This is a genomic window from Rufibacter sp. LB8 (genome assembly GCF_014876185.1).
Classification (GTDB): domain Bacteria; phylum Bacteroidota; class Bacteroidia; order Cytophagales; family Hymenobacteraceae; genus Nibribacter.
The window spans coordinates 1-57,671 of sequence record NZ_JADALJ010000002.1 but is presented as its reverse complement, the minus strand read 5'-3'; the positions used below and the strand labels follow the sequence as shown (position 1 = coordinate 57,671).

Below are 57,671 nucleotides of genomic sequence, written 5' to 3'. Positions count from 1 at the left end.
ACGGTGTCTCTTGGTTGTAGCCCACTGGCAATGGCTACCCGGTTTGAACTTTCCTCCCCAAGCTCCACCCTTCTGGGGCTAAATGTATTTTCCCCGATCTTCACCCAAACGTGCGCACCTTTGGAATCCCGGATCACGGCATCCAAAGGCAGGGTCATAGCCTGCTTCACGGGAGCCCCGAGGGTCATGGTGGCCTGCGTACCTGGAATCAACCGCCCCTGCGGATTGGGGATGGAGGCCCGTGCAACCACCACCTGACTGTTTTGCCTGAACTCTGGGTTGATGAAGGAGATCCTGGTTTTGATAGGTGCCGCATTTCCGGGAACAGAGACTTCAACAGGCGTTCCCACCTTCATCTGGTCTGCCTCCTGCGCATAAAGTTCCGCCTCTACCCAGATGGAGCTGAAGCGGGTGATCCGGTAAAGCGGGCTTCCCTCAGCCACATAAATACCTTCGGCGGAAGCTATCTCTGTTACCGTGCCAGAGGACGGGGAGACAAATGTGATACGCGCGTCCAACTTCCGGGTGCGGGCGACCCGGTTGACCTGAGCATTGGTGAGCCCGGTCAAGAGGAGCTTTCTTTTGGCGGCGTCCAGAATAGAGGCAAACTGCCTCTCGCCGGGGAACGCCTTCACCTGGTCCAAGGCCAGCAGGTATTCCTGTTCCAATGTGAGAAGGGTCTCACTGTATAAGTCATAGAGGGGTTGCCCCTTACGGATGGATTGTCCCGTTTCCTTTACATACAGTCTCTCTATGCGGCCAGCGGCCCGACTGCTAATAAGGTCGGCCTGCGTCTGATCCACCACCAGCCTGCCCGTAAGCACCGTGCTGCTTCCCACCTGTCCCTGCCGGATGGTTTGCGTGGTGATGTTGCCCAGTTGGATCTGGTTTTCGCTCAGCATGATACTGACTTCCTCGCCTTTGTTGCTTTGTTTTTTCACGGGTACCAGGTCCATCCCGCAGATGGGGCATGAGCCGGCTTTGTCCTCCACTATCTGTGGGTGCATGGGGCAGGTAAAGGCACTGGCCGTTTCTGGCTCCTTTTTCTGTTTCTGGACCAAAACCAGGTCCATGCCACAAATAGGGCAAGAACCAGGCTCGCCTTCCACAATTTGGGGGTGCATGGGGCAGGTGTAGCTGGCGTCCTCCCCAGCGTGGGCATGCTCGTCGGTCTTGGCGCAGGCCATCAGAAAGAGCGTTGCCAGTAAAACGGTGAATAGGTTCTTTATATGTCTCATCTGCTTGTGTCTGGTACCCTAATAAAACTCTCACTGTCCACCAGGAACTGCGCGTTGGCCGCTATCACGTCACTGGCTTTCAGCCCTGACACAATCTCTACCTGACCGCCTGACCGCTGCCCCACGCGCACACCAATGGGTTTGAACACTCCGTCCATTTTCAGGAATGCTACCGACTGGCCCCCAAGGTCCAACACAGCATCTTTGGGAACCCAAAGGGCGGAGCCAGTGCTATAGGTTACTTTCCCGGTGATGACCTGGCCGATTAGAATTGGATTCCCCTTTGCCGGAAGCAAGGCCCTTATCTGTGCGAAGTTCTCCCCCTCCTCATACACAGGCTCCACCAAATGCACCGAGGACTGCAGGGTTTTACCCTCCACCTGGTTAAAGGAAATAGTGATGGGAGTCCCCTTCTTTAATTGGCCCGCCACATTGCTGGCCACGTTGAACTGCGCCCAAACCTGGGAGGCGTCAATTACTTTTAGCAGTGCCTGCCCCGTGGTCACATACATGCCTTCCCGGATGGCGAATCCTTGGGGGGCCGAGGCGGGTGTGGTTATAGTGCCTGAAGCACCGCCGCTAGAACCGCCCATGCCGCCCATACCGTCATCGCTACCGCCTGTGGCAGAGGCGGCGGCTGGCGCTACTGTTGGGGTTGCCGTCACCGACGGATCCAGCACATACCCCGAGTAAGGGCTAAAGACTGAGAAGGTATAGGACTCTCTCCCCGTGCGTGCAAGCTGATTTATCTGTCCCTCTGTGGCACCCAGAAGACGTAATTTTTGGCGCGCGCCGGCAATGAGCGCCGAGTTGCCCGGGTCGTTTTTGAGCAGATAGAGAAGCTCTTTCTGGGCGGTGACCAGTTCGGGGCTGTAGATGTCATACAGCTTCTGGCCTTTGCGCACCGCTTGGTAGTTGAACTGCACGTACAGCTTCTCTATCCGCCCTGCGAACCGGGCTGGGATGATGTACTGCCGACGGGTGTCATAGGTCACCACCCCAGACATTGTGATTTCCTGCTCCAGCGGCTTCTGCATCGGGTGCGTGGTTTGCACAGCGGAAACCACGGCCTGGTTGGAGGGCTGTAACAAATAATCTAAATCTGTGGATACGGCCACTCCCGGTGCATTGGCGGGTTGCTTGGCCACCAGGTCCATGCCGCAGATGGGGCAGGATCCGGGTTTGTCCTGTACAATCTGGGGGTGCATGGGGCAGGTGTATTCCATCGCATGCGCCTCATCTCCCTTTTCAGCCTGGTCATTACAAGCGGTTAAGGAGAAGGGTAACAGCAGAATCAGAAACCCAATCAGCCTATTTTTCCAGTTCTTTTTCATAATTCACACCTATTAGGTAGAGTTGCTCAAGGTTATTGAGATATTCAATCTGGGCCATGTTCAGGGCTTCCCAGGCGTCAATCACCAGCGGCAACTGGCCCGTGTTCTGCTCATAGCTCAGGAGCGTGGTTTCGTAGTTGCGCCGCAGGGCCGGAATGATTTTCTTCTCATAATTCTGGACCTGGGTCTTCTTTGCCTGTAGTTCCAGGGCCATGCTGGCCACCATGTTTTGGGCCTCGTTCAACAGGGCCTCCCGGCCCTTCTGCATACCCTGTATTTCCAGGTTCATGGCAGTGGCATTGGCCTTGTACATTTTGGAGGACCAGGGCGCAATGGGAATAGAGACCATGCCCATGAGGGTGAACGACTGGGGCATCATCCTGTCACGCGGCATCATGTTCTCAAAACGTATCCCGAAATCTGGCTTGCGCTGGATTTTCTCCAGTCGCAGGTTCAACTGCATAGACTCTATGGTACGGTCTATTTGGCGCACGTCACTGCGGGCGGCGCTCAGAGAGGCGGTGTCAGGTAGCACGGTAAGTTCAGGTGCGCTCACGGTGGTATCTACCCTGAATCTGTTTTCCGGAGGCAGGTTCATCAGCATGTTCAATTGGATGTTCTTCATCTCAATCTCACTGTTGGTCATGGTGAGCATGTTCTCCACCTCCCCTATCCGTCCCTCGGCTTTGTAGATACTGCCCAGGGAGCTCTGGTTGTAGGGGTAGCGCACCTTGCCCAGCTTGAGCATGAACTGCATGATGCGCTGGCTCTCGGCCAGCACGGCCTTCTTCTTCTCCAGCACCACCCACTGGTAATAGGCGGTTTTGGCCTGCGCCCTGAGTTGGTTGAAGGTCATGTCACGGCCTGCCTCCTCAATGGCCGCCCTGGAGAGCTGGTATTTCTCCCGGGCTTTCAGTTTGGCTGGGTTGGTGATGTCCTGCTCCACGGCCGTCATGTACATGGCGTCATCCTCCTCCATTTTCATCTGGCCCGGGTACGGGTACATAAAGACCCCGGCGCCCACCATGGGTGCCATCTGGCTTCTGGCTCCCTTTGCCATGGCATTTTGCGCCTTCGCCCGGAACTCAATCTCCTTGAGCATGCCGTTGTTCTGGGAGATGCGATTAAGGACTGTATCCAGTGGAAGAACCGGTGTTTGGGCCTTGGCAGAAGCTCCCAGCAACAGCAGCAGGGCACTCAGGTATACTTTAATGTTTGACATCATAAATATCTAATTTGCCGTGTTTCCTGAGTTCATATTCCTTGGTCATTTCAAACACCACAGGAGTCACCAGCAGGATATGAATGGAGGAGGTGAAAACACCACCTATAAGAGGAAGCACAATTGGTAACATCACGTCAGTACCCACCCCGGTGGCCCACAGAATGGGAATCAGGCCGAAAAGGGACACAGAAACCGTCATGATCTTGGGTCGTAGGCGCTTGGCCGCCCCCTGGAACACATACTCTCTTATATCCTGCTTGGTGATGGTCTCACTGGAGTTACCCTTTTTAGCCACAAGTTCGTTCATGGCCTCATTCAGGTACACCACCATAAGCATACCCGTCTCTACCGCCATCCCAAACAGGGCAATGAAGCCCACCGCCACCGCCACGGACAGATTGATGCCGTAGAAATACACAATGAACACCCCACCCACCAGAGCGAATGGGATGGTGACCAGGTTGAGCAGCGCCTCTTTGAAAGACCCAAAAGAAAAATAAAGGATAAGGAAGATGATGAGAACCACCAGCGGGATGATAATCTTTAGGGTCTTGTTGGCCCTGATCTGGTTTTCCCACTGTCCGCTCCACTCCAAATGATAGCCATTGGGGATTCCGGTCACCTCCTGGTTAATGGTTTTGATGGCCTCCTGCACCGTGCTGCCCAGATCGCGGTCACGCACATTGAATAGCACCGCGCCCCGCAGTTGGGCGTTCTCTGAGGCAATCATAGGCGGTCCGTCCACAAATTTCACATCAGCCACCGCTGAAAGCGGCACCGTTCCGTTGGTACTGGATTGAATGGGGATGCGGCGGATGCGATCCAAACTATTGCGGTACTCCTGCGCCAGACGCACATTGATGGAGAAACGTCGCCTTCCTTCAATGGTATTGCCGATGCTGGCCCCACCGAGGGCAGACTCCACCACGCTGTTCACATCATTGACGGAAAGACCGTAGCGCCCCAGATCCTCCCGGCGGGTCTGGATCTCCAGGTAACGTCCACCGGTCACCGGCTCAATGTACAGGTCTTTCACGCCTTCCACCTGTTGCAATGCATTGCGAACTTTCTCAGAAACCGCCGCAATAGAATCCAGGCTCTGGCCATACACCTTCACGCCCACGTCTGTCCTGATGCCCGTGGCCAGCATGTTGATGCGGTTGATGATGGGCTGGGTCCAGCCGTTGATCACGCCAGGGATCTGCAGTTTCTGGTCCAGTTCCGCGATTATTTTGGCCTTGGTCATCCCCTCGCGCCATTCTGACTGAGGCTTCAGCAGGATGATGGTCTCAATCATGCTGATGGGCGAGTTGTCCGTGGCCGTGCTGGCCCGCCCGGCCTTGCCCAACACTTGTTCTACCTCCGGCGTTGATTTTATAATCTTGTCCTGCACCTGCAGAATACGCTTGGCCTCGGCGTTGGAGATGTCTGGCAGGGTTACGGGCATGAACAGGATGGAGCTCTCATCCAAGGGCGGCATGAACTCAGACCCCAGGCTCAAAAGCATAGGAATACTCACCGCCAAAGCCAGAATATTTACTCCAATGGTGGTTTTGCGCCATTTAAGGCACCAGCGCAGAATAGGCGAGTACACCCGTTCCAAGGCGCGGTTAACGGGGTTGGCGCTCTCGGGCTTGAACTTGCCTTTGAGTAGGAGTGACAGCAGCACAGGAGTCACTGTGATGGCCACAAAGGCATCTACAATGAGGATAAATGTCTTGGTCCAGGCCAATGGGCTGAAAAGGCGTCCCTCTTGCCCGGTCAAAAGGAACACCGGCAAGAAGGAGGTAATAATGATGATGGTGCTCCAAAACACACTGGGGCCTACCTGCTTGGAGGCTTTCTCTATGATGGACAGTCGTTTCTTATTATCCATGGTTCTCTTCTTCTATTTGGGCATCGGCTAGGTGCCGATATGCGTTTTCTACCATCACAATGGCATCGTCTACAATCACCCCGATAGACAGGGCGATCCCAGTCAGGGACATAATGTTGGAGGTGATGTCAAAGGCATTCAACAGAATAAAGCCGATGGCAATGGAAAGCGGCAGTTGAATGATGATGATCAAGGCACTGCGCCAATGGAATAGGAACAAGAACACAATGGCAGAGGCCACCAGCATCTCTTCTATCAATGTAGTTTTGATAGAATCCACAGATTCATTGATGAGCCCGCTGCGGTCATAGACGATGTTGAACTTGACCCCCTTCGGCAGACCCGCTGAGACCTCTTCCATCTTGGCTTTCACGTTCCTGATCACCTCCTCGGCATTCTCACCGTAGCGCATCACCACAATACCGCCCACGGCCTCACCCTCGCCGTTCAGGTCAAAAATGCCCAGGCGGCTTTCCCCCGTCATCTGCACGGTGGCCACGTCACGCACACTCACGGGTATGGTATTTTGGGTGGTGATGGGAATGCTCTCTATCTCCTCCATGGACTGCAGATAGCCCGTTGTCTTGATGATGTAGCCGATGTCGCTCATCTCAAACTTGCGGCCACCGCTCTCATTGTTATTGGCCCGCACGGCGGCCATCACCTGCGGCACGGATAGGTTGTAATAGGTGAGTTTATTGGGGTCAATGGTGATTTGGTACTGCTTCTGAAAACCACCGAAGGAGGCGATCTCACTCACACCCGGCACGTTCTGCAGCGCGAACTTCACATACCAGTCCTGCACCGCGCGCTGCTCGCCAAGGTCCATACCTGAGGCGTCCAGGGTGTACCAGAGAATGTGCCCCACACCGGTACCGTCTGGCCCTAAAGTAGGAATTGCCCCCTCCGGCAAAAGGCGGTTGGCGTAGTTGAGGCGCTCCAGCACCCGTTCCCGCGCCCAGTAGATATCTGTTTTATCATCAAAGATGATGTAGATGAAGCTCATCCCGAACATGGAGACGCCCCGCACATACTTGACCTGCGGCATGCCCTGCAGGTTGGTCACCAGCGGGTAAGTCACCTGGTCCTCTATGATCTGCGGGCTGCGGCCCATCCACTCTGTGAACACAATCACCTGGTTCTCTGAGAGGTCAGGGATGGCGTCTACCTTACTGGTGGTGACTGAATAGACTCCCCAACCAAACATGCCTGCCGCAATAAGCAGGACAATCATCCGGTTGCGGAGGGAAAAGGAAATTAATTTGCCAATCATAAAATAGGTAAGTTATTTGGCATCATTTGCCATGCGTTTTTGGGGTGTTTTCTGTAAAACACCCCAAAAACGGCATAAACGCTTTGGTCTCACCTTACGGTTTAACCATTAAATCAAAAGCGATTAGTGTTGCTCTTCGCCCTCATGGTGCTGTTGGGCAGCGGCGGCAGAATCCAGCTTTTCGCCTGGCTTCACCTCCTCTAGGAACATGCCGCACTTAGGGCACTTGCCCTTCACATCGCTCACCACTTCCGGGTGCATGGGGCATGTGTAGGTAACGCCCGCCACCTGTGCCTCTGAGGTTGTCCCCTCGGCTGTTTTCTGCTCAGTTCCAGAGCTGTCGCATGATGAGAATAAAGTCACGCCGAAGAAGGCCAATGCAATGGTTACTTTCAGAGTTTTCATAAAAAGGTATGGTTGGAAGTTTAAAAAACACAGACTTAGCCTACAGGGCCCAAAAGCGCTCTGCAAACAATAAAAATAGACAGGAGTCAGCCTCAGTGGTTCTAAACTGAAGGGACTCTATCTGGCAAGGGTTATAAGAAGATAAGGCCGTAAATTCCGGAATCAGGACATCATTGCCCCTTAGAGGCAGGGGTAAAAGCAACGCCTTTAAACGTCAGATTACATATCGGCCAAGGAAGCCAATCGCTCTGATCTAGATCGCTGAATCGAATTTACAGGATAGAAGGCAGCCCAATAGAAAGGTTAGGCGCGGCTTCTAAAAAGAAAGGAAATCAAATAAGGAAAGTCTGATGCAGGATGCCAATGTCTCGCCCGGAGATGGGCGGGGGCAGGGTAACATGGGGAATGGATTCCAGGATAACCGGGCGGATGGTTTCGGTAAAGCTTGGAAAGCTTACGGGCACATTCGCTATCTGGACAACCTGTTGGGAAGGAGAGTTAAAGCTGGCTTGGGCTGTCGCACCTCTGGGCATCACACAGGAGAAGTCACCACAGGACTTCATCGGGCCTTTCGAACCCTCTTTACAGCAACAGCTTGGTTCTGCAAAAAAGCCTATCTCAGCATCTTTACCCCCTGAACATTGAGACCCGGCCACGCGGAACCCCATCGTGGCCATTGAGATGGCAACGATCAGGCTAAGGTGTATGAATCTCTGTAGTAAGGTCATCCTGTGGGATTTGATTCAGTGCCAAAACGTTAGCCGGCCAGAATTGTTGTCAGACTAGCCAAGTTCTTTGTGCAAAGATAAAAATTATTATGCATTATCTAATTATATATATTTTTATAGTTTATACAATTAGGTAAAGCCTCAATGTCAATACATTACTGGATTAATGTTGACTGCTTAAAGAAACAGTGCCAAAAATTGATAAAAAGCTGTATCCGTAATGATGTAAGCCCATTTAGTACCCCTGTGTCTATTACTTTAAATATCACTTTTCAATATATTGTTTATAGTTTGCTTCTGATTCAAAGTAAATAACTTCATCATCAATGGCACCCTCTTTCAAAGCTATAAACGCATTGGATTTGTCCACTTCCTGCCCTGACACTGGGTCTAGGCCTACACGAACCTTGCGGTCGGACATGATATTTTTTACACACATCTCGCAGCAACCGTAGTACATTCTTCCTTCAAACTTAATGGGGAGTTGTTTCTTCCCCATATAGGCATCATTCACCATACAGACAAGGTCTTTGGGTAATCCCTCTACTGTCATAGTCGGTTGTAGTTGTTCATTCTGACCAAGTGCTTTTGGGCCAGACTTTAAATCTGTACGACCCATCGTTGAAACCACTTCTTCAGGTTGATTTGATTCTTGCCCAGACAAACAGGAAGTCAGTACAAGTACAACAAAAACTGAAGGGAGAAAAGTTATTACTCTCATTATTTTGTTTTAGGTATCAAAAGATTAATATTCAATCTGCCTTAGTACTACAAAGAAAAATACTAGCGCTACAGCCACATAGATTAGCCATCTCGCCCATTTATACCACTTCTTTGCGGGTTGTTCATCGCCCGTTTTACAGCAATCCCTCACCTATATGGTTCTTTGGCTTAGGAAAGCTTTTCAGCCTTGTAACCTGATTTTTCTACGGCCTTGATCACTTCTTCCTCACTCAGTTTATCGCTGGTCACAGAAAGGATTTTCTTCGGACTTTGGGTATCTACTCGCCAACTGCCCTCGCCGATCGCCTCATTGAGAGAAGGCGTCGCTTTGGCAATACATGAACCGCACATGATATTTGTTTTTAACTCTAGCGTCTTCATAGCTGTTTGTTTCTTTGGTTCTAACACTGCAAAATTACCTATGTAATCCCTAAGGATGTTACAGTATTTTGGAAAAGATTTATACTATATTGGTGAGCTACAGTTTCAGCCATTTCAAGCGCAAACTGTAGCTCACCACGCTGACACTGCTCAAGGCCATTGTCGCCCGCTACCAAGGGTATCCGTTGACGTTTTAGATAAAAGCCCAGAATAGGTTCTGCCTGATGGTTGCAACGTCTTTTGGGGGAGTCTGATGGCCTTCGGTATCTTGGATAGCTCAGAGGGAATAATGGTCATCTTGGCGAGCCCTTTGTCATCGATCAGGGCATCCGGGCGCAGTGCTCGCTTTCCACCCGGATAGCGGAAGGTTGGATGGTTTGCCTATTTTCTTTGTCTCTTCCATGTTTTTCCATTGAGACAAAACAAAGGTGCCATTTATGCAAAGTGTAGGCTGTACATAATTTTGAAAAGATGTATAGATTACTCTACGGATGAAATAATAAGTATCCGTGTCAGCCCTTTTATGTGAGGCTGTCTATGGGTCTGAGGAGAGGCAAGCCGAGTAGCTTGAACTGGGATGGGGTAATGCCGGCAATCTTCTTGAACTGGTTGGAGAGGTTCTGGATGTTGCTACACCCCAGGTTAAAAGCGATTTGGCTCAGCGTCTCCCCATTGTAGGCCAGCAGCTTTGTTTTTTCTCAGTCTTCTGCAGGATGAAGAACTGCTCAATTTTGATGCCCTCCACCTCCGAGAACAACTTGCTGATAGCAGAGTAGTCCCTATAGATATTTTCGCCCCAGTATTTACTTATCATAAAATGCTCCTCTATCCTTCCGGACCGCACTTTCGGGATAAGTAGGCTTTTGACCTGTTCCATCATCTGTTTTTATGGTCGTCCAGCAATTCAAAGCCCATTGCTTTCAAATCTTAAGCAAGCTGCTGCAGTTGGTCATTGAATGGTTCCTCGGTCAGCCCCACCTCACCCAGCCGCACATAGCTTGCCTGCAGTTTATTCTTCTTTAGAATTTCTCCAACTGATGTTACAACAGCGGGTCAGACCATATTTTTAACCATGAGGTGCATATGCCAAAGGTATTAAGTATCGGTGATGGTGCTTAAAGAAAACAATGAGCTGGAGATTTATAATGGGGCCTGTCACACTTTATTAAGTAAGATATCCTGAGGAGATGTCAATGTCTAGTTTTAAATGAGGTGCTTGTATTAAAGGTCTTGCTATCATGGGGAAGGCGGGTATTGAACCTTACACTTAGACCGATCTTTGCCTTACGCTTACTGCGCAATTTTCTGAAAGCCGACTAAGAAAGAAGGTTATGTTCAGCAGAAAACCTGTTCTGGTTACGGTACAAACAGTTGAAGTTTTCAAACAGCGTCTATTTGTAAAGCACCTTCCAAGATTTCTAGAATAAAAAGCCTTCTATCAGGTTGACAAAAGGCACAAGACCAATTGCACGGATTTTTTCTATTTATTGGTTTGAAAAATAGAGCAACGTGATTATAAGGGAGCTATTGGGGTTGAAGAGTGGGAAACGAATAGCTGACGTAGCATAATCAGACTTTTCTCCTTATCCAGACATGTTAGAAAAAGAGGAAGGCTCTTTTAAGTCTTCCGTACAATATCGATTAAAGATCCTCTGTGCCTGAACAGCCTGAAACTCCCCTCCTCTGCTTGCCTTGAAACCGGATTGGTTCAGTTTCCCGGCAATGGCCAGCCAGGTCAGCTTTTGCTCCTTATAAAGACGGATCAGCTCGGCCGCTCTTCGATTATTATCATTGTCCGCGGCTTTTTTCTTGATGGCCTCCACCCCAAGTTCCCGGCCGGTATCGGTCAGGTTATCCAGGTTGCCCAATTTCCGGCCCCGCGCTTTCAGCGCTTGGAGCGCCGCCTTGGTGCGCTTGCTTATCTGCTCCCGCTCGTGCTGGGCCATGGTTCCCCATATACCGATGTTGAGCGTATTCATCTCAGGGATGTCCAGGCACAGCCAGTTGATGTTGTTCTTCTCCACCCTTTTCTTAAGCTGGAAAAGGAAGGCCCCCTCCCTGCTCAGCCGGTCCAGCTTGGCGATGATCAAAGTGGCATTTTGCTTTTTCGCCGCCAGTATCGCTTGCTCCAGAAGCGGGCGGTCGTCGTTCTTGCCCGACTCATGCTCGGTGAACTCCCGAATGATACCGTCCGGGTTTTTGGTGAAGGAGATGACGGCGGCGCGCTGGGCCTCCAGACCCAGGCCGCTCCTGCCCTGCTTGACGGTTGATACCCGGTAGTAGGCGATGTACTTCTGATACTCCATATATATAAGAGTGGCAGCTGGAATTTCAGGTGCTGTTTTGCAACTGCAAAAACATATGGCTTTTCTCCCCTGCCGCCCTTTTAATTTTACTTTTTGCTAAGTTACCCCCTATTTTACAAATCAGCAACGAACGTTCCTGATTTGTAAAATAGGGGTGGATGTGTGTTATCTAGAAAATTATGTTAAATTAATTTATAAGCATGCTTTTCTCTTTAACAACTCTCTATTCTAATTTCCCATCCACTCTTTATATATAATATCTAAGAGTCGGTTGTTTGTATGGTACCGCAAAAACATATTACTCTTTTCCCAAATTCTGTAACGACTTCATCTTGGGTCAGCCGTAAATTTGATAAGAAGAAATAATGATAAAACTATATGGGAAATGATATAAAAGCTCCACAAGCACCGGTTTTGGCTTCAGAGGGAGTGGCTTCACAGGTTTCCATGCCAGTTACCGGCATGACCTGTGCAGCTTGTGCGGTTAGTGTGGAATCCATGGTTGCCAGCACGCCGGGCGTTACCCAGGCCAATGTCAACTTTGCGACCCAGACTTTACAGGTGACCTATAATCCGGAGAAGGTGCAGGTAACGGATATGCAAAAGGCGCTTCAATCGGTCGGGTATGACTTGATAATAGACACTGAAAACGCCCAGGAAATCCAAGAGCAAACCCAGCAGAACCATTACCGGGAGCTCAAAAGAAAGACTGTTATGGCGGGGCTACTTACGTTGCCTGTGGTAGTCATCGGGATGTTCTTTATGGATATGCCTTATGGCAATTGGATAATGATGGCTTTAAGCGCCCCGGTACTGTTTGTATTTGGGCGAAATTTCTTTGTCAATGCCTTTAAGCAAGCCCGCCATGGCAAGGCCAACATGGATACGCTGGTAGCTCTAAGTACCGGTACTGCTTTTGCTTTTAGTGTCTTCAATACGGTAAATCCGGGTTTTTGGCATGCGCGGAACTTACATCCCCACGTATATTTCGAGGCAGCTGCGGTTGTCATTGTTTTTATTATGCTGGGAAAATTGCTGGAAGAGCGGGCAAAATCCAGTACCTCCTCAGCGATTAAAAAACTGATCGGGTTGCAGCCTAAAACAGTTTGGCTTGTTGAGGGAGACCAGGAACGCGAAGTGCCCATTTCAACTATCCAGAAAGGAAATGTTCTTCTCGTGCGTTCCGGCGAAAAAGTACCGGTAGACGGTGAAGTGTCCTCCGGCTCTTCTTATGTTGACGAATCGATGATAAGCGGGGAGCCGGTGCCGGTTTCCAAAAAAATGGGAGACAAAGTGTTTGCCGGAACAATTAACCAAAAAGGCAGCTTCCGCTTTACGGCTGAAAAGGTGGGCAGTGAGACTCTTTTAGCGCAAATCATTAAATTAGTGCAGGATGCCCAGGGTTCTAAAGCCCCGGTGCAGAAATTAGTCGATAAAATAGCCGGGATTTTCGTGCCCGTTGTGTTTGTTTTTGCTCTTGTCACTTTGGCTACTTGGCTGTTTTTAGGCGGTGATAACGGCCTTTCACAAGGATTACTGGCTTTCGTAACGGTGTTGGTTATTGCCTGCCCCTGCGCTTTAGGTCTGGCCACCCCCACGGCTATCATGGTAGGGGTAGGGAAGGGAGCCGAACATGGTATCCTGATAAAAGATGCCGAGAGCTTGGAACAGGCACACCGCCTGAATGCTGTTATTCTAGATAAAACCGGCACCATTACCGAAGGCAAGCCAGTAGTAACGGATGTTTTCTGGTCGGAAGAAGCCCGCCCACGTTTCAAAGAACTGCAATCCGTGCTTTTCTCCCTGGAACAGCTGTCAGAGCACCCTTTAGCGGAAGCCGTAGCCCGCCACCTGCGGGAAGGCGCGGTCCCATCTGTGGAGATAGATGGGTTCGATAGCGTAACCGGAAAAGGGGTGAAGGCAAGCTGGCAGGGACGCTTCTACTTAGTGGGCAGCCCTAAGTACATGGCTGCAGAGGAAATATCGGTTTCAGGCGAACTGTCCAGTGTGGCCGAAAATTGGGCAGAGGCGGCCAAAACCGTGATCTATTTTGCAGAGGAGGGAGAGGTAGTGGCTATCTTGGCCATTGCCGACAAAGTGAAAGAGACATCGGCTAAGGCGATTGAATTACTGCAGCAAAGGGGAATCGAGGTTTATATGCTGACTGGTGATAATGCCCGAACGGCGGCTTCAGTTGCCCGGCAGGTGGGGATTCAGCATTTCCAAGCCGAGGTAATGCCAAGCGAGAAGGCTGATTTTGTGAAGCTTCTTCAAAGCCAAGGCAAAGTCGTAGGGATGGTAGGGGACGGGATTAATGACTCTCAGGCACTGGCGCAGGCAGATGTAAGCATCGCAATGGGGAAAGGTTCGGATATAGCCATTGACGTAGCCAAGATGACTCTCATTACCTCTGATTTGCAATTGTTACCGAAGGCCCTGAAGTTATCCAGGTTGACCGTGAATGCCATCCGGCAGAATTTATTCTGGGCTTTTATCTATAACCTCGTCGGCATTCCAATCGCAGCTGGCTTGCTCTATCCTTTCTATGGTTTCTTATTGGACCCTATGATTGCCGGGGCGGCGATGGCGCTGAGTTCGGTTTCAGTAGTTGCTAACAGCCTGCGTTTGAAAGCGCAGCAGCTATAAGTTTATAATGCGTTTCCCAATTGTAAAAGCCTAGGGCTGGTCAGACTGGCAGGCCCTAGGCTTTTAAATCTATTGGTTTTTAATCTGGTTCCGTAACAACTGGGCGTTGATGGCCACAATAACCGTACTCATGCTCATCAAAGCGGCTCCGATGGCCGGTGATACCATAATACCCTGTTTATATAAAACTCCTGCCGCCAAAGGCAAAGCTATGACGTTATAGGCAGTGGCCCATATGATATTCTGAATCATCTTACGGTAAGTAGCTTTGCCGAAAAGAATCAAAGAAGCAATATCCTTTGGGTTGCTGTTGACCAGGATAATATCGGCGGTTTCAGCAGCAACATCTGTTCCGGAGCCAACAGCAATACCCACATCCGCTTGCGCCAATGCTGGGGCATCATTGATTCCGTCGCCAGTCATAGCCACAAATTCACCCTTGGCTTGTAATTCCTTTATCTTCTCCTGCTTCTGATGGGGTAATACGTTGGCCAGAAAGCCATCCATCTGCAAGGTGTCGCTCACGCTCTTCGCCACCCGGTCATTATCACCGGTCAGTAAAAGGTTCTTGATGCCGTTGGCCTTGAGGATCCTTATTGCCTCGGCGGATTCCGGACGAATCTTATCCCTCAGGCTGATAAAGCCAGCTACCGTTTCATCTATCAACACATAGACTACCGTTTCTACCCCTTCCTCCGCATCGCTTTCCGGAACCTGAATACCGAATTCTGAAATATAATTAGGGCCTACTACCTTTACTGACCTGCCCTCCACGGTGCCTTCCAAACCTTTTCCAGGCAGGTAATTGAAGCTTTCTGCAGTGGGAATGGTAATATTTTCCGCCTTTACCTGCTTTAAGATGCCTTGGGAAATATAATGTTCTGAATTTTGCTCCACCCCAGCGGCAAGTCGCAGCAGCTCTTTTTCCGGATAGGCCGGATGGAAGGAAATAATCCGGGCCAGTTGGTGGGAGCCTTCGGTAAGCGTACCGGTTTTATCGAAGATGATAGTGGTTATCTTGCGGGAGTTTTCAAAGGCCGTCCGGTTCCGGATTAACAGGCCGTTTTTAGCGGAAATTGCCGTAGATATGGCTACTACCAAAGGTACCGCTAAACCGAGCGCATGCGGACAGGAGATTACCATTACCGTCACCATCCGCTCCAGGGCAAAGGCCAATTCTGCTCCAATCAAGAGCCAAACGGTAAAGGTGGCAAAACCTGAGAAGAGGGCGATATACGTCAACCAACGGGCGGCTTTATCCGCCAGGTGCTGCGTGTCTGATTTAGTTTTCTGGGCTTCCTGCACCAGGCTGATGACTTTGTTCAAGTAGCTCTCTTCACCGGTTCCTTGCACCTTTACTTTCAGAGAGCCGGTCCCATTTATGGAGCCCCCTATCACCTTATCGTCTTTTACCTTCTGCGCGGGCTTGCTTTCGCCGGTGAGCATGCTTTCATTCACATAGCTTTCCCCCTCCTCTATAAGGCCATCAGCCGGGATCTTCTCGCCTGGCTTTATCAGTATCAGGTCGTTTTTTTGCAGGGCATCAATCCTGACATCTACTGTTTCCCCCCCTCTTATGACATGCGCTTCGGAGGGCATGAGACTAACCAACAGCTCCAAGGCGCGGGAAGCTCCTAAAACGGATTTCATTTCTATCCAGTGGCCCAAGAGCATGATGACGATGAGGGTAGCCAGTTCCCAAAAAAAATCCATTCCCTCCAGTCCGAAGACGATAGCGGTACTGTAGAGGTAAGCTACCGTTATTGCAATTGCAATCAACGTCATCATGCCGGGAGCCCCCTTCTTTACCTCATCCCTAAAACCGGTCAGGAACGGCCACCCCCCGTAAAAGAAGATGACAGAAGACAGGACAAAGGCGATGTACATGTTAAAGGGTATTTCCAGCCGGTACCCCAAAATATCCTGTACCATCGGGCTAATGATGATGACCGGTACCGATAGTAGCAGAGAGACCCAAAACCTTTTCCGGAAATCATCGATCATCATGGCATGATGGTCGTGGCCGTGCTCCCCGTGCCCAGAAGGGTGCTGTCCCTCGTTGGGTATCGCCCGGTTATGGGCATGTAAGGTTTTCTCGGCTATTTTCTCCGCTGCCTCTGTGCCTTTAGCATTCCTTTCGTTGTTCGGATGGTGGTTATGATGGGAGTGGTCCATAGTCTACGGGTTTAATTGAGGATGATTCGGAATAAAAAACAAAGGGGTAATTTTGTAGATTACCCCTTTGTTTCTGCTCTTCTATTAAAGTGGCTCTATTGAAGTGGCTCTATTTTGAAGCCAGCTTTCTCAACCGCCTCTACTACTTCCTGCTCGCTTACGGTACTTCCTTCGACAGTTAAAATTTTATCAGGGTTATTAGTGTCTACTTGCCACTTCTCCACACTTTTTTCACTGTTTAGGAAGGGGGTAACAGTGGCTATACATCCACCGCATTTGATATTGGTTTTAAATTTCAGAGTTTCCATAATCGTTCAATTATTGTTTGGTTTTCAACTAAGACATATGGCACAAGTACTCATTTAGGCACTCAGCTTTCTTTCATAAAAATACCCATTGACTTAGGTTAATGTGTGACATAATTTTTAAAAAGCGTTATACTATTTTGTTCATCTGAAAAAACGATTGACTATTGTTGTCTTTCCGTACAGCCATTATAGTTTCCCTTGAACTACTGATAGACCCTAATAACTGTCCCTTTAGAACCTGACGGTCAATCCTCCCCCCGCACCAAACCTGTTATCATAGTTTGCCATAAGCGAGAAGGTTTTAGAGATAAGATATTCAGAACCGATTCTCCAGACTATTTCCCTCGTGTAACCATCTCCGCTGCTTACATTGCCTTCTCGCGTATCTTTTACCCAACCAAAGTCAGCTTGGTATTCAAACTCCCCGAACAGGAAAGTCCGGGGGAATACAAGTACCTCCCGGGCTAAGCTTACCTGGGGCCGGAGTTTGTTGTCAATCCGAACGTCCAGGTTAAAAAGGTACGGAGTTAAGTACCTGAAGCCTACAATGGCCGTGGGTTGTATTTCGTCAAGGCTATTGTCCTCTTCGTTTTCCACGTTGACGCCTCCGAAAACACTGAGGTAGTCATATAGGAACCGCCCGTAGGTAAATTCTGCTTCCAGGTTCTTATTCCAACCGTATTCTGCGTTTAAAACAAACTGGTTCCTTATGTTGGAGGACACGAGGTTAAGTTCAGTCATATGGGAGGCTGCGTCAACGACACCCCAGGTAAAAAAATGATTGCTTTTGTTTGTGAGGATAGATAGAGGATAGCGTTCCAGCCTTTCGTCCCTGGGGGTACCGTAACTAAAGACCCGTGCCATGCCCGCGTCCATGTGGTACAGGACATGGCAGTGGAAGAACCAGTCGCCGTACTCATTGGCATCAAATTCAATGACTACCTTTTGCATGGGAGCCACGTTTACGGTATGCTTCAGAGGGGAATATTCTCCGTTCCCGTTGATAACCCTGAAAAAATGCCCGTGCAAGTGCATGGGGTGGTGCATCATGGTCAGGTTGTTAAGGGTAATGCGCGTTACTTCGCCTTTGTTGATTTTTATTTTGTCCGCTTCTTTTAAGGGCACTCCGTTCAGGCTCCAAATGTAGCGCACCATGTTACCGGTTAGGTTCAGCACCATTTCCTTAACCGGTTTACCGGTTGGGAAATCTGTTTTCTCCCGCGATTTTAAGTAATCATAGTTGTATTCAGCGAACATGCCCATGCCGGCCATGCCTTGCTCACTACTTTCCTGACCCATCCCTGCCATAGGCATTCCGGAGCTTGTGGCTGATTTTCTCATGGAGGCAGTATTCTTCCCATGGTCCATTCCACTAGCGGACACCGAATCCGTTTTTATTTTCTCCCCCGATTTTTCCATTTCCATCTTGTTTGCCTGCCGGTTTGCTCCTTGGTGGGACATGTTGGCATGGCTTGTTTTAGAGGTGGCCAGAGAATCTTTAGAATTACTCATCCCATCTTTTCTCCCTTTCTGCATCTTGCCAACATTAGCCGGGTCGTGATTCATTCCGCCCATTTGCCCCATGGCCATTTCTCCTTCCATCTGCATCCCCCACTTGTTCATCATTTCAACAGGTTCTTCCTTGCCCGGATTGAACTTGGAGGCAGGAGCCCCCATTCTCATTTTCATCCCGGCCATTTGCTGCATCATGGCTACTTTATCTGGCCGGGGCACATCTGGCGCGCTAAGGGCAGGACCTTTCCCGAAGAAGGCGCTTGTTTGACCGGAGCCATCCTGCACGGTAGCCCTTACCTCCATTCTGCCGTTTTGCGGAATAGTGACAATGAAATCATAGGTTTCAGCTACGGCAATGAATGTCTTGTTCCGTTGCACAGGCACTACATCCAAACCGTCGGCGGCTACCAGCAGCGGTTCTTCTCCGCCGAAGGTCAGCCAGAATTGGCTGGAGGCGGCGGCATTTATGATGCGTAGCCTTACTTTCTCACCCGGTGTAAACTCCGGGTATTCCTGCACAGGTTGACCGTTGGTAAGAAAAGCAGGGTAGTAAATATCGGCTATATCGGCCCCTTCCATCCGTTGCCTCCAGAAGTCAAGCTGCGCCCCCAAGGCCCCCCTTGCTATGACCATGCCCAGCGGGGTTGACGTACCTTTCTGTATATCATAGATCTCTAGCCCGCGTTTCAGGTTCTTCAAGACATTCTTTGGCTTTTCATAAGTCCAGTCAGACAGAACCACGAAAAAGTCTCGGGCGTAGTCCAACGTTTTTTCTTTGGGTTCGATAACAATGGAACCATATACGCCAGACTGTTCCTGCAGGCCGGTGTGGGAGTGGTACCAATAGGTGCCCGCATGCCTTAAGGCAAACTCATATTTAAGGGTTTTGCCCGGTTCAATGGGAGGTGTGGTCAGATAAGGAACACCATCCTGGAAATTAGGCAGCAGCAAGCCATGCCAGTGCACGGAAGTTTCCACATCCATCTCATTTTTGACGTATATGACAGCGTAGCCTCCTTCAGGAAACCGCAACGTAGGTCCTGGGATAGACCCGTTTATGGTCAGGCCCATACTCTCTTTACCAGCAATATTTACATTTTTCTGGCTAATGGAGATGTGATAGGTAACGGTATCAGTTTGGGCAGTCGCCTCTTTTCCAAACATTAAAAGTAATATAACCAGTGCTACAACCGGGGGAGTGAGTTTTTTCATATTCAGGTCCTTACATAATTTATATAAAAAAACGTCTCTGCTTTATGGCGGAGACGTTTTTTTAATCAGATTAAACGTTAGTAGCTTTTATTAGCCAACAGCCATTCTTGCAATTCCTGAATCTCCGCCATCTGAGCGTTTATCATCATATGTGCCATTTCTTTGATTTCGGCGCTGGTGCCATGCTCCATTACAGACCTGGAGTTCTCAATAGCGGATTGGTGGTGTACACTCATTAGTTGGGCAAAGTCCTGGTCTGTGTCTCCGGTCAATACCTGCAAGTCGCTCTGTTTACCAGATTTTTCCATTGAACTCATCAGCTCCATATTGAAAGTGTTGTCGGCTGGCTGGTCAGGCTGATAAGAGGTGATAAAAGCCTGCAATTCCGCTATTTCTTTCTGCTGCTCCTCTTTTATCTTCTGAGCCATGGCTCTGATGGTTGCATCATCTCCAGTATTTAATTCTTCATTTGACATGTCAATGGCTCCCTGGTGGTGCATAATCATCATTCGGGCAAAGGCAATATCAGGGTCTTCGTTCATGGACATAGCTTCCATTTTATCCATCATGCTATGCATAATAGACATCATTGCATTTTGGTCATGAGGTTGAATCGCAAGCCCATCATCTTCATCATCACAAGATGTTAAAAGCAATGAAGCGGAAAGAAGTACCAAGCCTAACCGAAAGGATAATAAATTTTTCATATTCATAGTAGATTTTTATAAGTCAAAATACTATTATCTTACTTATACCTTCATGATTAGTTTTGCACAATTAAGGATTAGACTTATATATTTTATGGTGTCTTTAGGAAGCGCACACATCACTTCAAATGGCTTTTAGGGAAATATCAGTTGAGCAGGATAATTAACAGAATACAATAATCAAAGACATAAAGACTTTCTAGAAAATGCCATTATGATTTTGAAAGTGAATCTCAAATGAGTAATCTGTACTTCTTGAAAAAAAGTTTTTAACTAAATAGGGATGTAAATAGGCAGTAATATTGCCATTTACATCCCTTCAGTATTGGTACATTAAATTATAACGCGCTCCGGCAGGCTTCTTCACAGGCTTTACAAGCTTCTGCACACTCTAAACAATGCTGCATGTGTTTATGGTTTGCGCATTCAATTCCACATTCCCGGCAGATATCGGCACAGGCTTGCAACAGTGTTTTAGCTACTTCTGAATTGCGTGCCAATGCGCTGGCGGTAAGCTTACAGATGTCGGAGCAATCACGGTCCAGGCGAATACAGCGGGCCATCATTTTAACATCCTGCTCCTGTAAACAGGCATCGTAACAATGGTCACAGGCAGCAGCACAAGCATTAAGGGCTTGTATAACGGATTGATATTGAGAATTGTGCATGGTAGTAATTAGTTAGGTTTTTTAACATTGTAAACTCTATAGTTTTACCCTATAGGGAAATATATGTTTTTAATTATCCTTGATTAGATTTATATAATTTGGGCGTTGTTGTACTTTTTCAGCAAACTTTACTGTTATGGGACCACCGACCAAAGATGCTTCATCTTTCAATATTTTATCTCCATCAGCAGCAGGGGTACAGGAGCCTTTGGATACTTATGCCTATTATATTAATTCGGAGGAGCGTCTTTATAAAGTAAAATGACACCATGTACTACCGATAGAGCTTCTGAGGCTAAATGATGGGGGAATCTATTTGTATAATTTAAGAAAAGGATGATATAATAATGCAGATTAATATAGTGGTTATCTCCTGTCTCCCTATTTATGGGCATTTATTGGCTAGAAAACCACAATTCCATATTTTAAATCCTTTTGCTCTATCCGCCCTAAATAACTAGTCCCTGAGCACTTCGTATAAAACGCTTATCCAAAGAGTATAGCTGTATTCTAATATATAGGGCTACAATAAGCTATGCACCAAAGAGGGAATTGGGAATTGGCAAAATATGATTCAGGATAGAAACAACTACTCCAAATGAAAAACAACCATTATAAGAAGTTCTTTTACATGCTAACAGTATCGTTTGCAATCATGTACGCGGTAATGTTCTTAAATGTGGACCAAGTAGAACATATTTATCTAAGTGCTACAAGGGTCTATACTACCTTATTGATGGTAGCGCCTATGGCCGTAGTAATGTTATTGATGATGCGGAACATGTATGAAGATAAAAAGTTAAACATGATAATTTATGCGTCAAGCGCTATTGTGTTTATTGTAGCCCTGCTTTTTTTAAGAAACCAAGTCTTAGTTGCTGACGAGCAATACATGAAGGCAATGATCCCTCATCACTCTTCCGCCATCATGGTTAGCCAAAAAGCCAATATCAGTGACCCTGAATTGAAAAAACTGGCTGACGAAATCATCAAGTCCCAAGTGAAGGAAATTGCCGAAATGAAGGCTATCCTGAAAAGAATGGATGAAGAATAATTTATTTCCAAACATAGTTCTGATGCTGTTTACCGAGACAAACCTCCATCAGGGTTCTCTTGAACTAAGGATGAGAAAGTAATTGATGTGCTAGAATAAGTTCTTCATGAAATTAAAAATGCTACTACGATAGGTGAGCTTATACTAGGTGATCACCTCTATTTCTGCCGGCAGCATATCTTCTTTTTCCCATAAGATTTACATTTTAATCTCTAAACAAAGGCTATGAAAAACAATAAGTTTAATTCTAAGTGGGTGGCGATGCTTTGCGGGGCCTCCTTGTTCTTTACCGCCTGTAGCCAAAACTCCGGTGAAACGGAAGTGGCCTCCGATAAGGAGAAAACAGAAGACCATTCCGGCCACAACATGGAAGCTGGGAAGTCAAATGAGATGATGGACCTGATGCACGAGAATATGACGGCAATGCAGGAGGTCAAAATGACCGGAAATCCGGATGTGGATTTTGCCAATTTAATGGCCACCCACCACGAAGGAGCGATTAAGATGGCCCAGGAAGAGGAAAGCAATGGGAGTGATACAATGCTCGTCAACATGGCTAAAAAGAGCCAGCCGAAGCAAAAGGAAGAGCAGGACAGATTAAGAGATTTTGCTCAAAACAACCAGTCCGCAACTGGCGATACCGCTGCTACCATGAAGATGATGCAGCCTATGAAAAGCATGATGGGCAACATGAACCATAATATGGCTGGTACCACCGACCATCATTTTGCGAGCCTGATGAGTATGCACCACCAAAGCGGTATTGACATGGTAAAAGTTTATCTGCCTCAGGCGAAGGCACCGGAAATAAAAGCCATGGCTCAGAAAATCATGGATGAGCAGCAAAAGGAAAAGCAGGAGTTGGATGCGTGGCTGCAAGAGCATCCGCAATAGCAAGAATTTATACATTGTTTTACAAAGGAGAACCTTCAAATGAGGTTCTCCTTTGTAATTTTATGGATGTTTCAATTTAGGTTTACAGTTCATCCCCGCTCAGGCCCACTACCCTTAGTATCTCTGCTTGGAAGCCTGCTTCCTGAAGGGCATTCTCTATGGCCTGGGGATTTAAATCCTTGCCGGAAACACTCAGCACATTTTCCTCCGTCTCTGTATCTACTTGCCAGTTGGATATACCTTCGATTTTTTCCAGATAGGGAGCAACGTTCGTTACATCGCTTTGATTACTAATGTTTGTTTTGAATTTTATGATTTCCATACTATTTCAGTCTTTACTTTAGTTCTATGATTGTTACTTGTTACGTCCAAGGGAGTTTCCAATCAATCAACCCTTTGTTGTTTACTGTCTTGCAACTTCGCTTTTAGTTGAACAATAAAAACAAAATTACCTGATCGGAGACAAATTGGTTTCTAAAGCTGAGTGTGTCTAGTAAAGCACATAAGAGAGACTGCAGTCCTTACTTCATATTTATTAGGTCTAACGTCTAGCACATGAGCTATTCCGGTTGCTGGGGAGAATATCCTGAAAAAACATGATTTTTATGTCTTCTTTCTTTAGCCGGTTCACAACGTGCCGTTTTTGTAGTAGTGCCATTGCGCTGTAAAAAGGTATATTGCCTTTTATCTTTCCGTAACAAGCTGCTATCCCTCCTCAAAAATGCTATGGCAGAACATCACTCCACCATTCCTCGCCTGAAATCCCAAATCATAAACAAACTCTTAATCCGAGATTTGGAGGAATGGTTATTTAGCAATAATTTTTGTCGGCAACACCGCCAGAACTAACCGTCACTTGTAAATAGGAGCATAAGAATACTTCGGTTGCTTTATAGCTGCTGGTCAATGTCCGGGGTTATACTAGCTTATTGATTGATTTTAAATCCTCTTTAAAGCAGTGGTGAGAATTTTGGAGAGGGAAGGTTACAGCAATTGCCTTTCCCTTTTTAATGGTTTTTCTTGTTCAAGCTGTGGTAAATTAACTACTTTAGGGTGTGTCATTATCATTTTTAGTTCAGCTAAAGCATCTCCTTAGATACCTTTTACTTAAAAATGCGGATACCTGCATTACAGAAAAGCACTTTAAATCATTAACTCAATGATGCGAATGCATCTGGGAGCTTGGCAGTTCCTTTACGGACAATACAAAATCAAAGGTGTACAGGTTACCTGCCAGTAATAGCTGCACCCAGGCCCTGTAGATACCCTTGGCAGAAAAGGTAGTATGCAGTACCAGCGTTTTCTGTTCCACCATTGGGTGGACATGCAGATACTCTTTGCTCTCCAGAGGGATCATCACCACATGCGCCTTGGCACCTAGGTAATCACCCAAAGAAGCTACCGGTACCAAAGCACCATCCTGAGTAATATGTACTTTGAAAGCCCCAGGGGCACTCTCCTCCAGGTATACGCTTACATCGCCCACGTTAGACACCAGCACTTCATTTTGGAACAGTTGCGCACTTTTCTCTACGCCCTCCACCTCCACCGTCCTCCTAATGACTGCCGGTGCATTATTTAAGGGCTTTATGTCACAATAGAGCAAGAATTTGCCCCCGTGGGGGAAAAAGAGGTCAACGCTGTAATCAGTGCCTACCTTTTTTGGATGCTCATGGGAAAAGAATGTAAGATCCTCTGATACTACTATCAAGTGGACATCCTTGGTATGTACTTCCTCCAAGGCTACAGGGTTCTTTCCTCCGTCAGTAGTGGAAGGAATGAGCAGAAGGTTGGTAACCTCTTGCGCTTTAATGGGTGTTGACCCTTCTTGCAACCTAATATCTATCATGCTCTCAGTTTTAATAGTTGTTCACACATGCTGACATTGTTTCCTTGGTGGTTTGCGGGTGGCATTCTGTTTTCGGCTCTGCCGCTTTTTCCAGCTTCATCCAGTTTCCCCTAATGAAGTTAATGGTCAGAGCACCCGCCCGGAAGATAATATCGATGCCAATGGCTATCCAGACCCCAGTAAGTCCCCAGCCAAGGTAAATGCCAAGGAAATAAACAAGGCCTGCCCTTATCACCCACATGCCCACTGCTGTAAGGTACATAGGAAAGGTGGTATTGTTGGCTGCCTGGTAGGCCCCTGTCAGGGTTATAAGTACCGCAAGGAAAGGCTGGAAGGCTCCAGACACCTTCAGCGCAATGCCAATGTTATTGATCACTGCGGCATCTTCGGTGAATAAACTGCCGGCCCAATCCCCAAAGAAAAACAGGAAGGCCCCTAGGACGCTCATTAAGCCTAGGGCCATCCAAGAGCCGAGCTTGGCATACGTGGCGGCCGCGTCTGTCTTTGCGGCGCCTATCTGTTGCCCGGCCAAGATGGTAACGGCCGTGGCGAAACCATACCCCACCATATAAGATATCACCTCCACATTGCCGGCAATCTGATGGGCGGCGAACACGTCGGTCCCCAAGGATACTATGAAACCGAAATAGACAATCTGCCCCGCCCGCATGAAAAGTACCTCAGCTGCCGCAGGACTTCCCAAGGAGGCAAGCTCTTTCTGATGTAACCAGTCAACCTGCCAGTAACTCTTCTTGAAGGCTAACTTCTCTGAGTGTTGGATATAGTAGATAAGCAGAAGGGTGCCTAACAGGCGTGAGGCCACTGTCGCCAACGCCGCGCCGGCCACCCCCATTTCTGGGAAACCCCAGACCCCAAAGATTAGCGCATACCCTAAGGCGGCGTGTATGACATTGATGATGATACTCACTTTCATGGGAGAGCGGGTATCTCCGGCCCCTCTGAGGTTTGCGCTAAGCACAAACATGAGAGACATGAAGATAGATGGAATGGCCACGATCCTGAAGTAAATCTCGCCTATGTCCAGCACCTGTTCCTCAAGGCCCATGAGCATGAGCAGGGGCCGGGCAAAAAACAAAGTCACAACTCCTGTAAGAACCCCAAAGAGAACGGCTAGTATTAACGCCTGCTGGCCTATATGCCTTGCTCTCTCCGCGTTGTTTGCCCCCAACGCGTTGGCTACCCTTATATTGGAGGCTACCCCGATAGCCATGAAAACAGCAAAGTAGATGGCAAGGATGGCATTGGTGGCACCCACGGCGGACACTTCGGCTAAACCTATTTTAGATAGGAAATAAACGTCCACAAACCCGATGAAAGTCTGAAAAAAGTTCTCTATGACCGCGGGCAGGGCAAGCAGCAAAATGAGTTTCATTTTACCTGTAAGGGATGGATCCCTTATCTTCTGCAGAATCTCGTTCTTACCTTCCATGTATGCTTTATCTAGTTGCGTAGCTGATCAATAGGTACAAGTGACTGGAGGAGTGCTTGCTACAGCGTCTGGATGGCACATATCCAAGAACCGTTTCTATCTTGGGTGACCGGTTGCAGTTCTTGCCACTCCATCTGCAAAGGAAAAGAAGGATGTTCTTCTTCTTCTTCTTGTGTGTGTTGTTGGCAGGCCAAGAAGAGGTGGGTTTCTAAAAAACCTTCCTCTTTCAGGGATTTCATCAAACGCAATTGATGTTGTATTTCAGACGTCATGTTTTCGCTAGACTGCCCACCGTATACTATAACCTGAAGTGCGTGCTGTTCTTTTCCAGCTATATGAAAAACGTATAGATCAATGGCTTCTTTAGCTAATCCTTCACCATTTGTGTTCACCACCACTTCCTTCGCCTTCCTGTGCAACTGTACGCCAAAATTTTCCTTGGGCAGATTCTCTTGCAGGAAATTGGCAAGGTCATGCACCAAACCTGCTTTATTGTAAATGGTAACCTGCTTAGCCTCCCGTGCATAGTGGATGAACTTTTGAAGATAGTGTCGGAGTTGCATAGAAGGCATCAAGGAAGGGATTGAAAAATCAGTATACTTATGCTACACTATACTTGCTCCTCTTTTACCGGTTATATATAATTATGGATTGTTTCTGCATAATTATATATAACCTAATGGGAGAACAAGTCCTAAACTGCTCTTTAATATCCAATTAGGTATTTTAGCCAAGGCAAGCCTGTCACATATCCCAAGAGCCTGGAATTAAGAGCTTCAACTCATCTACCTTCATATACGTTTACCCAACACGGGACTAATCATGAAGTATTCTATGGGATATTTATATTTCAGCCTAGGTACCATCCTTTTCATGTCTACTGCGCTAGACATCATAAAAACTACCTTATCTTCCAATGGAGGCGGCAAGATCACCGCTATGGTGGCCAAGGCAGTTTAGGACTTTTTTTTTATTTTCTCAGGAAAAAAAGGCAGTTCCAAGCTGTTGCCATATGCCGGGCCGTCCATTCTTGTTTGCATCCTTATGATCTGGATACTGGGGCTTTGGCTAGTCCTATTTCTGATGCTACTTTCAGATGCCGGCTCCATCGTCAACAGCACCACCAAAGCCAACGCCAACGTCCTGGAGAAGCTCTATTAAGCGGGTTTCACCCTGTCCACGCTGGGGGTGGGGGATTTCGTGGCCTCCACTGATCCCTGGCGTATCGTGACAGGGGCGGCGGCTTTCTCCGGTTTGACTTTTATTACTGCCTCCATCACCTATTTTGTGCCAGTACTCTCTGCAGTAGGCCTTGAAAGTAAACTTAGCCTTTATATCAGCAGCATGGGGAAGACGCCACAGCAGATCTTGGCCAATGCTTGGGATGGGGAAGGATTCGCTTCATTTCTTGACAGAAGCCCGGAGCTGTGCCAAATGCTGCTACAGCATACTCTGAACCATTACTCCTACCCCGTCATCCACTATTTTCATAATAACGATCCAAAAATGGCAATAGCCCCAGGTGTTGTGCTCCTAGACGAGACACATAAACTCCTCAGATATGCAGTTTCTGAAAGCGTGGCGAAAGACGAACTAAAGATGGAAATGCTTCAGACTACGCTGTTCACTTTTCTAAAGATGTTAAAAGGGAATTTCATTGAGAAAAGGGAGCTTGAAGAATTAGTGCCTTTGCCAAGTCTTGAAAATCTAAGTGCAAAGGGTATTCCGCTAGAAGAAAAGGACAAGGTAAAAAATGCTTTTAACTTGAAGCTGAAGGAGCACCGTAAGAAGCTTACGTCACTGTTGGAAATGGATGGGTGGTCTTGGCGTAATATCTACCCCTAGGTTACCTTCCGAAAAGATGGATCAAATCTTTTCCTTGGTATTGAACCCGCTATGGATGACTAGGGTAGATACTAAGGCGTTCCGGATCACTTTAGGCTTTCATTACCCGGATGAAAGAAGGGAGATCAAGCTGATATTTAATGTATAGATCTCCTAAGCTTTGAGTTTAAAGTTTTGCTTCTGTTTCCGAACTGCTTTTTGAAGACTAGTCCGGAAACAGAAGCAAAGAAGAAGTAGCTGCTTGGATATATAGAGTAATCCTTAGATTCTAACCGCTTTAGAGTATGTTGGTCGATTTTCAGTTTATGACTATTGAAACTTATTTTGAGTTCCGGGAAGAACTATGATGAAAAAGGATACGCCAGCTTCCATCAATCTTTTTCAGCGTGGATGTCGCTACTCCCTTTCTTTTAATAGTGCTACCGTCCTTTGCCAATATTATGGTATAAGTATAGGTCTCGGTTGCGAATGCGTAAAGGCCGTCTACCATTACCTCCGATTTGTAATCACTATATGTAAAGGATTTGAATGCTTTAAATTCAGGACCCAGATGATGTTCAAGATAATGTGTAAATGTACCTTCCACCCCGCCCGATTCATATATCTGGGAGTTATTGGCAAATAAGGCAGATGCCTTGGTGCCATTCAACGCCTCAATGGCCTCCTTGTAGGAACGCAAGACTTTTTTAGCCGCTTCGGCTTCACGGGTGTCAGCTGCTTGACTGTACACCTGACTTGCTGAGACTAGAAATGACAATAACAAAAACACACTATAAAGACACTTTTTCATTTATATAGTTTTAAAGGGTGACTAATTTATTTTAAGTATCAAGGTAACGGTTTGTAGACATTTTTACGCTAAGGATTTCTTTTTTCTCCTAAAACCAGAAGAAACATAGAACAAGGCAAAGCCAGAAAGGATGGTAACCATTCCGGCAATAGAGAAAATACGCAGTAAGACGTTGCCGATGTTGTCTCGGCCTTGGTAATCCATGGTGTGTAGCATCCAGAGGAAATCGAAAATTCGCCATTTATTATTGCGGAACTTCATGACTTCTCCTAGCTCCGCCGCCACATATACCGTTGTCTGGGAAGGATGCTTCATGGTAACCGCCCAGGCAGGCAACGGGCTCCCACGGTATTCATGGTGGCCATTAACGAATTTTTCCGTAAGGTACTCCACCTTTGAAACTTGAGTTGGCTCCGAAAAGGCATTCATGGCTAACTGAACAGCCTCCTGACGGGAGAGCGCAGCACGCAGGCTACCGGTGGAAGCAATAGCCAATTGAGTTTTCACCGTTACTTTTTCAGCCGCAGCCATAAAATATTGTACCTGATAGTGAGGTTTGCCAAAAACCTCTATTAAGCGAATAGATTTAATAGAATCTGCCGCAGGTAATTGAGCTATAACTTGGGTGGGTGAGACAACTATCAGGTCGGCTTTTAAATTCTGGGGTGCTTTCCAGTTATGGTCGCCATGGATTTCATCCATGTCATTCCAAGAAAAATAAAGCCCGCCCATTGTCCAGAGCATAAATTGGAGACCAAGGAACAGCCCTAGATAACGGTGAGACCTCCGGATAAAAAGGTGGGTTTTACGGTTCATTGAATTTTGACTAAATCTTCATTCTGAGACTGCACATCTGCTAGTTCCTGCCTGCAATTACCATAATAAATTTTGCTTTAGATTTTACCAATGCTTGAAACCTAATCATGAGATCTTTAGTGTGTGTCAAAAGAATAAAACTATCTATATTTCACGATCAGACTTACGGGTTTAACCTATTTTTATCAAAATAAGGCTTAAACCCATAAGTCTGATTACATTTCGATATTAGGGCATGACAATCTATTCTCACTAATTCAAAACCCATCAATGCCCTTTAAATATCAGAATTAATCTTTCAAATGTAAGTACTGTTCACCCGCGATACCTAAACAATATTGGGGTACTAATTATTATTTTACTTTAAATAGCTTACTTGGTATAGTTAAACATAACAGTCTAACCAATCCAGAAGTATATGTATTACAAGGCCTAGGCCAATAAGCCTTGTTTTAGGCACAATTGCCAGTACCACGTAAACAGGAACCAACCAATACTGTTGGAGCAAATGGAACCCGACACTGCATCTGTTAGGATCTACTATAGGGTCTGCCAGCAGGTGGTCAAGGTCTATCAGCATACCGGCCAACATAATAAGGAAGGCGTGTTTAAACTGCTCTTTGTAAAAAACCCACGCCACCCCACCGGTACCGCCACATGCAGAAAAATATGGATGATAAAGCTGATACTAAGGTTTTCCATTACTAAGGTTTTTAAGGGTTAACTCAAATGGCGGCCTTAACTTTTCACTGGCACAGAAACCAACAAATCTGCCCATGAAATATCTATGGTACCGGTATTACCAGGGCCACCCTTAATATCATACTTTAATCTCTCCTGAGGGCTTTGCAAGGTTTGGGGTGTCACCTGCACCCGCACTACATCCTCCTGCTGGGCATAGTCATCCGCTAAGTGCTGTTCCCAATTTTTATTAATGATAACTGTCCAGTTTTCTTTGCCAGGAATGGTGAACAAGGCATATTTACCGGCGCCCAGTTTTTTGCCGCCAATAGTCAGGTTTTTATCTGTTTCCAGAGTGGTGGCCCGGTGCGCACCCGTTACCCAAACCTGGTCATACGGAACCAGACCGCCCCAGATTACCCGCCCCTTTACCCCCGGCGAATGGTAGTTTATTTTCAGATTAGCCTCGCCTATTTTACCGGCAGTTTCAGACGGAATACTTTTCCTGATAGTGTCTGGCTGAGACTCCGTAGAGGCAGGGGGGGCTGCATGTTCAGCTGGCTGCATCGTCTGGTTGGCCTGGGTTTCATCTTTGCGTTCGCTGGCATTGTTACAGCCTACAACTGTAACAACCGCCAAAGCGCCAGCCAGCATTTTTAAGTACGTTGTTTTCATTCTTCTTCGATTACTTGTTAATTTTTACTGTAATATTCTCCAAGTTGATGTCTAAAAGCTTTTTGAGGCCCCCGGTAAAAAATGCATGGTCCAGGTGTTCCAGAGTGGTGGTGTCAGACAGCGGTTCATAATTACTATAATCCTGAAACAGCACGCCGTTTATTTCCCTTTCGTTATAAGCTTCCCTAAACCGCAGGCCCCCTCCACTCACTTTAAAGCTATAGGCCAGATAGCCTAATTTATAGGTTTGCGGGTGTACCCAATACACAAACTCATCTTCAAAATCAGTTCCTCCGCCTTCTTGGTTGAACGTAACCTTTATTTTATGGAACAGAACGTTTTTCACCATAGCCTGACCCAAGTACTGTTTTTGGACAGAGGCATCGTTCAGGCCAAAAGGCAAAAAGGCAAAATAAATAACAGAGTTGATAGAGTTTGAATAGGCCAGTTTCTTGTCCTCCGGCAGCTCAATCCTCTTTCCGTTCACCTCACGGTAAAAGCCGTCGTTCTGCAGCACGTCCTTCACATGGCCAGTAGAATCTTTGAACGCTCTTGTATACCGATAGATACCATTGTTTCTAAAAGCTGTGTACTGTCTTTCCCTAAAGGTGAAACTAACCAAAGTTTTATCAACCAACGTGCCGCCGTGGGCTTTTATAGACAAGTCTACCACTTCCTGGGCTTTGCTTTTAGGTTCTATTGAAACAGGCATCTTCTCAACTGACTTCTGGCACCCAAAAGACGCCACTGCGTGAATTACCGCCAAAAAATATGTGCTGCCTTTAAACCACCAATTTTTCATAAAATCATTTACCAATTTTCTCTGCTTTCTATTGAGGGTGAATTCAGTGCTTGCCCCGCCCTCTAATAACCCTTGATGTTCAGAATCTACTTAAAATCGGCAGCCGCTGTTGGTTATGCTAAATGGCCTAGGCTGTTTTCTGTCCGTAAAATTTAGAGTTGGATTTGAAAAGGATTCCATGGCTAATTATTTTGAAGTCAGGTTAATAGTGCAAAGTCAGGCCAGCTCCCCAGCCATAGTCACTGTCATAGTTAGTGCTTAGAGAAAGAAAGCGGCTGAACATATACCGGAAACCTATTTCGTATTCTTTGTCACTGTTTACCCGTAAGTCGGCAAAGAAATTATTACTCAAAGGCAGATCCCTGCGCTCCAGTTGCAGCCGGAGTTTTCCCGTATGGTCAATTCTCCATTCAGAACGAACCAACATAGGAAGCAAGTAGTAAAACCCGGCATCGAAGACGCGGCGGTTATCTTTAGTGTTTGTTTCCCTAACGCCATCTTCCCCAAGCTCCTCCAAGTTTTTGTTGTTCCGGTAATCGAAGCCTATGAAAGCAGCAAGGTATTGTTGATTGCCAATGTACCGCAGGACATGGTTCTCTACCTCGAAATCACCCTTGTAAGAGGCTCTTGCCTCCATCTCCAGTGCGTACTTATTGCCGGAAAGCGTATAATTGCCCCAGATGCCCTGGGTATGCGGCACCAGGTCAAACCAGGAATACAATTGCTTGTCTTCTTTTTTAAGCTCCTTATAGCCGGTTTTACCAAACTCGTTTTTAGGGTCTCCCTCATAACTTACCACGCGGGCCATACCGGTCATCATGTGGTACAGGTTATGGCAATGGAAAAACCAATCTTTCTCTTCATTGGCATAAAATTCGATGGTAACGGTCTCCATTGGTTTGATGTCAAAAGTATGCTTCATGGGCGAATACTGGCCTTGTGCATTTACAAATCGGAAAAAATGCCCATGCAGGTGCATCGGGTGCCGCATCATAGTGGTGTTGGTCATTACAAAACGTACATTCTCCCCCCTCCGAATCAAGATGTCATCGGCCTCGGATAAGGTTTTGTTATCAAAGGACCAGACGTAGCGCAGCATATTGCCCGTTAAAGTTAGTTTTACCTCCCGGACTTTCCTGGTGGAGTCTAGCGTACTTGGGTTGATACTGCGTAACATATCATAGGTGAGCAGGATACCCTCCCCGCCTAGGGGCATGAACATGCCGGGCATTTCTCCGTGGGCAGAATTATTCTGCATGCCCTGCATATTCCCCATGTCATGCTGGTTGCCTGTTGTGCCGGCATCTGGTTGTTTTTTAGGCTGGCCCATGTCCTGGTGGTTATCCCCGCCCATTTGCATGTTTTTCATGTCCTTCATATTCCCCATATTCATGCCGCCCCCGCTCATGTCCATGCTGCCCATCATCTGGTTCATCTCCCGCATCATGGCAAAATAATCCAGACGAGGAACTGTTGGGGCCTTCACCTCGGGCCCATCACCCAAAAAAACGGAGCTAAAGCCGGTAACATCCCAAGAAGTAGCTCGGAACTCATAAGCACCGCCCGCCGGTATCTGAACAATCACATCGTACGTTTCTGCTGTAGCCAGCTCCAGCTTGTCCACTACTACCGGCATCACGTTTATACCGTCGGCTGCCACTACCTGCATTGGGCCACCGGCAAACTGAGTGGTAAAATAAGAAGAAGAAGCGCCATTGATGATCCGTAGTTTCACTTTCTCCCCTGGCTGCACATCTTTGTAAATGTCTTTCTCTTTCCCGTTAACCAAGAATTTATCATAGTAAACATCGGCCACATCCATGGGAGTCATGCGTTTCCATTCTTGGTTTACCTTGTCTTTGAAGTAGCCCGCGGCAATTGCTTCGCCGTAGCTTTGCAATGCCCCCTTCCGGATAGAGTACCATTCTGCCCCTCGCTTTAAGTACCGCAACACCTGGTGCGGATTTTCATCAGTCCAATCAGATAATAGAAGGACATATTCTTTCATCGGCGGCTCTTCCGGGCGCTTGATAACAATGGAGCCGTATAAACCGGCTTGTTCCTGCACGCCGGTATGCGAGTGGTACCAGTACGTGCCGCTCTGAATAAGTGGAAAAGTAAACGTGTGGGTTTGGCCAGGTAAGATAGGGGCAGTATTTAAGTACGGAACGCCGTCTTCCTCGTTCGGCAACAGCAGACCATGCCAGTGAACCGAGGTTTCCATTTTCATTTTATTATGCACTCGGATAATGGCCGTATCCCCTTGGTTAAAGGTAAGGGTAGGTGCCGGGATAGAACCGTTAACCGCAATGGCCATCCGGGCTTTGCCGGTAAAGTTTGCCATGGTGTCAGCAATATATAAATCGTACTCCACCCGCTTGCCTTTATAATTTTTTGCAGACGCCACTGGTTGGACTTGTACCGGATCTGCAAGTTGCTGGGGAGCGGTTTGCCCATGCTGGTGCTGCCCGTAAAGAAAAGGGTGCCACCCACAAGCCACTACTATGAATAGTATTTTGAAATTTTTCGTCATTTATACTTTCTTTTTAACTTTATTAGTCGCGGTCGATAACCTACTATTGTTTTTCTTTGACTCTGTTTTGTTCCCGGGCCGGGTTATTATCGTAGGGCTGCCTAGCATCAATCAGGGGGCGGCCGTTTAGATCGGTTTTGACTCCTCTGTTCATGCTATCCATATTGTTCATAGTTTCATTTCCATGGTCCATGCCCGTCATAGCGCCAGATAGTCCCTTTCCAGAAGCCGGCATTTTACCGTGCTCCATTGCAGGCGTTTTACCTGTCCCCTGACTTTGGTTCGGCATAGGCATATTGCCATGATCCATCTCGTTCTTTTTAGGGGCTATGGGCTGGGTCATCTTGGAGTGGTCCATCTCCGGCATTTTAGAAGTTCCCGTCTTGCCTACTGAGTTGGCTGGCTGGCGCTGCATGCCTGCCATGTTTGCGTGATCCGTGCCTGGCATGGCAGGAGGAGTGGCTGAATTGGGAATAGATGACATTTCATGACCAGGCATGATTGCCGTGCCTGTATTCTTGTGCGGTTCAGCAGTAGTCATGTCTTCCATGGAGTGACCAGCGGGCATAGCTGTGCCTGCCGCATTTTCTGGGGTTGTTGGGTTAGATAGGGAATTCATGGTATGCTCATCCTGGATTTCATGACCGGAACCTTCCCCCATGCCCGGCATGCCACCTCCATGGTGGTCACCTTTCATCAATAAATTACCTTTAGGCCCCACTCCTTCCACATAGACCAGTTGAGCCCCCCGGTGACCTGCCAATGATAAGAAGAGGGAGGAAAGTAAGGCGAAGCCCAGCACCAGAATTTCATAGGGGCGGCGGTACACTCTTAAGTATTCCCCTAATCCCCTTAGTAGAAAGGTAATCCCTGACAGCCACAAGGTGTAACTAGAGTATTTCTCGTGTTCACTGAAGACCTCTTGTGCTTGGACAGACAGGCCTTCTGGCATCGCATGGAAGATAGTACTGGCGGCCAAAGCGCCTAAAAACCCTCCGGCCAAGATAACCAGAGTGACCCAACGCAACTGCTGCCAGTCTTTGAAGATGAGTAACGCTTGCAAACCAGCCCCTAAGAGAATCAACACAATTGGGAAATGGACGACTAGCGGATGTAGATTTGGGAACTCATCAAACATATTTCTCTGGTTAATGTGGTAAACATTCAGCTTAAGTAGGAGGATGTGATATAAGAATATTCTCAATCAACATGTAAGAGATGGCTGTAACACGTTCTTTCAATTAATCTTTAGAGGGCAATTAATTGGTATATACTGCTCTTGAATCGGCAACTCCTCCAATAGTATTACGATTGACGGGTTAATGTCAAGGTGATGCAGTCAAATGGCGTTAAGGGGGTATCAATGTTTTATATTGGGAAATCGGATTGGACGTTTGATATTAGGAAAAGTTCATCGGCCACACTGATTAAACTATTGATAATAAAAAAGAGCCTTCGGCCGGTTTATTCCCTTCCGAAGGCTCCCCAAAGGTCAAGTGCTAGACCTAAATTTAAATTTGAAAATCTACACCTAACTAAGTTCGCTCACTATTGCCTTCTCTGAAAAAGCTTAAGGGAAATATTGTTATTAAATTCCTTAACATTAACTTACTATATAAATAGAAGGAATAATACAAATATTGACATGAGTGGATTAGTGACCTCCACTCATGTTAGAATTAGCTAAAAGCCAAGTCTGTAATTCTTTAATCTCCATCATCTGTGCATCAACCATCATATGGGCCATGTTCTTGATAAAAGTGCTAGTACCATGTTCTTGCACGGCTCTAGCGTTCTCAATTGCAGATTGGTGATGCACAATCATTAATTGTGCAAAATCATGATCGGTATCACCTGTTATGACTTGGAGATCGCTCTGCCGGTCAGATTTCTCCATCGAGTCCATCAACTCCATGTTGAATTTGCTATCAGGTGATTGATCAGGTTGATATGAGTTGATAAAGGACTGTAAATCCTGTATCTCTTTTTGCTGATCGGTTTTAATTTTTGTGGCTATCGCTTTTATGGCTGCATTATCCCCAGATGTTAGAACTTCATCGGACATATTGATGGCTCCTTGGTGGTGCATGATCATCATTCTAGCGAAAACGATGTCGGGATCCTCATTCATCTGCATTGTATGCATTTTATCCATCATGGCATGCATGATGCTCATCATCTTATTCTCATCATGTGGTTGGATTTTCAGACCTTCATCTTCTTCATCGCAAGCACTTAAAGAAAGTAATACCCCTATTGATAATACTTTTATTAGCCCTGACACTTTAGGGGAAATAAATTTTTGAAGCATTTCAAACATTTTCATAGTTAACCAATAATAAAGTAAATTTAAAGTCGTTGTGTAAAAAAATGGTGTTTTTAAAATAAAAGCAATCAAAAAAGAGAAATTATTGCTATGAAAAATTGACTGTAAAATAATTCTGAAAATAATATAATACGATAGTTATAAACATTGCTACATCCTGTCAATTGAAGTTGTTATAAAATAATTTACAGAACTACCAAAGCACAAAAAAATCATTTTAATATATTGTTAAAAAACTGTGTAGTAAGATTCTATCTAAGAAAATATTCTGATTTTATCCCTTAGGAATTATTCTTCTATGAAGAAATTCAAGCCACCATATTAGAGAATATTTGACCCTGTCAGGGACAATAAATATACTTACATATGTAATGTTTGTTATACATAATCATGGTTTTTTTTTGTAAAGTTTAGTTGTATAATACTAAGCTATGCCCAGTTCTATTCTTTCTTCAGCTTTCGGTAAATGGAAGGAGAACTTCCAGTTACCTTTTTAAACTGGAGGGAAAAGTGCCCGACACTGCTATAAGCCAACAGGCTGGCAATTTGATTCAAGGCAAGGCTTTCATTACAGAGTAGCTCTTTTGCGCGATCTGCCTTTTGGCAGATAACATATTTTTCAATGGTAAGATTCTCTAGAGCAGAAAACGTATGACTTAGAAAGCTATAGTCCCTTCCAATGCTTTTGGAGAGGTACTCCGAATACTTCAGGCCTTTAGGGCTTTCATTCGGATAAAGGGTCTGTCCTATAAGCTCCTTTATCTGTTCAACAATCTTAGATTTATTGGATAAGATTATCTCAAAGCCCTCCTCCCCAAGAGCTTGGCCCACTCTATTCAACTCCTCTGGTTCCAATATCTTTTTAAACCTCACCCACCCCAGTTCGACTTCTTGTACTGGTAAAGCAAGGAAGATTAATTTTTCCTGTATTACCCTGATACAGATGGAACAAACCATATTTTTTATGTAAAAAACTTCCTCGGTTAGAGTCTCTTTTCTTTGGTCAGATGCAATGAAATTGATTTTCATAAGTTACAAGTGTGGTTTAACAGTTGATTGCGATTGGCAGTGTGTAAATTCCTTGCTTATGTAACATCATGGTCCAGCGGGGTATGAAACTAACTTGCCGCCTTTGAATAGGAAACCCGTCTACAACAGAATAAATTGGTGTATGCTCTTGGAATTTCATGTGGAAAATATATTCAACCTTAAGGCTATCCTAGTTGATGGCCAAGAAATATTGCTTTCGATATGATGCCGTATTCGATTCTATTCTTATTATCAATGATGGAAACAATTTTATATCAACATATTTAGTGGCCTTCGGGATTTCGGAAGCACTTTCTTATATTCAGAGGGCGTGATCCCTGTAACCCCTTTAAACTGTTTGGACAAATGGCTTAGGCTACTGTATTGTAGGCGAGTTGCGATTTCGCTCAACGACAGTTCGTCGTATTCTAGCTGAGCTTTAATATACTCCACTCTCAGGAGAATAGCGTACTTCTCGATGGTTGTGCTTTCCTCGGATGAGAAGGCATGACTTATCGTTCCATAGTTCTTACCTAACGAATTGGACAAATAGGTGGAATAGTTGCAGGTAACCTTGCCGTGGCGGTAATAGATTACGTCAATTAAGAGGTTTTTTACCTGCTCCACCAGTCGGGACTTCCTGTCCTCCAGCAGGCTGAAGCCATACTCTTCCAAAGCCGATTTAAGCGTTTCTTTCTCTACCGCTAGCAGCGGGCGGCTAAGTTCTGCCTGTCCCAGTGAAACCTGCACCACTGGAATCCCAAGAAGCGTCAACTGCTCCCAGATTATTCGTATGCAACGAGGGCAGACGACATTCTTTATATACAGAATGTTTTCTACTAATAGACTAGTTTGCTGCTCCATAATATAGGGGTAGGGTTCGTTAAGCCCACGTCTTAGTAAGGGGTAATCATCTGCCAAGGAAAGGGCAGAATTGAAATTTAGTCTTAACTGGCTGGGAAGAGCTTTGAGGGCGACTCTTACTGGTCATCCCCTAAGCCCTTCCGTTGACCAAGTGCTTTTCCCCTTTAGCCTTGATTAAGAAGATATTGACGATAGCTCTCCTCTGATTCGAAATACAGGACCTGTTCCTGGCCAGGAGCTGCCGGCACAATAAAGGCGTCTGCCTTATCTACTTCTTTCCCGCTAAGGGGATCTTTCGCAAACCGGGCATCCCGCTTAGTTTGAATCTTCTCTACACACATCTGGCAGCAGCCGTAGTATGTTTTGCCATCAAACACTACTGGTATCTGCTTTTTCCCCATAAAGGCATTATTTACCATGCAGACCTGTTCGTTGGGTAGGGGAATTTTCCGGTCTGCAACAGTTTGAGAGGGTTTAGCACCTATCATGTCCTCTGACTGCCCAGATTGCCGGTTACAGGACATAACCAAGAACAAACACCCTAGCCCTAGAAACACAGGCAATATTGAGAGGAATTTTTTCATCATCATATTTGACAATATTTAGTGAAGGATTTCTTTGTTGGCACCACAGGTAAGCATCCTGTCTCCGAAGTAGGGGTTGCTGATTTCTTTTGAGGTGCTAAGCCAGATGGCTCCTTTCCCCAAGGCCATCGGGCAGCTTTGCAAATAGGCCGTAGCCCCACCTAATCCAAATATTTTGATACTTTGTGATAAAGCCTCGCTGAATTGGGCAAAATGTTTGCGCTGGGTACCTAAGTCTTTGCTGCAACTGATCTGTTCCAGAGCCGTTTGCATCGTCTTCCGGTGTTCTGCCCAATCGCCACTTTTTATCTGCCCTTTAGCCAATTCTGAATCAGCGATAGCCAGCCTCTCTGTCAACAATGCTGTGGCTGCTTGGGCTTTTGGCACATCAGAAGAAACAAGGGCATCGGTAAGGGTCATGCTAGTACTGAAGAGAGTGGTCAACTGGCGCTGAAAAGGCTTGATAGCCTCCTTGCCCTTTTTTGCTCGGCTTTCAATTTTATTGTTCCCAGCCACCTCTTTGTGGTGTGATTGCGCCTTTGCCTGAAGTAAAGAAGTTGCCAGTACTGTAAGAAAAAGAATCTTTTTTTTCATGGTGTTCAAAAATTCAAGAGAAATGACATAAACAATTCAAATACTATAGCTTAGTGATGGTCCTGTTCCAGATATTTGCCCTGAGGGCCCACACCTTCTATATGCACCAACTGTGCTCCATAATGGCCCGCCATTGCCACGGCATACCCCGCTCCAATCAGGATGACAGCCGCCACGGCAATGCTCCAGCGCTTGCCCTTGAATAAAAACAGACTCAAGAGCTGTGCCACCAGTCCTAGCCCGGACAGGTATATGGTGTAGTCGGCGTACTTGTCATGTTGCGCCAAGACCAGCTCGGCGTGTTCTGTAAGTCCGTCTGTGTGGGGGTGTGACCAGTGAGTGGAGGCATACGCCGTCACAAAACCCAGCAGCACCATGATGGTCACTGACCAGTTCAGCACTTTGTTCTGGAAAAGTATGTTCACGAACTGCATGGCCGCCGCGATCATTAAAAGCATGATCGGGAAATGGACAATGAGCGGGTGAATGTGCGGGAAGTCAGCGATAGAGGCATGGACTTTTGCAGGGTTTGCCTTGTGCTCCGCATGATCCGCCGGAGCCACCTCACTAAATACAATAGTGTCTTGGGCAGCGGCAGCCGTTTTCTTTAGGGAGTCTACTTGCGTCAATTTGGTTTTTTTAGGGTGCTTTTCCCCTCCGTGCGCAGAGGCCCCTTCGGGAATCATAAGCGCAGAAAGGAATAGAAGGCCCAGAAGTTTCAGGAAGGTGATGTTCTTTTTCATTGTAAGGAATATAAGGTTTAGTATTTGTTAAGTTGAGCCTATGGCCGGAGTACTATTCCGTTTGGTTTTTTCCCTACCGAAACGGAGGAGCGTACACTATGGTCAGAAACATTGATAACAGAGACGGTGCCCGCCCCCTGATTGGTGACATAGGCGGTGGAGCCTTCTGGAGAAAAAGCAATGGCGTGTGCATCAGCCCCGGTCATTATATTCCCTTTGAGAGTCCATAGGCTGTTTTCCTCCTTGTAAAACAAGACCCTGCCATTGGTGGCGTCACTCACCCATAGCTCTTGGCTGGAAGGGTGATAGGCCACATAGCCAGGCTTAAACCCTAGGTTAATCGTCTCGGTAACTGCCCCGGTGGCCACATTTATCTCGGTGACGGTCTGGTCTGTCTCATTGTCCACGTATACATGCCCGTTGGCCGCTGGCCAAGCCCCAACCGGATCCTTACCCACCGGCACCGTACCCATCACCATTTTAGTGCCTGGGTTGATGATAGACACGGTGGCGTCAGTCGTATTGGATGCGAACACTTTTGAGCCGTCAGTTGAGAAAGTAACTTCTGACAGCCCTTTCCCGACGCTGATGATATTCTTTAAAGTCCAATTACCAGTATTATAAACCAATACCTGGCTTTTCACCTCATCCTCCTGCGCAATCCACAGCTCAGAACCGTCTGCATTGAAAGCACCGTTATGTGGCATTTTGGAAAGCATGATCTCCTTTTCGATCTTGCCGGAGTAGCTATTCAGAACGATAACCCTGAAGCCTTCCATACCATCCATCCCGCCAGCGTCATGCCCACCGCTCAGGTCAGTGCTGGTGATGGCCACCGCTAGCTTTGTCTTGTCTGGACTCAGATTGATATGGTGTGGGAACTTTGCCCCATTCAGACTTATATGATCTTTGTGGGTGAGGTCATTCAGATTAATAACGTCCACGTCATTGGACTCCCCGTTTACCACAAAGGCGGCAGGGTAGTCAATGTTCAAGTCCATGCCGTCCATGTCCTCTTCCATACCATCCATGTCTGCCTCTGTATGGAGGTTGCAGGCGGTGAATGTTAGTAAAAGAGCTACTGTAAGTGTCAGTTTAAAAGTTCTGTGTATCATTAAGAGTAGATTTATTGATTTGACTGATGGTTAAGTCCCGCCATCGGGTCTGCCCCTTGCTTGAGTACATATTCGCTGTACAGCAGATAGGCGCCCGTCACTACCACGGTGTCTCTGGATTGCAGGCCGCTGGCAATGGCCACCCGGTTCGCGCTTTCCTCCCCAAGCTCAACCCTTCTGGGGCTAAAGGTGTTCTCCCCGATCTTCACCCAGACGTGCGCACCTTTGGAATCCCGGATCACGGCATCCAGCGGCAGTGTTAACGCTTCTCTCACCTGGGTACCTACCGTCATGGTGGCCTGGGTGCCTGGGATCAGGCCTCCTCCTGGGTTAGGAACCGAAGCCCGGGCAATCACCACTTGGCTGTTCTGCCTAAACTCTGGGTTGATAAAAGAGATCTTTGTCTTGATGGGCATGTTGCTTCCGGCTACGATGACGTCTACCGGAGTCCCTATCTTTAGCGCTCCGGCTTCACCGGCGTACAATTCGGCCTCCGCCCAAATGGTGTTGAACCGGCTTATGCGGTAAAGCGGACTTCCTTCGGCCACATACACGCCTTCTGCGGCGGCTATCTCCGTGACAGTACCTGAACTGGGTGCTACGAAGGTGATGCGGGCGTCTAGTTTACGGGTTTGTGCAATGCGGCTGATCTGGGCATTAGTGAGACCGGTTAAGAGAAGCTTTCTTTTGGCGGCATCCAGGATGGAGGCAAACTGCCTCTCGCTAGGGAACGCCTTCACCTGGTCCAAGGCCAGCAGGTATTCCTGTTCCAATGTGAGCAGGGTCTCGCTGTATAAGTCATAGAGGGGCTGTCCCTTGCGGATGGGCTGACCAGTTTCTTTCACATAAAGTCTCTCTATGCGGCCAGCGGCCCGACTGCTGATAAGGTCGGCCTGCGTCTGGTCTACCACCAGCCTGCCCGTAAGCACCGTATTGCTTCCTACCTGTCCCTGCCGCAAGGTTTGCGTGGTGATGTTGCCCAATTGGATCTGGCTTTCACTCAGCATGATACTGACTTCCTCACCTTTGGTGCTTTGCTTTTTCACGGGTACCAGGTCCATCCCGCAAATGGGGCATGAGCCTGCTTTGTCCTGCACTATCTGCGGGTGCATGGGACAGGTAAAGGCACTGGCCGTTTCTGGCTCCTTTTTCTGTTTTTGGACCAAAACTAGGTCCATGCCACAGATGGGGCAAGAACCAGGCTCGCCTTCCACAATTTGGGGGTGCATGGGACAGGTGTAGCTGGTATCTTCCGTTGCGTGGGCATGCTCGTCCGTCTTGGTGCAGGCCATCAAAAAAACAGTTGCCAGTAAAACGGTGAATAGGTTTTTTATATGTCTCATCTGTTTGTGTCTGCTATCCTAATAAAACTCTCGCTGTCCACCAGGAACTGCGCATTGGCGGCTATCACGTCACTCACTTTCAGCCCTGACACAATCTCTAACAGACCGTCCGCCCTCTGCCCCACGCGCACACCAATGGGTTTGAACATTCCGTCCATTCTCAGGAATGCTACCGACTGGCCCCCGAGGTCCAGAACTGCATCCTTAGGAACCCACAGGGCGGAGCCAGTGGCATAGGTTACTTTCCCTGTAATGACCTGGCCGATTAGAATCGGATTTCCCTTCGCCGGAAGCAAGGCTCTCACCTGCACAAAATTATCCCCCTCCTCATACACAGGCTCCACCAAATGCACCGAGGACTGCAGGGTTTTACCCTCCACCTGGTTAAAGGAAATAGTGATGGGAGTCCCCTTCTTTAATTGGCCCGCCACATTGCTGGCCACGTTGAACTGCGCCCAAACCTGGGAGGCGTCAATTACTTTTAGCAGTGCTTGCCCGGTTGTCACATACATGCCTTCCCGGATTGCGAATCCTTGGGGAGCCGAAACGGGTGCGTTTGTTGTGCTAGAGGCACTGCCGCTTGAACCGCCCATTCCGCCCATGCCGTCTTCGCTACCACCTGTGGCGGAGGCGGATGCTGGCGCTACTGTTGGGGTTGCCGTCACTGCCGGATCCAACACATAGCCGGTATAGGGGCTGTATACTGAGAAGGTATAAGATTCCTTACCCGTTCTGGCCAACTGCCTTATCTGCCCATCAGTGGCACCCAACAAGCGTAGCTTTTGGCGCGCGCCGGCTATGAGGGACGTGTTACTGGGGTCGTTCTGGAGCAGGTACAGCAGTTCCTTCTGGGCAGTGACCAGCTCTGGGCTGTAGATGTCATACAACCTCTGCCCTTTGCTTACTTTCTGGTAGTTAAACTGCACGTACAACTTCTCAACGCGTCCGCCAAACCTAGCGGGGATGATATACTGCCGGCGCGTGTCATAGGTCACTACGCCAGACATGGTGATTTCCTGCTCCAGCGGTTTCTGCACGGGGTGCGTGGTCTGCACAGAAGAAACCACCGCCTGGTTAGATGGCTGCAACAGATAATCTAAATCAGTGGATACGGCCACTCCCGGTGCATTGGCGGGTTGCTTGGCCACCAGATCCATGCCGCAGATGGGGCATGAACCGGGTTTGTTCTGCACGATCTGCGGGTGCATAGGGCAGGTATATTCCATGCCGGTAGCCTCCTCTTTTTCTTTGTTACAGGCGGTAAAGGAGAAGGGCAACAGCAGGAGAATCAACCCAAGTAACCTATTTTTCCAGTTCTTTTTCATAGTTCACACCTATTAGGTAGAGTTGCTCCAGGTTATTGAGGTATTCCATCTGGGCCATGTTCAAGGCCTCCCATGCATCAATTACCAAAGGCAATTGGCCTGTGTTCTGCTCATAACTTAGGAGCGTGGTCTCATAGTTGCGCCGCAGGGCCGGGATGATTTTTTTCTCATAGTTCTGGACCTGCGTGCGTTTCGCCTGCAGTTCCAAAGCCATGCTCGCCACCATGTTTTGGGCCTCGTTCAAAAGACTCTCCCTTCCTTTATGCATCCCCTGGATCTCCAGGTTCATGGCAGAGGCGTTTGCCTTGTACATTTTGGAGGACCAGGGCGCAATGGGAATGGAGACCATGCCCATCAGGGTAAAGGACTGCGGCATCATCCTGTCGCGGGGCATCATGTTCTCGAACCGAATCCCGAAATCCGGTTTGCGCTGCAGGTTTTCCAGCCGCAGGTTAAGCTGCATAGACTCGATGGTTCGGTCTATCTGGCGTATGTCACTGCGGGCGGCGCTTAAAGCGCCAGTGTCTGGCAACACGATGAATTCAGGTGCGCGCACGGTAGTATCCACCCTGAATCTATTTTCCGGAGGGAGGTTCATGAGCATGTTCAACTGGATGTTTTTCATCTCAATCTCGCTATCGGTCATGGTGAGCATGTTCTCTACCTCCCCTATCCTTCCCTCTGCTTTGTATATACTACCCAGGGAACTCTGGTTGTAGGGATAACGAACCTTTCCCAGCTTGAGCATGAACTGCATGATGCGCTGGCTCTCGGCCAGCACAGACCGTTTCTTCTCCAGCACTACCCATTGGTAGTAGGCAGCCTTGGCCTGCGCCCTGAGTTGGTTGAAGGTCATATCCCTTCCGGCCTCCTCAATAGCGGCTCTGGACAGCTGGTACTTCTCACGGGCTTTCAGTTTGGCGGGGTTGGTGATCTCCTGCTCCACCGCCGTCATGTACATGGCGTCGTCCTGCCCTCCCATCTCTTCCCCCGTCATTTTCATTTGCCCTGGATAGGGATACATGAAGACCCCGGCACCCACCATGGGGGCCATCTGGCTCCTTGCACCCTTGGCCATGGCGTTCTGGGCCTTGGCCCTAAACTCAATCTCCTTGAGCATGCCGTTGTTCTGGGATATGCGGCTCAGCACCGTATCCAGTGGCAGAACTGGTGTTTGGGCCTTGGCAGACATAGCCAACAGCAAGAGCAAGGCACCCAGGTATATTCTAATGTTTGACATCATAAATCTCTAGTTTGCCGTGTTTTCGCAATTCATACTCTTTGGTCATCTCAAATACCACGGGGGTTACCAGCAGGATATGGATGGAAGAAGTGAAGACGCCGCCGATGAGCGGCAGCACGATGGGTAGCATCACATCCGTGCCTACCCCAGTGGCCCATAGAATAGGTATCAAACCGAACAGCGACACTGAAACGGTCATTATTTTAGGTCTTAGCCGCTTAGCCGCTCCCTGAAATACATACTCCCTTATATCCTGCTTGGTGATGGTTTGGCTGGAGTTTCCCTTTTTCGCCACCAACTCGTTCATGGCCTCATTCAGGTACACAACCATGAGCATGCCGGTTTCCACAGCCATCCCGAAAAGGGCAATAAATCCCACCGCCACTGCCACGGACAGGTTGATGCCATAGAAATACACGATGAACACCCCGCCCACCAAAGCGAATGGAATGGTGATGAGATTTAGCAAAGCCTCCTTGAAAGAACCGAAGGAGAAATACAGGATCAGGAAGATGATGAGCACTACCAGGGGAATGATAATCTTCAACGTCTGGTTGGCTCTGATCTGATTTTCCCACTGTCCGCTCCACTCCAAGTGGTAGCCGTTAGGGATTCCCGTCACCTCCTGATTGATGGTTTTGATGGCCTCCTGCACCGTGCTGCCTAAATCACGGTCGCGCACATTAAATAGTACCGCCCCCCGCAGCTGAGCGTTTTCTGAAGTGATCATGGGCGGTCCGTCCACAAACTTTACATCGGCTACCGCGGAAAGTGGCACAGTGCCAGCTACCCCAGACTGAATAGGGATGCGGCGAATGCGGTCAATGCTATTGCGGTACTCCTGCGCCAGACGAACATTAATAGAGAAGCGTTGCCGGCCTTCAATCGTGTTGCCGATACTGGCACCTCCCAAGGCAGACTCCACCACGCTGTTCACATCATTGACGGAAAGGCCGTATCGCCCCAAATCCTCACGCCGTGTCTGTATCTCCAGGTAGCGCCCACCGGTGACGGGTTCAATATACAAATCCTTTACCCCCTCTATCTGTTGCAGGGCGTTGCGAACTTTCTCAGATACCACTGCGATTGAGTCTAGGCTTTGGCCATATACTTTAACCCCCACGTCTGTCCTGATTCCCGTCGCCAGCATATTAATGCGGTTGATGATGGGCTGGGTCCAACCATTGATCACGCCCGGTATCTGTAGTTTCTGGTCCAACTCTGCGATGATCTTAGCTTTGGTCATGCCCTCCCGCCACTCTGACTGAGGCTTCAGTAGGATGATGGTTTCAATCATGCTGATGGGGGAGTTGTCTGTGGCAGTATTTGCCCGCCCCGCCTTGCCTAATACCTGCTCCACCTCTGGCATTGACTTGATAATCTTATCCTGCACTTGCAGAATGCGTTTTGCCTCGGCATTGGAGATGTCAGGCAAAGTCACTGGCATAAATAGGATAGAACTTTCATCCAGGGGAGGCATGAACTCTGAACCCAGGCTCATCAGCATCGGAATACTCACCGCCAAAGCGAGGACATTGAGGCCAATAGTGGTTTTTCGCCAGTTTAGGCACCAGCGTAGGATTGGACCATAAAATCTCTCCAGCCCACGGTTGATGGGATTTGCGCTCTCTGGTTTAAATTTACCTTTTAAGAGAAGGGACAAAAGTACCGGCGTAACCGTGATAGCCACAAAGGCATCTACAATAAGGATAAAGGTCTTTGTCCAAGCCAAGGGACTGAAAAGACGCCCTTCCTGCCCAGTTAGAAGGAATACTGGCAAGAAAGAGGTTATAATGATAATGGTACTCCAAAACACACTGGGCCCCACCTGCTTAGAGGCTTTCTCTATAATGGACAGTCGCTTTTTATTATCCATGGTTCTCTTCTTCTAATTGGGCATCTGCTAGGTGCCGGTATGCGTTTTCTACCATCACAATGGCGTCATCTACAATCACTCCAATAGACAGTGCAATTCCTGTTAAGGACATGATGTTGGAAGTAATACCAAAGGCGTTCAAAAGGATGAACCCGATGGCTATGGAAAGCGGCAATTGAATAATAATAATAAGGGCGCTGCGCCAGTGGAAAAGGAACAGGAACACAATGGCAGAAGCTACCAGCATCTCCTCTATCAGCGTCTTTTTGATGGAATCCACAGACTCATTAATGAGTCCGCTTCTATCATAGACAATGTTGAACTTGACGCCCTTCGGCAGACCCGCCGATACCTCTTCCATCTTGGCTTTGACGTTCCGGATGACCTCCTCGGCATTCTCGCCGTACCGCATCACCACAATACCGCCCACGGCCTCGCCCTCGCCGTTCAGATCAAAGATGCCCAAGCGGCTTTCCCCCGTCATCTGCACGGTGGCCACATCCCGCACACTCACGGGAATGGTATTTTGGGTGGTGATGGGAATGCTTTCTATCTCTTCCATGGATTCGAGATAGCCCGTGGTTTTGATGATGTAGCCGATGTCGCTCATCTCAAACTTCCGCCCTCCGCTCTCATTGTTGTTGGCCCTCACGGCGGCCATCACCTGCGGCACCGACAGGTTGTAGTAAGTGAGTTTGTTAGGGTCAACGGTAATTTGGTACTGTTTCTGGAAGCCCCCGAAAGAGGCGATTTCACTCACGCCCGGCACATTCTGCAAGGCGAACTTCACGTACCAATCCTGGACCGCCCTTTGCTCTCCTAGGTCCATGCCTTGGGCATCTAGGGTGTACCAAAGGATATGCCCAACCCCGGTGCCATCTGGGCCTAAGGTGGGTATGGCCCCCTCCGGGAGTAGCCGGTTGGCGTAGTTTAACCGTTCCAGAACCCGCTCACGTGCCCAGTAGATATCTGTCTGGTCGTCGAAGATGATGTAGATGAAGCTCATCCCGAACATAGAGACACCCCGTACATATTTTACCTGGGGCATGCCCTGCAGGTTGGTCACCAAGGGATAGGTCACCTGGTCCTCAATAATTTGAGGGCTTCGACCCATCCACTCGGTGAACACGATCACCTGGTTCTCAGAAAGATCAGGGATGGCGTCTACCTTGCTGGTGGTGACGGAATAAGCTCCCCACCCAAACATGCCTGCGGCTATGAGCAAGACAATCATCCGGTTACGGAGCGAAAAAGAAATTAATTTGCCAATCATAAAATGAGTAAGATATATGGCATTGATGGCTTAGTGTTTTGGGGCTGCTTTACTTAAGACAACCCCAAAACGACGGTAGCAATAAGTCTTGACCGTAAGAAATTCAGAAGAGACTAGTGCTGTTCTCCTTCGTGGTGCTGTTGGGCTGCGGCGGCAGAATCCAGTTTTTCGCCTGGTTTAACTTCCTCTAGGAACATGCCACACTTAGGGCATTTGCCCTTCACGTCACTCACCACCTCTGGGTGCATGGGGCAAGTGTAGGTTACTCCGGCTACCTGGGCCTCAGAAGTTGTTCCTTCAGTTGCTTTTTGTTCTGTTCCAGAGCTGTTACAGGCTGAGAATGAAGTCAAGCCGAGGCAGACCGCAGCCATTGTTACTTTTAAATATTTCATAATTAGGTAGGGTTATAAATTTGAAATACATATAATCAGTCTTCCAGACACATAAGCACCCAAAAGCCAATCAATGAAGGATTAGCCATTTCAGATGCTCTGAGTGACAGTTTAACTGTAAAGAAAAATAAGATAAGTAGAGGCTATAAATTCAGGAATCAGCGAATGCGGATTTGCCTAAAGCATGAGGCTAAAGCAAGGTTGAAATGCAAGCAGTCATATTAGTCTTTTGGACCAATAGCCTAGTTGCACAAAGCTGTTATGAATTTACAGGATAGAAGAAAGCCGAAGGAAGGATAATTGGCCACTTCTAAAGATTGGGTACTCAAATAATAAACGTCTGATTTAAAATGCCGATGAACCTGCCGGAGAACGGAGGTGGCAATGTAAAGTGAGGTTCAGCTTCAAGAATGGCAGGACGGATTGTTTCGGTAAAGTTTGGGGACAGTACCGGTTCTTTCACCGTCTTTGCTACCTGCTGGGCCGCGGAGTTGAAATTTGTCTGCGTGGCTACTCCCCTCTGCATGACACAAGACATGTCATTACAGGACTTCTTTGGGGTTTTTGCGGTTTTCCCGCAGCAACAGGTGGGGGATGAAAAAAAGCTAATAGACTGGCCTTCTTTCATTGAGCAATGCGAGATATTCACGCGGAAGCCAAAAGAAGCCAGTAAAATGGCTGCAATTAAGCTAAGGTGAATAAATTTTTGCAGTGCCTTCATCTAAGATGCTATCTATTTGTCTAAGTATCAAACGGTAACAATCAAAGAGAGTTGCCGACATACTAATTCCAATCTTGCAAAAGTATAAACAATTTTGTATTATGATGTTATATAATTTTTGATAAAAGTTATATAAATCGGTTAAAATTTAAAGTATGAATGCTTACTCCGACTTGGAACTGTAATCCGAAATAATAAATACAAATGATTCCGGATTTAAGTTTATACTTTGTATTTTAGATAGGTAGGTTGTGGTAGAACCAACTTCAGGGATTTTGTTTTCCCCTACCGCCCTAATGATTACATACTTTCTGTCTTTTCTAGGAGAGCCGGTTGATTTTGGGCTAAACTAGTTTAAAACAGTCAACAGGGACAATCCTATATTTTTATAGGGTAATAAACGGGTTTTACTTTTAAACCCCCGCACATCCTTAATTCCATCTTCCGGTGAAAAGTGTATTTCTGCAAAGAAATCACCCATGGCATAGAGTGCTTTGCATACGCCGTTTTGATTTATAGTTTTAATGAAATTTCCTAAGTCCCAAACTACATTGGCCCTACCGTTTCGGTCTAAAAAATTAAATTGATACAGGTTCATGGCGTTACAATTGTAAAAAGTTCATTTTAACTACTGCTTTATCATAGTCCTTTTCATTCAAGGGGAAGAATCGGCAGGAGAAACTACCCGGAATTTCCTGAATGGCCACACCATCCCAAATTCCGGAGGAATCCAAATACATAACCAGGTAATCAGATACAGGGATGAATAGATTGATATAAGCTAAGATGTTATCAATGTTATTGGTTACTGATTTGTTGCCTTTATCCAGGTCCCGGATAGTTAGTATATCCCCGTTGAAACTGTAGTCGAAATCAGACTGCCTTGCCAGCCCCTCAATATCCAAAGGTTTCATTTTGCAATTGTAAATTAGTCTGTCGGTAATCCTGCCTCTTTCATTCTGGCCCTCAGTCTCCGGTTCGTATCCCTTAGCTCTATGATTCTATTTCTGTAAAGGGCCTCTCTTTCCTCCCAGGATAGCCTAAGGAATTCTTCTGTAGATAAAGCAGGCGAACCATCTACAGGAATAGCCGGAGTAGGGGCCGCACCTTGCTGGTATATCACCGTAGGCCGGGTAATGGCGTTATAAAGTTTACGGTTATAGCTTCTTCTCCTTATGAACGCATAGACAACTGCCCCCACCACTACTATTATTGTCAGTGGCCCAGCTATAGGCTCCAATAAATCCCTGAACATCATGTTAGGGGTATCTACCTGCAAAAACATACTACCCATAACCGTACATTTTTGAAATTATAAAATCAATTTTTGACTTCCACGATTCTACTTTTATTATGCTCCCTTGGTTTGGTTTTACCAGTATTAATCAAGTCACAGATGTCCTGCATTTCTGAAATGGTAAAGGTTTGGTTTCTCTTCTTCACCTCCCAGGTAGGGCGTGGCATTCCAATCCCCTTATAGACGTAGACCTGTTTAATTCCAAAAGAGGCTAATACTGCGGGAAGCTTTTTTTGCAATTCTAAAAACAGTTTAACTGGTTCATCCGAGATTTTCATAGCTGGCAATTATATAAATGCTGTATATGAAAGCAGTTATTCCTCCGCTCTCTATTCGCTTGCAAGTAATAAATTTAACTGCGTTCATTTCATATAATACGAGGTCTGTATATAATATGATACATTTATAGTTTAAATAATATACATTATAAATGTATGGCTAAAAAAAAAGTACCCTGCCAAAAGGAGGGTACTTTTTACTATTAATATAGGAAATTATCTGAAGTGGTATCTAAGGCCGAGACTGAAAAAGCCTGGCCACTCGTCCAAGTGAGTCTTGTTAAACGTCTTCCCCTTTATCCCGGTTGCAACCAACGAAATCCGATTGCCAAAGAAGAAGTCCACTTCGGCGCCAGCTTGAGGCCCGTAGGTAAAACGTTCGCGTCTGCCCGAATTACTCCCTTCCCCGTCGGAATCTTCCCCCGTCCTTTCATAGGAAGCGGCACCTCCAAAGAGCAGGTGGAAATAGGCGAATTCACCAATCCGGAATAACTGCGGTGCCAAGAACCCCCGGCCACTGAAGGCAGAGTATTCCCCACTTACCTCTAAGTCGCCAAACTCCCTCAAACCGCTGACCCGTACGCTCAGTTTATCAGTCAGGTAATTCATATAACTACCCTCGTAAAATTTCCCCTTTTCGGTACGGCCATAATGCGCACCCCAAGCGGAAATGTGTCTGACGTGCCGTTGTGCCAGTGCAGGTGACAATGTGCTGAGGCCGATAAATAAAAGCAGGGAGAGCAGCGCCTTCTTCATCTCTTAATAATTTTTAGTCCTTCTTTCCAAATCAATCAACTGCTTTTGCGCAATCAGGTCGGTATAGACCATTTCAGCGGCAATATGCGCAGGCCCTTTCTGGGAACTTTCCGCAATCAGCCTGTCAGCTTCCTGCCGCAGTTGCATGGCCCGAACCATGTTCTCGTTAGAGGAGTTAATCATGGCCATGCGCTCCCCCTCGGTCATGGAATACCGACCGGGGTTCTTCAGGGTGGCGTTCATCTCAATGCTTTGCTCGGTCATTTCATCGGCAATCTTGTAATAATTCAGAGCCGTCTGGATTTTCTTTTTCTGGTTCATTTCCTCGTAGGCGTAGGCAGAAACCGCAGATTCTTCCCGGCGTTCTACATATTCCGCCGAACTCATGCGGTCATTGTTGTCAGAATCCCCAGAAGTCCGTGAAAACACAGAGAAGATGGTTTTGATGTCTTCCTCCGGATTGTTGTTCTGCAGGGCCACCCGCAGCCGCTGGGCCTTTGAGAAGTGCGGCATGTAGTGCGTGCCGGAATTGCCCCCGGACATGGCCAGGGCCCGGGCGAACAACTCTGCCGGGTTGGATATGCGCAGATCCACGATGCTGTTTACTTTCCGCAGGTCTTCTTGAATCTGTTTTTGCAAGGCCAATCCCTCAGAAGTCAGGTCCTTTACTTCCCCGGTGATATCCTTGGTCACCCCGGCAATGGTTTTCGCATCTTTTATCACCTGGTAATTTTGCACTGTTTCCGCCCATTGCGCCAGGCGTTTGGCAAAATCACTGATATGTACTCCCATGTGGATAGGGTCGTTCACCACCATCTGGGCGTCCGTATTGCTGGGACGGAATACCAGCAGCCCTGCCGCCAATACCGTAATAACCACTCTTTTCATACAACACCTTTTTAAATTGAACTCAATAAATCAATTTGCCCCTGCGCTGGCAGCGGGAGCCATTTGCCCCGCCGCAGCGGAAGTAATTAATATCGGATACCCGTCTGGCAGAAGGACATCCCTCAGCCGTTGGCGGGACCTGGGTTTGGAGACCACGTTGGCCGCAACCCTACCGGCCACCCCTACCACCGAGTTTGCCGCCGAGGCTGAACGGTCAATGGCCGTGCTCAGTTCCTGGCTTGCTTGCCGCTGCGCATCGTATATTCCCTGGTTCGCATCCTTGGCGATTTTCTTTTCCGGGTCTATCATGATACCCGGCATATAATTGAAATCAAAAATGTCAGCTTTCACCCTGGTAGGGCCTAAGCGCTCAATCTGTACCGTCACCCGGTTGGATTCCACCTTGGCGATACCGGCAAAAACCATGTTTTTGGGGAAGGTTACCCCAGATACCACGGCATCCTCCAGCAGGCGCATGATTACCACAGAACCGGTTCTTATTTTTTGCTCCCCGGAAATCACGCATTTATAAAAGACATCAGGGGTAAGGGTTCCCTGTCGGGTATTCGAATCTCCTGGGTTGAAACGGGCATTCGTCACTTTATAGGTATTGAAGCCGTCGGCCCCGGGCAGGGCTGCCTGCGCCTCTCTGGGGGCATTGGCCGCACCAGGTTCCCGGTAACGCTTTCCAGTCGTCTGCTCATATATCCGGCGGGTCTGCGGGGAAGAGGCGGCCAGCATCCGCAAAACTTCCGGGTTTGTCTCGAAGGGGGTTCCGTCCGCATCGTAAGCAGGCGCCACCATGTTATTGGCGGTTGGGCGGGACCCGCTCCGGCGGTTGGTATTACGCGGTACGATGATTTGTTGCGTGCGGTATTGACCGGTGGATTGGTCTTGGACCGTGGTTTCCACAGTATCGACCTCCTGGGCTGCCAGCTTTGCCTGCTGTTGCAATTGCAAATTATATCGCCTCCGTGCCGCCTGCCCGGCCGTGTCTACCACAAACGCATTGGCTACCTCTTCTTCCGACGGAGCAGCCTGCGCATACTGTGCCTCCTGTTCGGCTTTGCGCTGTTCCTCTAAAATAGCGGAAGGCGTTTTGTTTCCCAGGTTATCCGTTACCACGTCAGGGATAGCTTGCTCAATGTTCTCGGAGGCCGCCGCCACCGGTACCGTGTTTTGCTCAGCAGCGTTCTGCGCCGATTTCAGCCAAAGGAACAGCCCGGCGAAAATCAGCATCACCAAGCCCAGCAGTAACTTGAACCAGTGCTCTTTCAGTATTTCTACAGGCGTGCGTTTCGCTTTCTCCGGCGCGGAATAACTGGTAGTTGGGGAGTCCCTGAAGTCGTTTTCAGGGCCATACTCGTTTAGGTTATCCATTCTTACAATATCGTTAAATGGTAGAAGCCCTGTTTATTACTTTGGAAGGAATAGGGAGTACCAGTACCCGTGCCCCGTTAAGTTCCCGCAGCGTCACTTCCAGGTAACCGTTTTCCGTGGCCGCATAAAGCGGGACAGCATAGGTAAGGTAACCAGTGGAACGCCCGGTGATATTCTGGTTTGATTCACCACCGGACGGGGCCAGGGGCCGTCTGGCTTCATTCTTTTTCCTCCCCAGGAATTTCTTCTCGGAATTCTCCACCAGCTGGAAATCAATAAAATCCACGTTGTAGTCGATATTCGTCTTATTGATAACCTTAAAGCGCAGATATGTGAAGTCTTTGTCGTTGCGGATGTTGGCCAGCGACAGCACCAGGTCATTTTCCACCACCGCCACCGATTGGTTCTCTTCTTTGGCTTTGCGCAGCTTGAGCAGGTTGCTTTCTATCACTTCTTTCTTTTCCGCTGATTTATCCATTGCCAGTTCATTATCCGGGGTGCTTCCCGAGTAGGCAGAACCCGTTCCGTTATTCAAGCTGGGTGTGCCGTCTTTGAAATCATACAGCTGCATCACAGGGCCAGGGGCGTACACCAGCCGTCCCATCCAGTATTCAGAGCCGTAACGGATCAGGATAGGGGTAGGCACGGTGTTCTTTTTCCTGGCCCGGACAAAGACAGCGTTTGCCTCGATCTTCACCAGGTAATTCCCGGCCATTCCCACATCCACCAAGGAAACCGGGCCATTGAAGACCATATAAGTGGTAGAGGAATCAGACACGGCTATATCCGAAAGCGGGGTTACTTTTTGCGCGCTGGCCGAACCTGCTGCCAGAGACAAGAGGAAAATAACAAACCCAAAGAATGTATTTTTCATAACATGGAATTTTGGAAGTTTACTGATTAGGCGGTACAGCTCCAGGGGCAGCCGGTGAACCATCCGCCGGTGCCGGTGTGGAATAGCCGGGAGGTGGCGCTACACCTGCCCCTGCGGCGGCATCCCGGAGTCTTCTTTGCCGTTCAGCTTCCTGTTGCTGCAGGAATTCTTTTTCTTCACGCGAAACCGGTGGGTTATAGGCGATGTAGTCAAAGTTTGTGATCAGCAGCCCATAAGGATTCTCATCAGAGCGGTCCGTCTCCACGAGGTTGAACTTGGCCGCCATCGGCAGGCTCTGCCGTTGCTGGTCGCCGATAAAAATGCGCTGTTTGGTGTAGACTCTGCCCGAATAGGGCCGGGTTTTCATGTCCAAATAGATGCTGTCCACGTCCAGTACTGAGCGTGCCGAGTATCTCTGGTAATTCTGCAACACTTGCCCCCGGTTAAAGTTCTCGAAGATCCTGCGGCCGCCTGCACCTTCAATTAAAGGCAAAGCAGCATCAAGGTTCTGCTTGAAAGTGTATTGGTCATGGCCAAACATAGTTTTCATAAATCCTTTCACCATGTTCCGGGCTTCAAACGGCGTATGGGTATCCTCCTCAACGGCCAGAGCCGCTGCCGAACCCGAATTAGTTACCACGTACACCCGTCGCCCCGCATCCTGGGTGACCTTGTAGAACCCATATCCTGCGCTTACCGCTAATACCACGAACCCAATAATACAGGCTAGTGAAATGGTTCTCATGGTTTTAAAGGAGGTGTTCAAATCTTTTATGTTACTCATATATCCCAGCTTTAAATTCCTGAATCAATTTTCAATCAATGAATATGTCATCTAAATCATCCTCATCCCACGCTGGAGGTTTTCGGTTTTCCCTCCTTCTCCTTACTGAGTTGCGCATAAATCCCGAGGAACCCATGGAAGGGAGGGCAGAAGCACCATCATCAGGAGCGTCATAAGGCGCTGTGCTATCGGTGCCAAAGCCGGAATCATAGGTAGTGTCTCTGCTAGCCCCACCAGCGTATCCGCCGGAAGCCATGGCTGGAGCAGCAGTAGCCATGCTGCCGTTATAGCGAACGGATGTGCCGGCACCACCACTCGTGGGCATGGCCGGGGCCGCACCTGAGAAAACAGAACCAGACCCGGTTTCTCCCCCCAAACTCCCACTGCCTGCACTACCGCCGCCAGAATTGCTGAATCCCATTGCCCTGCCAAGCACGCCGGAGACCCCGCCACCTGCGGCAGGGGGGGCAACCACTCCCGCTGCCGTGCTGGCCGCTCCGGCAGCAACGCCTACCGCCGCGCTCATAAAACCTTGGACTGCGGTGGAGCCGATGAAATAGCCCGTTAGGGTAGGCACCATGCAGTAAAGAATAATGAAAGCGACCGACATTAGCAGGAATTGCACGTCATTGAAACCTTGACCTGGGGTGACCATACCGCCAAACACACCTCCTACGGCAGTATTCTGGTCGGCAAAATTGGAATAGATCAAATCAAGTAAATTCATGGTCAGGGCCCAGAACTGTACCGCGATAAAGTTTTGCATCCATTTCCCGGCCAGCCCGGAAAAAGCGGGGATTACGGAAAGGCAGATAGCGATGGGGCCGATTACGTACAGGAACCCTAGCACGAATTGCCGGATAAACAGCACTATTTGCCTTACCAGCATCACCGTAGTCGTGGTAAAGAACTGGGTGATCAGGTTCATCAGGGAAAAATTGGCGATGCTGTTATAGATTTTAGAATACCAGGCCCCACCCTGCTCTACCACGTCTGTCTGCGCTACATGATCGGATTGAGCCGCTGCGGCAATGCCTGGTGGCGTTGTCAGCTTCTGCAGGGCTTCGCCTACGTTGCCCGAACCATCGAATAGCTGCGTCACTCCTTTAATGCCAGCCCCCAGGACATTCATCAGGTCCTGATAAAAGAAGAGCACCAGGAATAGGGCCAAAGCCTTGATAATGGGCGAAAAGTCAATCTGCAAACCATGCCCAGACAAATACCCCCGTCCTATGGAGATGATCAGGGCAATGCTCATAAACGTAGGCGTAATGAACCGGCACACCGCCAGGACAGTCTCAAGGGAACGGTCACAGGCTCTTAGGAAACTGTCATCAATTCCGTGGGCTACGAAGAGTAATACTGCCTCCATTTCATTTGCCTAATAGGCCCGCTCTTTTATCTTCCGTGAATTGCTCCACCGCATAATCCAATCGCTGTTCGGTGAACGTCTCAAAAACAGGGTAGCCGTTTTCCATTTTCACCTTGCCGTTTTTATCCATGGCAAACCGCTTGTGCTGTTGTTGGTACCGTTTCACCAAGCGGTTCAGGTGATTACGCTCCACGGGTTTGGAACTTAAGATGGCCCCCAGTTCCGGGGCAGCCTCCAGGATGTACACTTTCCCCTTGGTGCCTTGCTTGATAAAGAACTCCCGGAAATCAGCCGTAGAACGGACGGATTTGATTAAATCCATCTCGTGGTTGGTGAAGCCCAGCGGGGTCTGCAGTTTAGCTAGGGAGTCCGGATTCGAGTGCCGCAGGATAATCTTGGTGGAGCTGTTATTAATCAGCGCATAGCCTATTCTGCTTTCCACGATTTCCTGAATCCCCTGCGTGATAATGGTAATCGAACCGTTGGTTTTCCGGATGGTGCGGTA

At 47.8% G+C, this 57,671-nt stretch carries 54 protein-coding genes and 2 pseudogenes (1 of these 56 running past the window's edge); 5 read left to right on the top strand and 51 right to left on the bottom strand.

Annotation, left to right across the window (positions count from 1 at the left end):
• From IMY23_RS19475 to IMY23_RS19430, 10 genes are all read right to left on the bottom strand, one after another.
• Positions 1-1,238, bottom strand: the 5' portion of a protein-coding gene (locus IMY23_RS19475) for an efflux RND transporter periplasmic adaptor subunit (protein WP_192823886.1). It extends 94 nt beyond the left edge of the window; 1,238 of the gene's 1,332 nt are visible here — the first part of the coding sequence; it begins with the start codon at positions 1,236-1,238; the stop codon falls past the left edge of the window.
• The gene (locus IMY23_RS19470) at positions 1,235-2,572 is read right to left on the bottom strand and encodes an efflux RND transporter periplasmic adaptor subunit (protein ID WP_192823885.1); all 1,338 of its coding nucleotides are present in this window, start codon (positions 2,570-2,572) and stop codon (positions 1,235-1,237) included. The genes IMY23_RS19475 and IMY23_RS19470 overlap by 4 nt, the downstream gene beginning before the upstream one ends.
• Positions 2,550-3,797, bottom strand: coding sequence for a TolC family protein (locus IMY23_RS19465; protein ID WP_192823884.1), 1,248 nt, complete (start codon positions 3,795-3,797; stop codon positions 2,550-2,552). The genes IMY23_RS19470 and IMY23_RS19465 overlap by 23 nt, the downstream gene beginning before the upstream one ends.
• Entirely contained in the window at positions 3,781-5,673 is a 1,893-nt protein-coding gene (locus tag IMY23_RS20195; RefSeq protein WP_192823883.1) for an efflux RND transporter permease subunit, read from the bottom strand. Before IMY23_RS20195 ends, IMY23_RS19465 begins: the two co-directional genes overlap by 17 nt.
• Entirely contained in the window at positions 5,666-6,946 is a 1,281-nt protein-coding gene (locus tag IMY23_RS20190; protein ID WP_192823882.1) for an efflux RND transporter permease subunit, read from the bottom strand. Before IMY23_RS20190 ends, IMY23_RS20195 begins: the two co-directional genes overlap by 8 nt.
• A gap of 123 nt (positions 6,947-7,069) precedes the next feature.
• Entirely contained in the window at positions 7,070-7,351 is a 282-nt protein-coding gene (locus tag IMY23_RS19450) for a heavy metal-binding domain-containing protein (protein WP_192823949.1), read from the bottom strand.
• 993 nt (positions 7,352-8,344) lie between these two features.
• Positions 8,345-8,800, bottom strand: coding sequence for a hypothetical protein (locus IMY23_RS19445; protein ID WP_192823881.1), 456 nt, complete (start codon positions 8,798-8,800; stop codon positions 8,345-8,347).
• Positions 8,801-8,970: 170 nt separating this feature from the next.
• On the bottom strand, positions 8,971-9,183 hold the full coding sequence (locus IMY23_RS19440) for a heavy-metal-associated domain-containing protein (protein WP_192823880.1): 213 nt from the start codon (positions 9,181-9,183) through the stop codon (positions 8,971-8,973).
• A 521-nt stretch (positions 9,184-9,704) separates the two neighbouring features.
• The gene (locus IMY23_RS20375; protein WP_225986692.1) at positions 9,705-9,845 is read right to left on the bottom strand and encodes an AraC family transcriptional regulator; all 141 of its coding nucleotides are present in this window, start codon (positions 9,843-9,845) and stop codon (positions 9,705-9,707) included.
• Positions 9,846-10,766: 921 nt separating this feature from the next.
• The gene (locus IMY23_RS19430; protein ID WP_192823879.1) at positions 10,767-11,489 is read right to left on the bottom strand and encodes a recombinase family protein; all 723 of its coding nucleotides are present in this window, start codon (positions 11,487-11,489) and stop codon (positions 10,767-10,769) included.
• Positions 11,490-11,867: 378 nt separating this feature from the next.
• On the opposite strand from IMY23_RS19430, the gene IMY23_RS19425 reads away from it, so the two are divergent.
• Positions 11,868-14,135, top strand: a complete 2,268-nt coding sequence (locus tag IMY23_RS19425) for a cation-translocating P-type ATPase (RefSeq protein ID WP_225986686.1) — start codon at positions 11,868-11,870, stop codon at positions 14,133-14,135.
• A 69-nt stretch (positions 14,136-14,204) separates the two neighbouring features.
• On the opposite strand, the gene IMY23_RS19420 is transcribed toward IMY23_RS19425, so the two are convergent.
• The 5 genes from IMY23_RS19420 to IMY23_RS19400 all read right to left on the bottom strand — a co-directional run bounded on the left by IMY23_RS19420 (position 14,205) and on the right by IMY23_RS19400 (position 20,720).
• On the bottom strand, positions 14,205-16,310 hold the full coding sequence (locus tag IMY23_RS19420; RefSeq protein ID WP_192823878.1) for a copper-translocating P-type ATPase: 2,106 nt from the start codon (positions 16,308-16,310) through the stop codon (positions 14,205-14,207).
• A 95-nt stretch (positions 16,311-16,405) separates the two neighbouring features.
• Positions 16,406-16,618 (bottom strand): heavy-metal-associated domain-containing protein, encoded by a 213-nt coding sequence (locus tag IMY23_RS19415; RefSeq protein WP_181307991.1) that lies wholly within the window; start codon positions 16,616-16,618, stop codon positions 16,406-16,408.
• A 231-nt stretch (positions 16,619-16,849) separates the two neighbouring features.
• Positions 16,850-19,345, bottom strand: a complete 2,496-nt coding sequence (locus IMY23_RS19410) for a multicopper oxidase domain-containing protein (protein ID WP_192823877.1) — start codon at positions 19,343-19,345, stop codon at positions 16,850-16,852.
• Positions 19,346-19,422: 77 nt separating this feature from the next.
• Complete coding sequence (locus tag IMY23_RS19405) at positions 19,423-20,052, bottom strand: DUF305 domain-containing protein (protein WP_192823876.1); 630 nt, start codon at positions 20,050-20,052, stop codon at positions 19,423-19,425.
• 338 nt (positions 20,053-20,390) lie between these two features.
• Positions 20,391-20,720 (bottom strand): four-helix bundle copper-binding protein, encoded by a 330-nt coding sequence (locus IMY23_RS19400; protein WP_123132267.1) that lies wholly within the window; start codon positions 20,718-20,720, stop codon positions 20,391-20,393.
• 598 nt (positions 20,721-21,318) lie between these two features.
• On the opposite strand from IMY23_RS19400, the gene IMY23_RS19395 reads away from it, so the two are divergent.
• Both IMY23_RS19395 and IMY23_RS19390 read left to right on the top strand, forming a co-directional pair.
• Positions 21,319-21,774, top strand: coding sequence for a DUF305 domain-containing protein (locus tag IMY23_RS19395; protein WP_192823875.1), 456 nt, complete (start codon positions 21,319-21,321; stop codon positions 21,772-21,774).
• Between the two features lie 225 nt (positions 21,775-21,999).
• Positions 22,000-22,668: a DUF305 domain-containing protein gene (locus tag IMY23_RS19390; protein ID WP_192823874.1), complete on the top strand. Its 669-nt coding sequence runs from the start codon at positions 22,000-22,002 to the stop codon at positions 22,666-22,668.
• A gap of 82 nt (positions 22,669-22,750) precedes the next feature.
• Here the strand turns inward: IMY23_RS19390 and IMY23_RS19385 are convergent, their stop codons facing one another.
• From IMY23_RS19385 to IMY23_RS19370, 4 genes are all read right to left on the bottom strand, one after another.
• The gene (locus IMY23_RS19385) at positions 22,751-22,990 is read right to left on the bottom strand and encodes a heavy-metal-associated domain-containing protein (protein WP_192823873.1); all 240 of its coding nucleotides are present in this window, start codon (positions 22,988-22,990) and stop codon (positions 22,751-22,753) included.
• 834 nt (positions 22,991-23,824) lie between these two features.
• Entirely contained in the window at positions 23,825-24,517 is a 693-nt protein-coding gene (locus IMY23_RS19380; RefSeq protein WP_192823872.1) for a hypothetical protein, read from the bottom strand.
• 10 nt (positions 24,518-24,527) lie between these two features.
• Positions 24,528-25,967 carry an MATE family efflux transporter gene (locus tag IMY23_RS19375; RefSeq protein ID WP_192823871.1) on the bottom strand — a complete coding sequence of 480 codons (1,440 nt, stop codon included), beginning with the start codon at positions 25,965-25,967 and terminating at the stop codon, positions 24,528-24,530.
• A 59-nt stretch (positions 25,968-26,026) separates the two neighbouring features.
• Positions 26,027-26,539, bottom strand: coding sequence for a hypothetical protein (locus tag IMY23_RS19370; protein WP_192823870.1), 513 nt, complete (start codon positions 26,537-26,539; stop codon positions 26,027-26,029).
• 601 nt (positions 26,540-27,140) lie between these two features.
• Between IMY23_RS19370 and IMY23_RS20370 the strand changes: the two are divergent.
• Together IMY23_RS20370 and IMY23_RS19365 are read left to right on the top strand one after the other, a co-directional pair.
• A pseudogene (locus tag IMY23_RS20370) lies at positions 27,141-27,254 on the top strand (ion channel); the annotation flags it as partial.
• Positions 27,255-27,812, top strand: coding sequence for a hypothetical protein (locus tag IMY23_RS19365; protein ID WP_255527044.1), 558 nt, complete (start codon positions 27,255-27,257; stop codon positions 27,810-27,812). It abuts the pseudogene before it with no gap.
• A gap of 319 nt (positions 27,813-28,131) precedes the next feature.
• On the opposite strand, the gene IMY23_RS19360 is transcribed toward IMY23_RS19365, so the two are convergent.
• The 32 genes and pseudogenes from IMY23_RS19360 to IMY23_RS19210 form a co-directional block, all read right to left on the bottom strand.
• Positions 28,132-28,602, bottom strand: coding sequence for a DUF4440 domain-containing protein (locus IMY23_RS19360; RefSeq protein WP_192823869.1), 471 nt, complete (start codon positions 28,600-28,602; stop codon positions 28,132-28,134).
• Between the two features lie 63 nt (positions 28,603-28,665).
• A complete protein-coding gene (locus tag IMY23_RS19355; RefSeq protein ID WP_192823868.1) occupies positions 28,666-29,418 on the bottom strand; it encodes a PepSY domain-containing protein in 753 nt (250 codons plus the stop codon).
• 385 nt (positions 29,419-29,803) lie between these two features.
• The gene (locus IMY23_RS20365) at positions 29,804-29,998 is read right to left on the bottom strand and encodes a DUF6122 family protein (RefSeq protein ID WP_225986685.1); all 195 of its coding nucleotides are present in this window, start codon (positions 29,996-29,998) and stop codon (positions 29,804-29,806) included.
• Between the two features lie 158 nt (positions 29,999-30,156).
• Positions 30,157-30,774, bottom strand: a complete 618-nt coding sequence (locus tag IMY23_RS19350; protein ID WP_192823867.1) for a DUF2911 domain-containing protein — start codon at positions 30,772-30,774, stop codon at positions 30,157-30,159.
• Positions 30,775-30,784: 10 nt separating this feature from the next.
• Positions 30,785-31,486 carry a DUF6503 family protein gene (locus IMY23_RS19345; RefSeq protein WP_192823866.1) on the bottom strand — a complete coding sequence of 234 codons (702 nt, stop codon included), beginning with the start codon at positions 31,484-31,486 and terminating at the stop codon, positions 30,785-30,787.
• Between the two features lie 292 nt (positions 31,487-31,778).
• On the bottom strand, positions 31,779-33,920 hold the full coding sequence (locus IMY23_RS19340; RefSeq protein WP_192823865.1) for a multicopper oxidase domain-containing protein: 2,142 nt from the start codon (positions 33,918-33,920) through the stop codon (positions 31,779-31,781).
• A gap of 232 nt (positions 33,921-34,152) precedes the next feature.
• On the bottom strand, positions 34,153-35,247 hold the full coding sequence (locus IMY23_RS19335) for a DUF2231 domain-containing protein (protein ID WP_192823864.1): 1,095 nt from the start codon (positions 35,245-35,247) through the stop codon (positions 34,153-34,155).
• Between the two features lie 516 nt (positions 35,248-35,763).
• A complete protein-coding gene (locus tag IMY23_RS19330; protein WP_192823863.1) occupies positions 35,764-36,435 on the bottom strand; it encodes a DUF305 domain-containing protein in 672 nt (223 codons plus the stop codon).
• Positions 36,436-36,876: 441 nt separating this feature from the next.
• On the bottom strand, positions 36,877-37,464 hold the full coding sequence (locus tag IMY23_RS19325; RefSeq protein WP_192823862.1) for an AraC family transcriptional regulator: 588 nt from the start codon (positions 37,462-37,464) through the stop codon (positions 36,877-36,879).
• Between the two features lie 270 nt (positions 37,465-37,734).
• Positions 37,735-38,328 (bottom strand): AraC family transcriptional regulator, encoded by a 594-nt coding sequence (locus IMY23_RS19320; protein ID WP_192823861.1) that lies wholly within the window; start codon positions 38,326-38,328, stop codon positions 37,735-37,737.
• A 164-nt stretch (positions 38,329-38,492) separates the two neighbouring features.
• Entirely contained in the window at positions 38,493-38,816 is a 324-nt protein-coding gene (locus IMY23_RS19315; protein WP_225986684.1) for a hypothetical protein, read from the bottom strand.
• Positions 38,817-38,930: 114 nt separating this feature from the next.
• Positions 38,931-39,506: a DUF3347 domain-containing protein gene (locus IMY23_RS19310; RefSeq protein ID WP_192823860.1), complete on the bottom strand. Its 576-nt coding sequence runs from the start codon at positions 39,504-39,506 to the stop codon at positions 38,931-38,933.
• Between the two features lie 50 nt (positions 39,507-39,556).
• Complete coding sequence (locus IMY23_RS19305) at positions 39,557-40,249, bottom strand: hypothetical protein (protein WP_225986683.1); 693 nt, start codon at positions 40,247-40,249, stop codon at positions 39,557-39,559.
• 38 nt (positions 40,250-40,287) lie between these two features.
• The gene (locus tag IMY23_RS19300) at positions 40,288-41,364 is read right to left on the bottom strand and encodes a YncE family protein (protein ID WP_192823859.1); all 1,077 of its coding nucleotides are present in this window, start codon (positions 41,362-41,364) and stop codon (positions 40,288-40,290) included.
• Between the two features lie 11 nt (positions 41,365-41,375).
• Complete coding sequence (locus IMY23_RS19295; RefSeq protein ID WP_370589923.1) at positions 41,376-42,656, bottom strand: efflux RND transporter periplasmic adaptor subunit; 1,281 nt, start codon at positions 42,654-42,656, stop codon at positions 41,376-41,378.
• A gap of 47 nt (positions 42,657-42,703) precedes the next feature.
• Positions 42,704-44,032, bottom strand: a complete 1,329-nt coding sequence (locus IMY23_RS19290; protein ID WP_192823857.1) for an efflux RND transporter periplasmic adaptor subunit — start codon at positions 44,030-44,032, stop codon at positions 42,704-42,706.
• Positions 44,010-45,275, bottom strand: coding sequence for a TolC family protein (locus IMY23_RS19285; RefSeq protein WP_192823856.1), 1,266 nt, complete (start codon positions 45,273-45,275; stop codon positions 44,010-44,012). The genes IMY23_RS19290 and IMY23_RS19285 overlap by 23 nt, the downstream gene beginning before the upstream one ends.
• Positions 45,259-47,151 (bottom strand): efflux RND transporter permease subunit, encoded by a 1,893-nt coding sequence (locus IMY23_RS20185; RefSeq protein ID WP_192823855.1) that lies wholly within the window; start codon positions 47,149-47,151, stop codon positions 45,259-45,261. The genes IMY23_RS19285 and IMY23_RS20185 overlap by 17 nt, the downstream gene beginning before the upstream one ends.
• Positions 47,144-48,424: an efflux RND transporter permease subunit gene (locus IMY23_RS20180; RefSeq protein ID WP_192823854.1), complete on the bottom strand. Its 1,281-nt coding sequence runs from the start codon at positions 48,422-48,424 to the stop codon at positions 47,144-47,146. Before IMY23_RS20180 ends, IMY23_RS20185 begins: the two co-directional genes overlap by 8 nt.
• A gap of 113 nt (positions 48,425-48,537) precedes the next feature.
• Positions 48,538-48,816: a heavy metal-binding domain-containing protein gene (locus IMY23_RS19270; protein WP_192823948.1), complete on the bottom strand. Its 279-nt coding sequence runs from the start codon at positions 48,814-48,816 to the stop codon at positions 48,538-48,540.
• Between the two features lie 325 nt (positions 48,817-49,141).
• Positions 49,142-49,537 (bottom strand): hypothetical protein, encoded by a 396-nt coding sequence (locus IMY23_RS19265; RefSeq protein ID WP_192823853.1) that lies wholly within the window; start codon positions 49,535-49,537, stop codon positions 49,142-49,144.
• Between the two features lie 349 nt (positions 49,538-49,886).
• Positions 49,887-50,135, bottom strand: a complete 249-nt coding sequence (locus IMY23_RS19260; protein WP_181307962.1) for a hypothetical protein — start codon at positions 50,133-50,135, stop codon at positions 49,887-49,889.
• A gap of 4 nt (positions 50,136-50,139) precedes the next feature.
• Positions 50,140-50,451, bottom strand: a complete 312-nt coding sequence (locus IMY23_RS19255; RefSeq protein ID WP_192823852.1) for a hypothetical protein — start codon at positions 50,449-50,451, stop codon at positions 50,140-50,142.
• A gap of 14 nt (positions 50,452-50,465) precedes the next feature.
• A complete protein-coding gene (locus tag IMY23_RS19250) occupies positions 50,466-50,795 on the bottom strand; it encodes a hypothetical protein (protein WP_192823851.1) in 330 nt (109 codons plus the stop codon).
• 62 nt (positions 50,796-50,857) lie between these two features.
• A complete protein-coding gene (locus IMY23_RS19245; protein WP_192823850.1) occupies positions 50,858-51,112 on the bottom strand; it encodes a hypothetical protein in 255 nt (84 codons plus the stop codon).
• Positions 51,113-51,328: 216 nt separating this feature from the next.
• The gene (locus IMY23_RS19240) at positions 51,329-51,868 is read right to left on the bottom strand and encodes a hypothetical protein (RefSeq protein WP_192823849.1); all 540 of its coding nucleotides are present in this window, start codon (positions 51,866-51,868) and stop codon (positions 51,329-51,331) included.
• A gap of 3 nt (positions 51,869-51,871) precedes the next feature.
• Positions 51,872-52,756, bottom strand: a complete 885-nt coding sequence (locus IMY23_RS19235; RefSeq protein WP_192823848.1) for a hypothetical protein — start codon at positions 52,754-52,756, stop codon at positions 51,872-51,874.
• Between the two features lie 30 nt (positions 52,757-52,786).
• Entirely contained in the window at positions 52,787-54,136 is a 1,350-nt protein-coding gene (gene traM / locus IMY23_RS19230; RefSeq protein ID WP_192823847.1) for a conjugative transposon protein TraM, read from the bottom strand.
• 13 nt (positions 54,137-54,149) lie between these two features.
• Positions 54,150-55,010 (bottom strand): DUF4138 domain-containing protein, encoded by an 861-nt coding sequence (locus IMY23_RS19225; protein ID WP_192823846.1) that lies wholly within the window; start codon positions 55,008-55,010, stop codon positions 54,150-54,152.
• A gap of 19 nt (positions 55,011-55,029) precedes the next feature.
• Positions 55,030-55,794 (bottom strand): conjugal transfer protein TraK, encoded by a 765-nt coding sequence (locus IMY23_RS19220; protein WP_192823845.1) that lies wholly within the window; start codon positions 55,792-55,794, stop codon positions 55,030-55,032.
• A 31-nt stretch (positions 55,795-55,825) separates the two neighbouring features.
• Positions 55,826-57,052 (bottom strand): hypothetical protein, encoded by a 1,227-nt coding sequence (locus tag IMY23_RS19215; protein ID WP_192823844.1) that lies wholly within the window; start codon positions 57,050-57,052, stop codon positions 55,826-55,828.
• A gap of 115 nt (positions 57,053-57,167) precedes the next feature.
• Positions 57,168-57,671 (bottom strand): annotated as a pseudogene (locus tag IMY23_RS19210) (hypothetical protein); the annotation flags it as partial.

What these genes read in the sequence shown, in the direction of transcription:
- IMY23_RS19290 (WP_192823857.1), bottom strand. Translation starts at nt 44,032, where the DNA reads ATGAAAAAGAACTGGAAAAATAGGTTACTTGGGTTGATTCTCCTGCTG.
- IMY23_RS20190 (WP_192823882.1), bottom strand. Translation starts at nt 6,946, where the DNA reads ATGATTGGCAAATTAATTTCCTTTTCCCTCCGCAACCGGATGATTGTC.
- IMY23_RS19270 (WP_192823948.1), bottom strand. Translation starts at nt 48,816, where the DNA reads ATGAAATATTTAAAAGTAACAATGGCTGCGGTCTGCCTCGGCTTGACT.
- IMY23_RS20180 (WP_192823854.1), bottom strand. Translation starts at nt 48,424, where the DNA reads ATGATTGGCAAATTAATTTCTTTTTCGCTCCGTAACCGGATGATTGTC.
- IMY23_RS19325 (WP_192823862.1), bottom strand. Translation starts at nt 37,464, where the DNA reads ATGAAAATCAATTTCATTGCATCTGACCAAAGAAAAGAGACTCTAACC.
- IMY23_RS19260 (WP_181307962.1), bottom strand. Translation starts at nt 50,135, where the DNA reads ATGAACCTGTATCAATTTAATTTTTTAGACCGAAACGGTAGGGCCAAT.
- IMY23_RS19470 (WP_192823885.1), bottom strand. Translation starts at nt 2,572, where the DNA reads ATGAAAAAGAACTGGAAAAATAGGCTGATTGGGTTTCTGATTCTGCTG.
- IMY23_RS19305 (WP_225986683.1), bottom strand. Translation starts at nt 40,249, where the DNA reads ATGAAAAAGAACATCACCTTCCTGAAACTTCTGGGCCTTCTATTCCTT.
- IMY23_RS19220 (WP_192823845.1), bottom strand. Translation starts at nt 55,794, where the DNA reads ATGAGTAACATAAAAGATTTGAACACCTCCTTTAAAACCATGAGAACC.
- IMY23_RS19285 (WP_192823856.1), bottom strand. Translation starts at nt 45,275, where the DNA reads ATGATGTCAAACATTAGAATATACCTGGGTGCCTTGCTCTTGCTGTTG.
- IMY23_RS19355 (WP_192823868.1), bottom strand. Translation starts at nt 29,418, where the DNA reads ATGAACCGTAAAACCCACCTTTTTATCCGGAGGTCTCACCGTTATCTA.
- IMY23_RS19295 (WP_370589923.1), bottom strand. Translation starts at nt 42,656, where the DNA reads ATGGCCTGCACCAAGACGGACGAGCATGCCCACGCAACGGAAGATACC.
- IMY23_RS19330 (WP_192823863.1), bottom strand. Translation starts at nt 36,435, where the DNA reads ATGAAAATGTTTGAAATGCTTCAAAAATTTATTTCCCCTAAAGTGTCA.
- IMY23_RS19335 (WP_192823864.1), bottom strand. Translation starts at nt 35,247, where the DNA reads ATGTTTGATGAGTTCCCAAATCTACATCCGCTAGTCGTCCATTTCCCA.
- IMY23_RS20195 (WP_192823883.1), bottom strand. Translation starts at nt 5,673, where the DNA reads ATGGATAATAAGAAACGACTGTCCATCATAGAGAAAGCCTCCAAGCAG.
- IMY23_RS19420 (WP_192823878.1), bottom strand. Translation starts at nt 16,310, where the DNA reads ATGGACCACTCCCATCATAACCACCATCCGAACAACGAAAGGAATGCT.
- IMY23_RS19370 (WP_192823870.1), bottom strand. Translation starts at nt 26,539, where the DNA reads ATGCCTTCTATGCAACTCCGACACTATCTTCAAAAGTTCATCCACTAT.
- IMY23_RS19465 (WP_192823884.1), bottom strand. Translation starts at nt 3,797, where the DNA reads ATGATGTCAAACATTAAAGTATACCTGAGTGCCCTGCTGCTGTTGCTG.
- IMY23_RS19320 (WP_192823861.1), bottom strand. Translation starts at nt 38,328, where the DNA reads ATGGAGCAGCAAACTAGTCTATTAGTAGAAAACATTCTGTATATAAAG.
- IMY23_RS19345 (WP_192823866.1), bottom strand. Translation starts at nt 31,486, where the DNA reads ATGCCTGTTTCAATAGAACCTAAAAGCAAAGCCCAGGAAGTGGTAGAC.
- IMY23_RS19310 (WP_192823860.1), bottom strand. Translation starts at nt 39,506, where the DNA reads ATGAAAAAAAAGATTCTTTTTCTTACAGTACTGGCAACTTCTTTACTT.
- IMY23_RS19415 (WP_181307991.1), bottom strand. Translation starts at nt 16,618, where the DNA reads ATGGAAACTCTGAAATTTAAAACCAATATCAAATGCGGTGGATGTATA.
- IMY23_RS19405 (WP_192823876.1), bottom strand. Translation starts at nt 20,052, where the DNA reads ATGAAAAATTTATTATCCTTTCGGTTAGGCTTGGTACTTCTTTCCGCT.
- IMY23_RS19360 (WP_192823869.1), bottom strand. Translation starts at nt 28,602, where the DNA reads ATGAAAAAGTGTCTTTATAGTGTGTTTTTGTTATTGTCATTTCTAGTC.
- IMY23_RS20365 (WP_225986685.1), bottom strand. Translation starts at nt 29,998, where the DNA reads ATGCTGATAGACCTTGACCACCTGCTGGCAGACCCTATAGTAGATCCT.
- IMY23_RS19430 (WP_192823879.1), bottom strand. Translation starts at nt 11,489, where the DNA reads ATGGAGTATCAGAAGTACATCGCCTACTACCGGGTATCAACCGTCAAG.
- IMY23_RS19240 (WP_192823849.1), bottom strand. Translation starts at nt 51,868, where the DNA reads ATGAAGAAGGCGCTGCTCTCCCTGCTTTTATTTATCGGCCTCAGCACA.
- IMY23_RS19450 (WP_192823949.1), bottom strand. Translation starts at nt 7,351, where the DNA reads ATGAAAACTCTGAAAGTAACCATTGCATTGGCCTTCTTCGGCGTGACT.
- IMY23_RS19385 (WP_192823873.1), bottom strand. Translation starts at nt 22,990, where the DNA reads ATGGAAATCATAAAATTCAAAACAAACATTAGTAATCAAAGCGATGTA.
- IMY23_RS19255 (WP_192823852.1), bottom strand. Translation starts at nt 50,451, where the DNA reads ATGAAACCTTTGGATATTGAGGGGCTGGCAAGGCAGTCTGATTTCGAC.
- IMY23_RS19265 (WP_192823853.1), bottom strand. Translation starts at nt 49,537, where the DNA reads ATGAAGGCACTGCAAAAATTTATTCACCTTAGCTTAATTGCAGCCATT.
- IMY23_RS19390 (WP_192823874.1), top strand. Translation starts at nt 22,000, where the DNA reads ATGAAAAACAATAAGTTTAATTCTAAGTGGGTGGCGATGCTTTGCGGG.
- IMY23_RS19245 (WP_192823850.1), bottom strand. Translation starts at nt 51,112, where the DNA reads ATGAAAATCTCGGATGAACCAGTTAAACTGTTTTTAGAATTGCAAAAA.
- IMY23_RS19225 (WP_192823846.1), bottom strand. Translation starts at nt 55,010, where the DNA reads ATGAAAAATACATTCTTTGGGTTTGTTATTTTCCTCTTGTCTCTGGCA.
- IMY23_RS19380 (WP_192823872.1), bottom strand. Translation starts at nt 24,517, where the DNA reads ATGATAGATATTAGGTTGCAAGAAGGGTCAACACCCATTAAAGCGCAA.
- IMY23_RS19410 (WP_192823877.1), bottom strand. Translation starts at nt 19,345, where the DNA reads ATGAAAAAACTCACTCCCCCGGTTGTAGCACTGGTTATATTACTTTTA.
- traM (WP_192823847.1), bottom strand. Translation starts at nt 54,136, where the DNA reads ATGGATAACCTAAACGAGTATGGCCCTGAAAACGACTTCAGGGACTCC.
- IMY23_RS19340 (WP_192823865.1), bottom strand. Translation starts at nt 33,920, where the DNA reads ATGGCAAACTTTACCGGCAAAGCCCGGATGGCCATTGCGGTTAACGGT.
- IMY23_RS19315 (WP_225986684.1), bottom strand. Translation starts at nt 38,816, where the DNA reads ATGATAGGTGCTAAACCCTCTCAAACTGTTGCAGACCGGAAAATTCCC.
- IMY23_RS19350 (WP_192823867.1), bottom strand. Translation starts at nt 30,774, where the DNA reads ATGAAAACAACGTACTTAAAAATGCTGGCTGGCGCTTTGGCGGTTGTT.
- IMY23_RS19395 (WP_192823875.1), top strand. Translation starts at nt 21,319, where the DNA reads ATGAAAAACAACCATTATAAGAAGTTCTTTTACATGCTAACAGTATCG.
- IMY23_RS20185 (WP_192823855.1), bottom strand. Translation starts at nt 47,151, where the DNA reads ATGGATAATAAAAAGCGACTGTCCATTATAGAGAAAGCCTCTAAGCAG.
- IMY23_RS19235 (WP_192823848.1), bottom strand. Translation starts at nt 52,756, where the DNA reads ATGAAAAGAGTGGTTATTACGGTATTGGCGGCAGGGCTGCTGGTATTC.
- IMY23_RS19440 (WP_192823880.1), bottom strand. Translation starts at nt 9,183, where the DNA reads ATGAAGACGCTAGAGTTAAAAACAAATATCATGTGCGGTTCATGTATT.
- IMY23_RS19425 (WP_225986686.1), top strand. Translation starts at nt 11,868, where the DNA reads ATGGGAAATGATATAAAAGCTCCACAAGCACCGGTTTTGGCTTCAGAG.
- IMY23_RS19445 (WP_192823881.1), bottom strand. Translation starts at nt 8,800, where the DNA reads ATGAGAGTAATAACTTTTCTCCCTTCAGTTTTTGTTGTACTTGTACTG.
- IMY23_RS19400 (WP_123132267.1), bottom strand. Translation starts at nt 20,720, where the DNA reads ATGCACAATTCTCAATATCAATCCGTTATACAAGCCCTTAATGCTTGT.
- IMY23_RS19215 (WP_192823844.1), bottom strand. Translation starts at nt 57,052, where the DNA reads ATGAGCATTGCCCTGATCATCTCCATAGGACGGGGGTATTTGTCTGGG.
- IMY23_RS19300 (WP_192823859.1), bottom strand. Translation starts at nt 41,364, where the DNA reads ATGATACACAGAACTTTTAAACTGACACTTACAGTAGCTCTTTTACTA.
- IMY23_RS19375 (WP_192823871.1), bottom strand. Translation starts at nt 25,967, where the DNA reads ATGGAAGGTAAGAACGAGATTCTGCAGAAGATAAGGGATCCATCCCTT.
- IMY23_RS19250 (WP_192823851.1), bottom strand. Translation starts at nt 50,795, where the DNA reads ATGATGTTCAGGGATTTATTGGAGCCTATAGCTGGGCCACTGACAATA.